47 protein-coding genes, 1 pseudogene and 1 riboswitch (2 of these 49 only partly in view) are annotated in these 57,142 nt (G+C 72.7%); of the genes and pseudogenes, 22 read left to right on the forward strand and 26 right to left on the reverse strand.

Translation table 11 applies throughout. The features are described from left to right. Positions 1-35 carry the final stretch of a hypothetical protein gene (locus ACIQU4_RS38525; RefSeq protein WP_403741327.1) on the forward strand. The gene continues 331 nt to the left of window position 1, outside the view, so the window shows 35 of its 366 coding nt (coding positions 332-366); its start codon lies off the left edge, out of view; its stop codon occupies positions 33-35. Continuing rightward, a complete protein-coding gene (locus ACIQU4_RS38530) occupies positions 32-637 on the forward strand; it encodes a hypothetical protein (protein ID WP_403741329.1) in 606 nt (201 codons plus the stop codon). The genes ACIQU4_RS38525 and ACIQU4_RS38530 overlap by 4 nt, the downstream gene beginning before the upstream one ends. Positions 638-676: 39 nt before the next feature. Here ACIQU4_RS38530 and ACIQU4_RS38535 read toward each other — a convergent pair whose 3' ends face one another. From ACIQU4_RS38535 to ACIQU4_RS38565, 7 genes are all read right to left on the reverse strand, one after another. Further along, positions 677-1,267, reverse strand: a complete 591-nt coding sequence (locus tag ACIQU4_RS38535; RefSeq protein WP_403741331.1) for a DUF421 domain-containing protein — start codon at positions 1,265-1,267, stop codon at positions 677-679. 91 nt (positions 1,268-1,358) lie between these two features. Next, the gene (locus ACIQU4_RS38540) at positions 1,359-1,670 is read right to left on the reverse strand and encodes a DUF6968 family protein (protein ID WP_403741334.1); all 312 of its coding nucleotides are present in this window, start codon (positions 1,668-1,670) and stop codon (positions 1,359-1,361) included. 118 nt (positions 1,671-1,788) lie between these two features. Continuing rightward, entirely contained in the window at positions 1,789-2,625 is an 837-nt protein-coding gene (locus ACIQU4_RS38545) for a serine protease (RefSeq protein ID WP_403741336.1), read from the reverse strand. A 127-nt stretch (positions 2,626-2,752) separates the two neighbouring features. Then, positions 2,753-3,511 (reverse strand): tyrosine-protein phosphatase, encoded by a 759-nt coding sequence (locus ACIQU4_RS38550; protein ID WP_403741339.1) that lies wholly within the window; start codon positions 3,509-3,511, stop codon positions 2,753-2,755. Positions 3,512-3,561: 50 nt separating this feature from the next. Beyond that, complete coding sequence (locus ACIQU4_RS38555) at positions 3,562-4,230, reverse strand: O-methyltransferase (protein WP_403741342.1); 669 nt, start codon at positions 4,228-4,230, stop codon at positions 3,562-3,564. Between the two features lie 151 nt (positions 4,231-4,381). Next, entirely contained in the window at positions 4,382-5,446 is a 1,065-nt protein-coding gene (tsaD, locus tag ACIQU4_RS38560; RefSeq protein WP_403741345.1) for a tRNA (adenosine(37)-N6)-threonylcarbamoyltransferase complex transferase subunit TsaD, read from the reverse strand. A gap of 46 nt (positions 5,447-5,492) precedes the next feature. Next, positions 5,493-6,554, reverse strand: a complete 1,062-nt coding sequence (locus tag ACIQU4_RS38565; protein WP_403741347.1) for a phosphatidylinositol-specific phospholipase C domain-containing protein — start codon at positions 6,552-6,554, stop codon at positions 5,493-5,495. 211 nt (positions 6,555-6,765) lie between these two features. Between ACIQU4_RS38565 and ACIQU4_RS38570 the strand changes: the two genes are divergently transcribed. After that, positions 6,766-7,809, forward strand: a complete 1,044-nt coding sequence (locus ACIQU4_RS38570) for a trypsin-like serine peptidase (protein WP_403741349.1) — start codon at positions 6,766-6,768, stop codon at positions 7,807-7,809. 23 nt (positions 7,810-7,832) lie between these two features. Here ACIQU4_RS38570 and ACIQU4_RS38575 read toward each other — a convergent pair whose 3' ends face one another. Both ACIQU4_RS38575 and ACIQU4_RS38580 read right to left on the reverse strand, forming a co-directional pair. Then, the gene (locus tag ACIQU4_RS38575) at positions 7,833-9,248 is read right to left on the reverse strand and encodes an NAD(P)/FAD-dependent oxidoreductase (protein WP_403741352.1); all 1,416 of its coding nucleotides are present in this window, start codon (positions 9,246-9,248) and stop codon (positions 7,833-7,835) included. 141 nt (positions 9,249-9,389) lie between these two features. After that, entirely contained in the window at positions 9,390-10,322 is a 933-nt protein-coding gene (locus ACIQU4_RS38580) for an oxidoreductase (RefSeq protein ID WP_403741356.1), read from the reverse strand. A gap of 160 nt (positions 10,323-10,482) precedes the next feature. On the opposite strand from ACIQU4_RS38580, the gene cbiE reads away from it, so the two are divergent. Genes cbiE through ACIQU4_RS38595 form a run of 3 tightly spaced genes read left to right on the forward strand, consistent with a single transcriptional unit; the run spans position 10,483 to position 13,281 of the window. Then, positions 10,483-11,787 (forward strand): precorrin-6y C5,15-methyltransferase (decarboxylating) subunit CbiE, encoded by a 1,305-nt coding sequence (gene cbiE, locus ACIQU4_RS38585; protein ID WP_403741359.1) that lies wholly within the window; start codon positions 10,483-10,485, stop codon positions 11,785-11,787. After that, positions 11,784-12,533, forward strand: coding sequence for a precorrin-4 C(11)-methyltransferase (cobM, locus tag ACIQU4_RS38590; protein ID WP_403741362.1), 750 nt, complete (start codon positions 11,784-11,786; stop codon positions 12,531-12,533). The genes cbiE and cobM overlap by 4 nt, the downstream gene beginning before the upstream one ends. Next, complete coding sequence (locus tag ACIQU4_RS38595) at positions 12,523-13,281, forward strand: cobalt-precorrin-6A reductase (protein WP_403741364.1); 759 nt, start codon at positions 12,523-12,525, stop codon at positions 13,279-13,281. The genes cobM and ACIQU4_RS38595 overlap by 11 nt, the downstream gene beginning before the upstream one ends. 517 nt (positions 13,282-13,798) lie before the next feature. Here the strand turns inward: ACIQU4_RS38595 and ACIQU4_RS38600 are convergent. The 3 genes from ACIQU4_RS38600 to cobG are packed head-to-tail and all read right to left on the reverse strand — an operon-like array spanning position 13,799 to position 17,315. Next, on the reverse strand, positions 13,799-15,304 hold the full coding sequence (locus ACIQU4_RS38600; RefSeq protein WP_403741367.1) for a precorrin-2 C(20)-methyltransferase: 1,506 nt from the start codon (positions 15,302-15,304) through the stop codon (positions 13,799-13,801). Beyond that, the gene (locus ACIQU4_RS38605; RefSeq protein ID WP_385587236.1) at positions 15,301-15,948 is read right to left on the reverse strand and encodes a precorrin-8X methylmutase; all 648 of its coding nucleotides are present in this window, start codon (positions 15,946-15,948) and stop codon (positions 15,301-15,303) included. The genes ACIQU4_RS38600 and ACIQU4_RS38605 overlap by 4 nt, the downstream gene beginning before the upstream one ends. Then, positions 15,945-17,315: a precorrin-3B synthase gene (gene cobG, locus ACIQU4_RS38610; RefSeq protein WP_403741371.1), complete on the reverse strand. Its 1,371-nt coding sequence runs from the start codon at positions 17,313-17,315 to the stop codon at positions 15,945-15,947. The genes ACIQU4_RS38605 and cobG overlap by 4 nt, the downstream gene beginning before the upstream one ends. Positions 17,316-17,454: 139 nt before the next feature. Beyond that, a riboswitch (cobalamin riboswitch) is annotated at positions 17,455-17,593 on the forward strand. Positions 17,594-17,625: 32 nt separating this feature from the next. Here cobG and cobN point away from each other — a divergent pair. Then, complete coding sequence (gene cobN, locus ACIQU4_RS38615) at positions 17,626-21,237, forward strand: cobaltochelatase subunit CobN (RefSeq protein WP_403741374.1); 3,612 nt, start codon at positions 17,626-17,628, stop codon at positions 21,235-21,237. 242 nt (positions 21,238-21,479) lie between these two features. Further along, a complete protein-coding gene (locus tag ACIQU4_RS38620) occupies positions 21,480-23,711 on the forward strand; it encodes a germacradienol/geosmin synthase (protein ID WP_403741376.1) in 2,232 nt (743 codons plus the stop codon). A 33-nt stretch (positions 23,712-23,744) separates the two neighbouring features. Here ACIQU4_RS38620 and ACIQU4_RS38625 read toward each other — a convergent pair whose 3' ends face one another. After that, on the reverse strand, positions 23,745-24,977 hold the full coding sequence (locus ACIQU4_RS38625; RefSeq protein WP_403741379.1) for a GNAT family N-acetyltransferase: 1,233 nt from the start codon (positions 24,975-24,977) through the stop codon (positions 23,745-23,747). 257 nt (positions 24,978-25,234) lie between these two features. On the opposite strand from ACIQU4_RS38625, the gene ACIQU4_RS38630 reads away from it, so the two are divergent. The 6 genes from ACIQU4_RS38630 to ACIQU4_RS38655 all read left to right on the forward strand — a co-directional run bounded on the left by ACIQU4_RS38630 (position 25,235) and on the right by ACIQU4_RS38655 (position 29,980). Next, positions 25,235-26,416: a helix-turn-helix domain-containing protein gene (locus ACIQU4_RS38630; protein WP_403741382.1), complete on the forward strand. Its 1,182-nt coding sequence runs from the start codon at positions 25,235-25,237 to the stop codon at positions 26,414-26,416. Positions 26,417-26,584: 168 nt separating this feature from the next. After that, a complete protein-coding gene (locus ACIQU4_RS38635; protein ID WP_403741385.1) occupies positions 26,585-26,755 on the forward strand; it encodes a hypothetical protein in 171 nt (56 codons plus the stop codon). Between the two features lie 430 nt (positions 26,756-27,185). Then, the gene (gene tgmA, locus ACIQU4_RS38640; RefSeq protein WP_403741388.1) at positions 27,186-27,485 is read left to right on the forward strand and encodes a putative ATP-grasp-modified RiPP; all 300 of its coding nucleotides are present in this window, start codon (positions 27,186-27,188) and stop codon (positions 27,483-27,485) included. Continuing rightward, on the forward strand, positions 27,482-28,435 hold the full coding sequence (tgmB, locus tag ACIQU4_RS38645) for an ATP-grasp ribosomal peptide maturase (protein WP_403741391.1): 954 nt from the start codon (positions 27,482-27,484) through the stop codon (positions 28,433-28,435). The genes tgmA and tgmB overlap by 4 nt, the downstream gene beginning before the upstream one ends. Beyond that, positions 28,432-29,559, forward strand: coding sequence for an ATP-grasp peptide maturase system methyltransferase (gene tgmC, locus ACIQU4_RS38650; RefSeq protein WP_403741394.1), 1,128 nt, complete (start codon positions 28,432-28,434; stop codon positions 29,557-29,559). The genes tgmB and tgmC overlap by 4 nt, the downstream gene beginning before the upstream one ends. A gap of 100 nt (positions 29,560-29,659) precedes the next feature. Continuing rightward, on the forward strand, positions 29,660-29,980 hold the full coding sequence (locus tag ACIQU4_RS38655; protein ID WP_403741397.1) for a DUF6087 family protein: 321 nt from the start codon (positions 29,660-29,662) through the stop codon (positions 29,978-29,980). Between the two features lie 330 nt (positions 29,981-30,310). On the opposite strand, the gene ACIQU4_RS38660 is transcribed toward ACIQU4_RS38655, so the two are convergent. The 6 genes from ACIQU4_RS38660 to ACIQU4_RS38685 all read right to left on the reverse strand — a co-directional run bounded on the left by ACIQU4_RS38660 (position 30,311) and on the right by ACIQU4_RS38685 (position 38,718). Beyond that, complete coding sequence (locus ACIQU4_RS38660; RefSeq protein ID WP_403741400.1) at positions 30,311-31,630, reverse strand: YncE family protein; 1,320 nt, start codon at positions 31,628-31,630, stop codon at positions 30,311-30,313. A 103-nt stretch (positions 31,631-31,733) separates the two neighbouring features. Beyond that, positions 31,734-32,897, reverse strand: coding sequence for an XdhC family protein (locus ACIQU4_RS38665; RefSeq protein WP_403741403.1), 1,164 nt, complete (start codon positions 32,895-32,897; stop codon positions 31,734-31,736). 74 nt (positions 32,898-32,971) lie between these two features. Further along, the gene (locus tag ACIQU4_RS38670) at positions 32,972-34,435 is read right to left on the reverse strand and encodes an NCS2 family permease (protein ID WP_403741406.1); all 1,464 of its coding nucleotides are present in this window, start codon (positions 34,433-34,435) and stop codon (positions 32,972-32,974) included. Positions 34,436-34,805: 370 nt separating this feature from the next. Next, positions 34,806-37,211, reverse strand: coding sequence for a xanthine dehydrogenase family protein molybdopterin-binding subunit (locus ACIQU4_RS38675; RefSeq protein WP_403741409.1), 2,406 nt, complete (start codon positions 37,209-37,211; stop codon positions 34,806-34,808). 2 nt (positions 37,212-37,213) lie between these two features. After that, positions 37,214-37,819, reverse strand: a complete 606-nt coding sequence (locus ACIQU4_RS38680) for a (2Fe-2S)-binding protein (RefSeq protein WP_403741412.1) — start codon at positions 37,817-37,819, stop codon at positions 37,214-37,216. 2 nt (positions 37,820-37,821) lie between these two features. Next, on the reverse strand, positions 37,822-38,718 hold the full coding sequence (locus tag ACIQU4_RS38685; protein ID WP_030155403.1) for a xanthine dehydrogenase family protein subunit M: 897 nt from the start codon (positions 38,716-38,718) through the stop codon (positions 37,822-37,824). A 255-nt stretch (positions 38,719-38,973) separates the two neighbouring features. Between ACIQU4_RS38685 and ACIQU4_RS38690 the strand changes: the two genes are divergently transcribed. After that, on the forward strand, positions 38,974-40,653 hold the full coding sequence (locus ACIQU4_RS38690) for a PucR family transcriptional regulator (protein WP_403741416.1): 1,680 nt from the start codon (positions 38,974-38,976) through the stop codon (positions 40,651-40,653). A gap of 175 nt (positions 40,654-40,828) precedes the next feature. Beyond that, positions 40,829-41,617, forward strand: a complete 789-nt coding sequence (locus ACIQU4_RS38695; protein WP_403741418.1) for a hypothetical protein — start codon at positions 40,829-40,831, stop codon at positions 41,615-41,617. A gap of 43 nt (positions 41,618-41,660) precedes the next feature. On the opposite strand, the gene ACIQU4_RS38700 is transcribed toward ACIQU4_RS38695, so the two are convergent. Next, entirely contained in the window at positions 41,661-42,275 is a 615-nt protein-coding gene (locus ACIQU4_RS38700) for a GntR family transcriptional regulator (protein WP_403741475.1), read from the reverse strand. A 196-nt stretch (positions 42,276-42,471) separates the two neighbouring features. Between ACIQU4_RS38700 and ACIQU4_RS38705 the strand changes: the two genes are divergently transcribed. After that, positions 42,472-43,323: a (2Fe-2S)-binding protein gene (locus tag ACIQU4_RS38705; protein WP_403741421.1), complete on the forward strand. Its 852-nt coding sequence runs from the start codon at positions 42,472-42,474 to the stop codon at positions 43,321-43,323. A 204-nt stretch (positions 43,324-43,527) separates the two neighbouring features. Beyond that, the gene (locus ACIQU4_RS38710; RefSeq protein WP_403741424.1) at positions 43,528-44,589 is read left to right on the forward strand and encodes a DUF2637 domain-containing protein; all 1,062 of its coding nucleotides are present in this window, start codon (positions 43,528-43,530) and stop codon (positions 44,587-44,589) included. Positions 44,590-44,727: 138 nt separating this feature from the next. On the opposite strand, the pseudogene ACIQU4_RS38715 reads toward ACIQU4_RS38710, so the two are convergent. The 4 genes and pseudogenes from ACIQU4_RS38715 to ACIQU4_RS38730 form a co-directional block, all read right to left on the reverse strand. Then, positions 44,728-45,084: pseudogene (locus tag ACIQU4_RS38715) on the reverse strand (ATP-binding protein); the annotation flags it as partial. A 200-nt stretch (positions 45,085-45,284) separates the two neighbouring features. Next, positions 45,285-47,027 carry a pyruvate dehydrogenase gene (locus ACIQU4_RS38720; RefSeq protein ID WP_403741427.1) on the reverse strand — a complete coding sequence of 581 codons (1,743 nt, stop codon included), beginning with the start codon at positions 47,025-47,027 and terminating at the stop codon, positions 45,285-45,287. Between the two features lie 61 nt (positions 47,028-47,088). Then, entirely contained in the window at positions 47,089-48,525 is a 1,437-nt protein-coding gene (locus tag ACIQU4_RS38725; RefSeq protein ID WP_403741430.1) for a protein phosphatase 2C domain-containing protein, read from the reverse strand. Positions 48,526-49,109: 584 nt separating this feature from the next. Next, complete coding sequence (locus ACIQU4_RS38730; RefSeq protein ID WP_403741432.1) at positions 49,110-52,886, reverse strand: S8 family peptidase; 3,777 nt, start codon at positions 52,884-52,886, stop codon at positions 49,110-49,112. Between the two features lie 199 nt (positions 52,887-53,085). Between ACIQU4_RS38730 and ACIQU4_RS38735 the strand changes: the two genes are divergently transcribed. From ACIQU4_RS38735 to ACIQU4_RS38745, 3 genes are all read left to right on the forward strand, one after another. Then, positions 53,086-54,063, forward strand: coding sequence for a helix-turn-helix domain-containing protein (locus ACIQU4_RS38735; RefSeq protein ID WP_403741478.1), 978 nt, complete (start codon positions 53,086-53,088; stop codon positions 54,061-54,063). Positions 54,064-54,119: 56 nt separating this feature from the next. Next, positions 54,120-54,602: a DUF456 domain-containing protein gene (locus tag ACIQU4_RS38740; protein WP_403741435.1), complete on the forward strand. Its 483-nt coding sequence runs from the start codon at positions 54,120-54,122 to the stop codon at positions 54,600-54,602. Positions 54,603-54,707: 105 nt separating this feature from the next. Further along, positions 54,708-55,088, forward strand: coding sequence for a PPOX class F420-dependent oxidoreductase (locus tag ACIQU4_RS38745; RefSeq protein ID WP_403741438.1), 381 nt, complete (start codon positions 54,708-54,710; stop codon positions 55,086-55,088). A gap of 152 nt (positions 55,089-55,240) precedes the next feature. On the opposite strand, the gene rsgA is transcribed toward ACIQU4_RS38745, so the two are convergent. Next, complete coding sequence (gene rsgA / locus ACIQU4_RS38750) at positions 55,241-56,362, reverse strand: ribosome small subunit-dependent GTPase A (RefSeq protein WP_403741442.1); 1,122 nt, start codon at positions 56,360-56,362, stop codon at positions 55,241-55,243. 311 nt (positions 56,363-56,673) lie between these two features. Between rsgA and ACIQU4_RS38755 the strand changes: the two genes are divergently transcribed. Further along, on the forward strand, positions 56,674-57,093 hold the full coding sequence (locus ACIQU4_RS38755; RefSeq protein WP_403741445.1) for a VOC family protein: 420 nt from the start codon (positions 56,674-56,676) through the stop codon (positions 57,091-57,093). Here the strand turns inward: ACIQU4_RS38755 and ACIQU4_RS38760 are convergent. Then, positions 57,030-57,142, reverse strand: partial view of a helix-turn-helix domain-containing protein gene (locus ACIQU4_RS38760; RefSeq protein ID WP_403741448.1) — the 3' portion only. Its footprint extends 649 nt past the window's final position; the window shows 113 of its 762 coding nt (coding positions 650-762); the start codon falls outside the window, past its right edge — the gene reads right to left on this strand; the stop codon is at positions 57,030-57,032. The two genes, ACIQU4_RS38755 and ACIQU4_RS38760, sit on opposite strands and share 64 nt — an antisense overlap.

Consider the following 57,142-nt stretch of genomic DNA (forward strand, 5'->3'; position numbering starts at 1 on the left):
GAGGGTGCGGAGCCGGCTGGCGGATCCTCCGGTGAGCGCGCACTCCGATCGGCGCTGGGCCGAACGCGCCCGGGAATTGGAGTTCACCAGACTCCCTGAACTGCGCAGACAGGCCGAGGGCTGGCGCACCGGCCTGACCGGGCTGACGACGCTGCTGGCCGTGCTGATGCTGCTGAAGGGCCGGGACAACCTGGCGGAGCTGCCGGATTGGGCACGCGCCCTCGCCACGGGGCTGCTGGTGTCCGCCTTCGTCCTGCTGGTGGTCGGGTCACTCCTGGCCGTGCGAGCGGCTCACGGGGTGCCAGGGGGCGAGATACTCCTGGGCGGGCAAGCGCTCCGACGCTGGACCGAGCAGGAGGCGTCGCGGGTGAAGCGGGCGCTGTCCCGAGCCTCCGCGTGCTGCGTGCTGGGAGTCGTTCTCGTGGTCGGGGCGCTTCTCCTGTCCTGGGTGACGACGGAAACCGCGCCCACTCACCTCGTCGAGGTACGGACCAATACCGGCGGCCTGTGTGGTGAGTTGGTCGCCGCGGACGGGCATCAGGTTTCGGTTCGCACCAAGGCGGGCGGAGTGGTCCTCGTACCGCAGTCGACCGTGGTCAGCCTGCGCCCTGCCCGTACCTGCGGCACGGCCCCGTAGTCCGCCGTAGCCCCCCGTAGCTCCTCCCCGGGATCCGGATCAGCTGCTGGGGGGCGTGAGGGCGTCGAGTTTGTGGGTCAGGGTGGCCAGGGCGGCCTTCAGGGCGGCGATGTCGGACTTGTCTGCGGATTGGTTCGCTTCTGCCAGTTGGACCACCAGGGCGCCGCCCGGTTCCAGGGTGACCTCCGTGGTTTCCGTGACGTCGTCGCCGCCCTGGTGGCGGACCGCCGCGTCCAGGTCGGCGCGGCGCAGGCCGTTGCGGCGGATCACGCGGGTGAGCCAGTGGCCGTCGCGGGCCAGGGTGGTGGGACTGCCCTCCAGGAGCCGGCCCAGCCATTCGTAGCGGGCGGCCGTCCGGACCACCACGGAGTTCACCCCGAGCAGTACGGCGGCCCCGAAGGCGGCTCCGACGACCGAGTTGTCCGGGCCGATCACGGCGTTCTGCACGACGTTGGCCAGCAGCAGCATCACCACCAGGTCGAAGGTGCTGAGCTGCGCGAGCTGGCGCTTGCCGACGATCCGGAGCAGCAGCAGGATCAGTACGTAGACCCCGATAGTGCGCAGCGCCTTCTCCAGGTACGGGACGTCACCGTGCAGGAAGGGGGTGAGGGCGTCGTGGGCGAAATGCATCCCGTCCACGCTGGCACATCCGGCATGTCCGGCGTCACCGACCCGCCGTATCCGCCGTATCCGCCGTATCCGCCGCATCCGCCGCATCCGCCTAGATCAGCACCTCGGCCGCGCTCAGGCCGCTCTCCCCGCCCCAGGTGAAGGTGAGGCCGCGGTCCTGGGCGGCCTCGGTCAGCCGGCCGCGCAGGACCTCCGCGGCGAGGGTCAGGGCCTGGAGTCCGTCGACCCCGTGGATCTCGTACGTGATGTCGGACAGGCCGTCCAGTCGGCACGGGCAGATCCAGTCGCCGTCCGGATTCGGATCGGGGTACGGGGCGCCCAGCCGGAGGGTGACCGGGAAGGTCTCGCCGTCCCCCGTGACCGCCTGGAGCGGGCGGCTCGCGATGGTCGAGTGGTTGTTCATGCGTTCGGCCTTCGCGTCGACTGGGTGGGGCCGGTTTCCCTCAGTCTGCGTCGGTCTCCGTCGGTTCCGCGTATGGGCGGCCGCCCGCCCCGGCCGAGCGGGCGGGCGGCCTCCTGCGTTACGGCTTCGGCAGGGTGCAGCCTGCGCGGGTCAGGTCGATCTTGTTGCCCGCGCCGATGCACGGGACGATGATGTACGTCTCCTGGGCGTAGTTGATGCCCTGGCGGACCGTGACGTTGCCGGCCTCGTCCACCTCGCACGGGTTGTTCTCCGTGCAGCGCTGCCCGTCCTCGTTGCCCGTGTTGTTGACCGCGACGACCTTGCCCGTCGTCGTTTCGATCACCGGGGAGCCCGAGGTGCCGCCGATCGTGTTGCAGGACGAGGTGTAGCGGACCGAGTCCTTCCAGGTCCACTCGCCCTCCTTGAGGCGGTACGCGAACCCGTCCACGTTGCAGCTGTAGATCCGCTTCCAGTACCCCGACACGACCTTGATGCCCGCGCCCTGCACCGGGCGGGCGTCGTTCAGGGTGAGCGCGGCGATGCCGTACTGGCTCTGGATCTGGGCGTACGTCTTGGTCAGCTGGTAGATCGAGATGTCCGTGTCGGTCATCGTCGCGTACGCGATCTTGCTGGCCCGCAGCGTCGCCACGCGCGAGCCCGATGCGTTGAGCAGCGAGAACGAGCGGCTGGACGACTGGTCCTTGACGACCTCGCCCGGCCCCGGGAAACCGGTCTCGATGCAGTGCCCGTTGGAGAGCACGAGCGCGGGGTCGTTCGGCTGGGAGCCGGGGACGCGGACGACGGAACCGGAGCAGTTGCTGAGCGCGACCGTCCCCGCGTAGTTCACGGTGACGGCCGCCGCCGCCTTGTCCTGGGGTGTTGAGGCCACGGCCGGTGCTGCCGCCGCTCCTATCAGGAGCAGCGAGAGCACGGCGCCGACGAGAGGCTTGCGCATGTGGGGGTTCCCCTCTGAATGACGATGCAACCGAAGATCCTCCGGTTGTCATGTGCATTGTTGGGACACCCGCATCAACAGGCAAGGATCTGGCCGGAGTTGGCGGTTTTCAGGTTCAGGGATCCCGTCAGTGCAGGAGGCGGTCCCGGAGCCGGGCCACCGTCGCCGGCGTGATCCCGACGCGCGTGGCGAGGTAGTCGGCCGCGGAGCCGTAGCGCGTGGTCAGGTCGGCGAGGACGAGGGACAGGATCTCGGCCGGGGCGCGGCCGTACGAGGGCCAGCGCATGGTGCGGCCCGGGTTGGCGGCGTGCCAGTCGGCCGTGAGGCGGGCGGTGGCCAGTTCGGTGAGCGCGAAATCGGCCAGGATCTCCTCCTCGGACACGTCGAGGAGGGTGAGGACGAAAGCGCCGATCAGGCCGGTGCGGTCCTTGCCGGAGGTGCAGTGGAAGACCGTCGGACCGGGACCGGCGGCGATGAGCTCGATGGCCCGGCGGATCTCGTCCGCGCCGTCCTCGGTCACCTCGGCGAACCGGTCGGCCAGGTACCGCCAGGGGTCGACGTCGGGGTCGATCGCGGCCTGGTCGTACGGGCGGTGCTCGATGCTGAGGTTGGCGTACGTGAACCGCTCGGGCTCGGGGATCCGCCCCTTGGCCTCGATCTCCCAGGGGTAGCGCAGGTCGATGACCGTGCGTATGCCGAGGCCGAGGAAGCGGTCCCAGTCGGCTCCCGCGAGTTTGCCCAGGGAGTCGGACCGGTAGAGCCCGCCCCAGGCGACGGTACGGCCGTCGGCGGAGCGGTAGCCGCCCAGGTCGCGGAAGTTGTGCAGGTGGTCGAAGTCGACGTGGCGGCGGTGGCGGTGCGGGTGCGCGGTCGGATCGGCAGGCAACTGGGGCTCCTCGTCATGCGGTCGAGTGCCCCAGGATGCCGGATCCCCCCTCAGCGCTTGCGCGCGAGCGTGAGCCCGTCCGCGATCGGGAGCATCACCGACTCCATGCGCCCGTCGGCCCGCACGTGCGCGTTGAACTCCCGGATGGCCAGGGCGTTGCCCTCGGCGCCGGCGTCCACCGCCTCTCCCCCGTACAGGACGTTGTCGGCGAGGATCAGCCCGCCGGGCCGCAGGCGCGGCACGAGCTCGTCCCAGTACGCGCGGTAGCCGGGCTTGTCGGCGTCCAGGAACACCAGGTCGATCACCGGCTCCTGCGGGAGCGCGCGGAGCGTCTCCAGCGCCGGGGCGATCGCGAGCTCGATCCGGTCGCCGACCCCGGCCGCCTTCCAGGCCTCCTGGGCGATCGACGTCCACTCCTCGGAGACGTCGCAGGTCAGGACCCGCCCGCCCGGGACCAGGCCCGCGGCCAGAGCCAGCGTGGAGTAGCCGGTGAAGGTGCCGACCTCGACGATCCGGCGGGCGCCGATCATCTTGCCCAGCAGGGTGAGGAAGACGCTCTGCTCGTGCGGGACCTGCATCTGCGCCTCGCGGCCGAGCGCGCGGGTCCGCTCGACGAGCTCCTCCTGGACCCGGCTCGGCGGCTCGGTCTGCGCGACCAGGTACTCGTACACCTCGTGGGTGAGGTGCACCGTCTTCACTTCGTCGACGTCCCTGTCCATGCCGTACGTCCCTTCGCGAGTCCCGTGTGTACGCCTTCGGGACTGCCCAACGACGGCGGCCCGGAGCGGCAACGGCCCGGCCGCCGCCCCGGGCCGGGCCGCCCCGGGCCGCCCCGGGCCGGGCCGCCCCGGGCCGCCCCGGGCCGGGCCGTCAGGCCGTCGGATGGAGGGCCGCGTACTCCAGCGGGGCCGACGGGTCGATCGTGAGGGTGAGCGGGGCGGGGGGCGCGTCCGCGCGGACAAGGAGGTCGCCGATCGCCGCGATCATCGCGCCGTTGTCCGTGCACAACGTCATGGGCGGCACCCGCAGTTCGATGCCCGCCGAGGCGCAGCGCCGTTCCGCCAGGGCCCGGACGCGCGAGTTGGCCGCCACTCCGCCGACCACCACCAGCGTCTTCACGTCGTACGCCGCGCAGGCCGCGACCGCCTTGCGGGTCAGCACGTCGGCCACCGCCTCCTGGAGCGAGGCCGCGCCGTCGGCGACCGGCAGCCTCTCCCCGCGCTGCCGGTGACCCTCGGCCCAGCGGGCCGCGGCCGTCTTGAGCCCCGAGAAGGAGAAGGAGTACGCGTACGGGTCCTCCGCGCGCGGCCCGCCGGTCAGCGGACGCGGGAACGGGACCGCCCCCGGGTCACCGCCCCGCGCCGCCCGGTCGATGGCCGGCCCGCCCGGGTACGGCAGGCCGAACACCCGGGCCACCTTGTCGAAGCACTCCCCCGCCGCGTCGTCCAGGGTGTCCCCGAGGTGCAGGATCGGCTCGCGCACGAGGTCCCGTACGAGCAGCAGCGAGGTGTGCCCGCCCGAGACGATCAGCACCACGCAGGGTTCGGGCAGCGGCCCGTGCTCCAGGGTGTCGGCGGCGACGTGCCCGGCCAGGTGGTGGACCCCGTACAGCGGTACGCCCAGTGCGTACGCGAGGGTCTTGGCCCCGGCCAGTCCGACCTGGAGTGCGCCGGAGAGGCCGGGGCCGGTGGTGACGGCCACCGCGTCGAGCTGGTCGGCGCGCAGTCCGGCACGGTCGAGGGCCTGGCGGACCACCGGGTTGAAGGCGTGCAGGTGGGCGCGGGCCGCGATCTCGGGGACGACCCCGCCGAAGCGGGCGTGCTCGTCCATGCTCGACGCGACGACGTGCGCGAGGAGCCGGCCGCCCCGCACGATGCCCGCGCCCGTCTCGTCGCAGGAGGACTCGATGCCGAGCACCACCGGAGAAGCAGCCATCAGACCCGCACCCGACCCTTATTGCGAATAGTTCGCAATAAGGGTACTAGCCGCGCGGGACCACCGTGGCCAGCACCGACGGCAGCGGGTACCAGTCCGCCGAGGCGATGGACGCGTGGTGCGCCGCCATCAGGCCGACCCGGTCCCGGGCCTGGGCCTCGGTCGGGTGCACCCCGTCGATGGCGGGCGCCACGTTGTGCGCGTCGGTGGCGATCAGGAGGTAGTGGTTGCGGTCGTACCAGGCGGTGTCGATCGAGCCGCCCGCGTACGCGCTCGCGTCCCCGTCGAAGACCACGAACCAGGGGCGCAGCGAGGCGTCGGCGTACCGGGCGCGCGGGTCGCCGGCCTCGGCCCGGTGCACGGCGGGGAAGGCCGCGGCCTGCCCGAGCCGGCCCTCGGCGGCGAGGGAGCGCAGGTACTGGGCGTACTCGCGGTCGGTCCACAGCGTGTCGCCCGCGTTGCCCTCCTCCAGCGTGCCGGGGATCAGCTCCACCAGGAACTTCCCGGCCATCGCGGCGCGGCTCGGCCATGCGCCGGCCCGGGCGGCGGTGTCCAGGTCGGGGTGGCCGGCGGCGAGCCGGCCGGGGCGGTAGACGGCGTCGCCGAGCTTCGAGTTCAGCAGCGCGTCGAGCTCGGCCGGGCCGCGCCCGAGGTTGGCGGCGAAGCCGTCCTTGAGCTCCAGTTTGAGGACGACCGGGCGGTGGCCGGGGTGGGCGTCGTGCCAGCTGCGGATGTCGGAGAGGCAGCCCGCGAGGTTCTGGTTGCGGGACCTGGTGCGCAGCTGGGCGGGGCTGGTGGCGTTCTCGCAGTTGTTGTCGTTGCCGAAGGGGTTGTCGTGGGCGACCCGCCAGGAGCTGCCGAAGAAGTTGGTCCACACGTCGAGTTCCAGCATCGCGGCGCCCGAGTCGAGCGCGTCCGCGAAGTACGGGTACTTGGCCTTCTCGTACGCGTTGTGCACGCCGACGCCGGTCGATCCCGCGTACGGGAGGTCCGCGGCGGCCCCCGCCGCCTTGGCCCCGGCGGCCCCCGCCGGGGCCGTACCGAGTACGAAGGCCAGGGCCGCCAGGCCCGCCGTCACCGCGCCCGCCATCCGGTTCCGCAATCCCATGCTTTCGGCTCCTGTCCGCCCGGTCGGTGCGCCATGTCTCAACTCGGCGGAAGAGTAGGCGAGTTGGGTGAAGGGTGGAAGGACGGAGGATGACGGGCGTCCCGGCTGTGAGGACGGACACGTTGCGACCAGGAACTGACGTCGTCACGCCGTCCGTCGAACAGGGAGCCGACCGGGACGCCGGTCGGCGTTTTCCGGGCGGGAGTACCACATGTTCACCAAGGTTCGCGGGCGGGTCGTACGGGTCTCCCTGCTCGTCGGCGTCGGCTGCGCCGTGCTGATGGGGTGCGCCGGGCTCCTGTGGAAGCTGCACGGCGTGGCGGCGTACCTGGCGGACGGGGATTCCGCCGAGGGGAGCTACGTACAGGACGCCGAGCAGGCCGACCGCGCGGCGGCGGCCGTACTGGAAGGCCCGGCGCGGGAGGTCCCGCCGGTGGCCCCGGCGTCCCCGGATCCCACCGCGCCGGATCCCGGCGCCCCGGATCCCGGCGCCCCGGATCCCACCGCGCCGGATCCCGCCGCCCCGGGCCCGGCCGCACAGGGCACGGTCGGCCCCCCGGCCGGCGTGCACTGGCGGTCGGGCGGCTGGCAGCCCTCCGACCCGCTGGTCGCCCGGCCCGCCGCCGCGGAGCCCGCGATCGGGGCGCTGTTCTCCCCCGGTGAGGACGCGGACCAGGACCACCACTGCTCGGCGAGCGTGGTCCACTCCCCCGGCGGCGACCTCGTCGTCACCGCCGCCCACTGCGTGTACCGCGGCGTCTTCGGCTTCCGTACGAACCTCGCCTTCGCCCCCGGCTACCGGGACGGCAAGGCCCCGTACGGGGTCTGGGTGCCCACCCGGATCGACGTGGACCCCCGCTGGATCGAGGACCAGGACCCCGACTACGACGTGGCCTTCCTCCGCATGCGCCGGCCGGGCCACCCCGGCGAGCGGCTGGAGGACGCCGCCGGGGCGCAGACGATCCGCTTCGGGTCCGAACTGCCCGCGCCGGCCCGGGTCGTGGGCTATCCGAACGACACCGAGTACCCCGTGGAGTGCTTCAACACCGCCCGCGCCGACGGGCCCACGCAGCTGCGGCTGGATTGCGCGGACGTACCCGACGGCACGAGCGGTGGTCCGGTGCTGACCGACGGGCGCACCCTGATCGGGGTGGTCGGCGGCCGCGACGGGGGCGGCGACGAGAAGACCTCGTACAGCAGCCTGTTCGACGACGGGGTACGCGCCGTGTACGAGCGCGCCGTGGCGGCCCGCTAGACCGCCTGGACCAGAACGGCCCCCTACGACCCCGAGTCCGCGGGGGCCTTGTGGTGCGGCGGGTAGTCGGCCGTCCGCGGGGCCGTCGGCAGCCGCCACTTGGACAGGACCCGGATCACCGTGCCCGGGCTCAGCAGGACGTTCGGCGAGACGGCCAGCGACAGCACGCCGAAGAAGGGCCGGGAGATCTCCGGGTCGGCGTTGGCGCCCACGATCACCCGGGACATGTAGGCCTGGAGGACCTTGGTCGCCCGGTCGGGCGGCGGCCCCTCGGTCTCCGGGTACCGCATGTCCTCGCTGGTGGCGATCTGCCAGGCCACGTCGGAGGCGGCGGCCGTACGCCGCTGGATCCGGCGGGCGGCCGCGGCGATCTCCCGGGGGGCCAGGCCCCGGATGGCGCCGGCCAGTGCGTCCGCCGCGAGGGCGGCCACCGTCATCCCCTGCCCGTACACGGGGTTGACCCGGCAGACGGCGTCGCCGAGGACGACGAACCCGGCCGGCCAGCGGTCGAGGCGCTCGAAGTGCCGCCATTCGTTCGCGGTGTTGCGGTATCCCGTCGGCGTGGAGAGGGGTTTGGCGTCGCGGATGGCGTCGTACAGCACCGGGCTGCGCAGGCTCCGGGTGAAGTCGAGGAACTCCTCCTCCCCGGTCGGCGGGGCGTGTTCGCCGTTGCCGGTCAGCGTCACCAGCCAGCGGCCGTCGTCGAGCGGCACCAGCACGCCGCCGCGCGGATTCTCGGGGCGGCCCTGGACGTAGATCCCCTGCCAGCGGCGCGCCGGATCCGGCGGGACCTCGTAGTAACGGCTGGAGTAGCCGAGGTGGGAGTCGTAGCGGGTGGTCGCCGGGGCCGGGTGGCCGAGGGCGGCGAGCCAGGCCGGGGCCCGGGAGGTCCGCCCGGTCGCGTCGACCACGAAGCGCGCCGGCAGCGGGTCCCCCTCGCGCAGCCGTACGCCGGTGACCGAGCGGCCGTCGGGCCCGGCGACGAGCCCGGTCGCCATCGAGCCGGAGCGGATCCGGATGCGCTCGTCCCGCAGCACCTCCCGGCGGACCGTCCAGTCGATCAGCTCCCGGCTGCCGATCAGGACCCGGGACCCGGGAACCGGGTGGAACCAGTCGGCCGGGCTCAGCCACAGGAAGTCCCGCGGCGTCTCCATCAGGGCCGCCCCGGCCGCCAGCAGCTCGCGGGTGACCCCGGGCAGCAGCCCCTCCATCAGGTCCAGGCCCCGCGACCACAGCACGTGCACGTGCCGGGACTGCGGCACACCGGGCCGGAAGGCCGGTCCGGTGTCCGGCAGTTCGTCCCGTTCCACCACGGTCACGCGCGCGAACCGCTGGGCGAGTGCCCGCGCCGCCAGCAGCCCCGCCAGGCCTGCGCCGAGGACCACCGCGTGATCGTGGGCTTCGTGGGCTTCTGGGTGGTTGTCCGTGTCGTCGTCCATGGCGCCGAGTCTCGCGCCCCGGCCGCGCGCCGGATCAGGTCCCGCCCGGGGCGCCCCGAGGCACCCCGGGGGCGGACGGGGGGCTCACGGAGGGGCGCCCGTACCGGGACCCCCCGGGGGTGTCCGGTACGGGCGCCCCGGTCAGCTCGCGGGGAACCCGTACGGGACGGAGGTCAGCTTCTCCGAGGCCGCCCAGAGCCGTTCGCCGGACGCGTCGTCCAGGGTCCACTTCGCCCGCCAGGAGGGGACGGGCGCCCCGCGCCAGCCGAGCCGCGGCCCGAAGAACGCGTCGGGCCGCACCCCGGGCGCGGTGGCCGCGTACAGCGTGGGCAGCGCGCCGGAGGCGGCGGACTGGGCGAGGACGGCGGAGCCGAGGCCCATCAGTCTCGACATGGGCCGGTGGCCCTCCTGCCGCGAGGCCCCGGCGTGCAGGCTGGTCGAGGCGTAGCCGGGGTGCGCGGCGGCCGCGACGATCCCGGAGCCGGCGGCTTCGAGCCTGCGGGCCAGTTCGTGCGTGAAGAGGAGGCCCGCGGTCTTGGACCGGCCGTACGCGATCCAGCGCCGGTAGCCGTGCTCGGCGTTGAGGTCGTCGTGGTCCACGTCGCCCAGTGCGTGGAACCCGCTGGAGACGGTGACGATCCGGGCCCCGGGGGCCGCGGCCAGCAGCTGCGGCAGGAGCAGTCCGGTCAGCGCGAAGTGGCCGAGGTGGTTGACCCCGAACTGGGTCTCGAACCCGTCGGCGGTCCGCCCGAACGGCAGCGCCATCACGCCGGCGTTGTTCACGAGCAGGTCGAGGGAGCGGCGGCGCTGCCCGTGGATGTGGGCGAATTCCCGTACGGAGGCCAGGTCGGCCAGGTCCAGCGGTATGAACTCCACCTCCGCGTCCGGGACTTCGGCGCGCAGCCGGACCACCGCGGCCCGGCCGCGCGCCGAGCTGCGGCAGGCCAGCACCACATCGGCCCCGCGCCGGGCGAGCTCGCGGGCGGTGACGTAGCCGATACCGCTGTTGGCGCCCGTGACGACGGCGATGCGGCCGCTCTGGTCGGGGATGTTCTCGGCGTTCCAGCCAGGCATGTGAGCTCCCTCGCGACGGTGGGTTGCACGGTGCGGTGACCATGGGGTTACCGAGGGTAGACCTCGCCCTGCGCGGGGGTGGAGCCGGGGGCCGGTACCCCGGCCAGTAGGCTGCGGGTCCGTCCGCCCGCTCCTCTTCCCGTTCCCGAGGTACCGCGCAGTGAGCTCCGCACCGCCGTCCCCCCTGCCCGTGTCGGTCGTCGGCCTCGGCGCCGACGGCTGGGCCGGGCTCACCGCCTCCGCACGGTCCGCGCTGACGGGGGCCGAGGTGCTGATCGGCGGGCCGCGGCAGCTGGATCTGCTGCCGGCCGGCGACTGTACTGGCGAGCGGGTGGCCTGGCCGAGCCCGCTGCGGCCCGCCGTGCCGAAGCTGATGGCCGAGCACGCGGGCCGCCGGATCGCGGTGCTGGCCAGCGGCGACCCCATGTTCTACGGGATCGGCCGGGCTCTGGCCGAGGAGCTCGGGCCGGACGCCCTGCGGGTCCACCCGCACCCCTCCTCGGTCTCGTACGCGTGCGCCCGTCTGGGCTGGCCGGTGGAGGACACCGAGGTGGTCACGGTGGTCGGCCGCCCGGTGGCCCGGCTCGCGGCCGCGCTGTACGAGGGGCGGCGGGTGCTCGTGCTCAGCGCCGGAGCAGTGACCCCGAACGAGATCGCCGCTCTGCTTCGAGAGCGGGGCTTCGGCCCGAGCCGGATGCGGGTGCTGGAACAGCTCGGCTCCGAGCGCGAGGACACGTACGAGGGACTGGCCCAGAGCTGGGACCACGCGCCCGGCGATCCCCTCAACGTGGTGGCCGTGGACTGCCGCCGGGACCGGCACAGCGCCGTCCCGCGGCTCGGCGCGACCCCCGGCCTGCCCGACACCGCGTACGAGCACGACGGCCAGCTCACCAAGCGCCACGTCCGGGCCGCGACCCTGTGCGCCCTCGCCCCGGCCCCCGGCGAGCTGCTGTGGGACATCGGCGGCGGCTCCGGCTCCATCGGCATCGAGTGGATGCGGACGCACCCCTCCTGCCGGGCGGTGGCAGTGGAGCGCGTCCCGGAGCGGGCGGCCCGCATCACCCGCAACGCGGCGGCGCTCGGCGTCCCGGGGCTGCGCGTGGTCACCGGCGCCGCGCCCGAGGCCCTGGCCGGGCTCCCCACCCCCGACGCGGTGTTCATCGGCGGCGGGCTGACCGCGCCGGGCCTGCTGGACGCGGCCTGGGAGGCGCTGGCCCCCGGCGGCCGGCTGGTGGTCAACACCGTGACCCTGGAGTCGGAGGCGGTGCTCACCGAGCGCTACCGGCGCCACGGCGGCGACCTGGTCAAGCTGGCCGTCGCGCACGCGGCGGCGGTCGGCGGTTTCACGGGCTGGCGGCAGGCGATGCCGGTCACCCAGTGGTCCGTGACGAAGCCCTGGCCGCGGACGGACCACCCCACAGCAGCAGCGCACGAACAGAACGCAAAGGACCAGGAGACGACATGACCGTGTACTTCATCGGCGCGGGCCCCGGCGCCGCCGACCTGATCACGGTGCGCGGTGCCCGGAGGCTGGCCACCGCCCCGGTCTGCCTGTACGCGGGCAGCCTGGTCCCGCGCGAACTGCTGGCCGAGTGCCCGCCGGACGCCCGCCTGGTCGACACCTCGCAGCTGAACCTCGACGAGATCATCGCCGAGTGCGTACGGGCCCACGCCGCGGGCGAGGACGTAGCGCGGCTCCACTCGGGCGACCCGTCGATCTTCAGCGCGGTCGCGGAGCAGATGCGGCGGCTCGACGCGGCCGGCATCCCGTACGAGGTGGTGCCCGGTGTCCCGGCGTTCGCCGCGGCGGCGGCCGCGCTCAAGCGGGAGCTGACGGTCCCCACCGTCGGCCAGACCGTGATCCTGACCCGGATCGCCCAGCAGGCCACGCCGATGCCGCCCGGCGAGGACCTGGCCACGCTCGGCCGCAGCGGCGCGCTGCTGGTGCTGCACCTGGCCACGCGCTACGTGGACCGGGTCGTCGCCGAACTGCTGCCGCACTACGGGGCGAAGTGCCCGGTGGCGGTGGTGGCGATGGCCAGCCGCCCCGACGAGCTGATCCTGCGCGGCACGCTGGCCGACATCGCCGCCCAGGTGAAGGAGGCGGGCCTGGTCCGCACCGCGGTCATCCTGGTGGGCCGTACGCTCGGCGCCGAGCAGTTCCGCGACAGCCACCTGTACTCCCCCGAGCGCGACCGGCATGTCTGCTGATCCGCCCCGCCACGTCCTGATCCTGGGCGGTACGACGGAGGCCCGGCGCCTCGCGGAGGCGCTGGCGTCCGACCCGGCGTACCGCGTGACCACCTCGCTCGCGGGCCGGGTGTCCGCGCCCGTGCTGCCGCCCGGCGAGGTGCGGATCGGCGGCTTCGGCGGGGTCACCGGGCTCGCGGGCTGGATCGTCGCCCACGACGTGACGCACGTGGTCGACGCCACCCACCCGTTCGCGGAGCGGATGAGCTTCCACGCCTCCGAGGCGCAGGCGTTCACGGGGGTCCCGCTGCTGGCGCTGCGCCGCCCCGGCTGGTCCCCCGGTCCCGGGGACGACTGGCACTTCGCCGACTCGCTCGCCGAGGCATCCGTACGGCTGCCGGAACTCGGCGGCCGGGCCTTCCTGACCACCGGCCGCATGGGCCTGCACACGTTCGCGCACCTGGCCGACACCTGGTTCCTGGTGCGTTCGGTGGACCCGCCGGACGCGCCCGTGCCGCCGCGGATCGAAGTCCTGCTCGCCCGGGGGCCGTTCACCCTGGACGGCGAGCGGGAGCTGCTGGCCCGGCACCGGATCGACGTGCTGGTCACGAAGGACAGCGGCGGCTCCGCGACCGCCCCCAAGCTCACCGCGGCCCGCGAGGCGGGCATCCCGGTCCTGGTGGTCCGAAGGCCCCCTGTCCCGGAGGGCGTTGCGGAGGCGCAGTGCCCGCAGGCGGCCCTGGAGTGGCTCGCGGGAACCCCGGCGTAGGCCCCGCCCGGCCGCTGCCAGAGGGGTCTCCTACTCTCGTTGCAAGGACTGGAGCGCAACGGCCGGCGGCAACAGGGCCTACCTCTTCCCGCCGACCGGGCTGGTGCCGGTGCCGCTGCCCGCACTCCCCGCCGCCGAAGACGAGGACGACCTGGACGAGGAAGACGCCGAAGACGAGGACGTTCGGCAGCTCGGGGCGGTCCGTACCGTCGAGCGGGTGACCGTGGCCGAGCCGGAGTACCGGGCCGCCTCCAAGGCCTGGTCCGAGCAGAGCGGGCGCCCGACGCGCCAGGTCCTCGGACAGCTCGGCGGCACCCCCGACTGGCTTCAGAACGACGAGACGCCCGACTGCACGGACTGCGGCGGGCCGATGGAGTTCGTCGCCCGGCTGGAGGAGGGTCCGGACCCCCTCACCCCCCCGACTTCGGCTCCGGCAGGGCCTATGCGCACGCCTGCGCACCCTGCGGCCGGGCGGCGTTCCTCTGGCAGTGCTGAGGGGGGCCGCCCGGCCGGCCGGTCAGGCCTCCGGGTAGCGGCGCGGGGTCCACGTCACGCGGGAGCCGTCCGGGCGCTCCGTGACCTGGGTCTGCGAGGAGCCGATCAGCAGGATCGTGCGCATGTCCACCTCGGACGGCTCCAGTTCGCCGAGCGGGAGGACGCGGACCGACTGCTCCGGGCCGCCCACGTCCCGCGCGACGACCACCGGGGTCTGCTCCGAACGCAGCTCCAGCAGCAGCTCCTTGGCCTGGGCCACCTGCCAGGTCCGGCTGCGCGAGCCCGGGTTGTACAGGGCGAGCACCAGGTCCGCCGCGGCGGCGGCGCGCAGCCGCTCCGCGATGACCTCCCACGGCTTGAGCCGGTCCGACAGGGAGATGGTGGCGTAGTCGTGGCCGAGCGGGGCCCCGGCCGCGGCGGCTGCCGCATTGGCGGCGGTCACCCCCGGCAGCACCCGTACGGGCACGTCCTTGTACTCCGGCTGCCCGGCGACCTCCAGCACGGCGGTGGCCATGGCGAACACGCCCGGGTCGCCGCCGGAGACCACGGCCACGCGCTTGCCGCGGCGGGCGAGGTCGAGCGCGAACTCGGCGCGCTCCGACTCGACCTTGTTGTCGGAGCCGTGCCGTACCTGGCCCGGCTTCGCGGGGACCCGGTCCAGGTACGTGGTGTACCCGACGAGCACCTCGGCGTCGGCCAGCGCCCGCCGCGTCTCGGGGGTGAGCCAGAGCGGCCCGGCCGGTCCGGTGCCGACGACCACGACCTCGCCGGGGCCGGACGGCACGCTGCCCGGGTTGCCGATGCGGCTGGGCACCACGGCGACGGCGAAGTACGGGACGCTGTCGGGGTCGGTGTCGGCGAGGAGGCCGGTCCGCTCCCCCGCCATGGTGGCGCGCTCCACGTACCGGGCCTCCGCAAGCCGGCCGCTGCCCTCCATGGCCCGGCGTACGGCGGGGAAGGTACGGCCGAGCTTCATCACGACCGCCGAGTCGGTGGCGGCGAGGCGGGCGGTGAGCTCCTCCTCCGGCAGGGTGCCGGGCAGGATCGTCAGCACCTCCTCGCCCTCGACGAGCGGGGTGCCGAGGCGGGCCGCGGCGGCGCTCACCGAGGTCACTCCGGGGATCACCTCGGCCTCGTACCGGTCGGCGAGCCGCTTGTGCATGTGCATGTACGAGCCGTAGAAGAGCGGGTCCCCCTCGGCGAGCACGGCGACGGTCCGGCCGGCGTCGAGGTGCGCGGCCAGCCGGGCGGCGGACGCCTCGTAGAACTCCTCCATCGCCCCCTGGTAGCCGCCGGGGTGGTCGGTGGTCTCGGTGGTGACCGGATAGACCAGCGGCTCCTCGATGTGGTCGGCGCGCAGGTGCTTCGCGGCGATCGAGCGGGCGATCGAGCGGCCGTGGCGGGCGCTGTGGTACGCGACGACCTGCGCCTCGGCGATCACCTCGACGGCCCGCAGCGTCATCAGGGAGGGGTCGCCGGGGCCGAGCCCGACGCCGTACAGCTTTCCGGAGGTCGTTCCCGTGCTCATTCTTCCTCGCTCGCGATCGCGTTGACGGCGGCGGCCGCGATGGCGCTGCCGCCACGACGGCCGCGCACGATCAGGTGGTCGAGCCCGGAAGCGTGGGCGGCGAGGGCGTCCTTGGACTCGGCGGCGCCGATGAAGCCGACCGGGACACCGATGACGGCGGCGGGGCGCGGGGCACCCTCCTCGATCATCTCCAGCAGCCGGAACAGCGCGGTCGGCGCGTTGCCGACGGCGATCACGGAGCCCTCCAGCAGGCCGCGGTCGCGCCAGACTTCGAGGGCGGCGGCGCTGCGCGTGGTGCCCATCCGGGCGGCGAGGGCCGGCACGGCGGGGTCGGAGAGGGTGCAGATCACCTCGTTGCCCGCGGGCAGCCGCTTGCGGGTGACGCCGCTTGCGACCATCTGCACGTCGCAGAGGATCGGCGCGCCCGCGTTCAGCGCGGCCCGCGCCCGGAGCACGACGTCCGGGGTGTAGCCGAGGTCCCGGGGCAGGTCGGTCATTCCGCAGGCGTGGATCATGCGCACCGCGACCTGGGCCACGGAGGCGGGCAGCCCGGAGAGGTCCGCCTCGGCGCGGATCGTGGCAAAGGACTGGCGGTAGATCGCCGCGCCGTCCTTCTCGTACTCGAACACTGTGTACTCGCTCATTTCTTCGCTGCGTCGTGGGAGGTGGTGCGGCGTACGGCCGCGAGGGCCGCGGGAAGTTCGGAGGCCGGGAGACCGCGGCGCGGGGCGCGACCGGCCGCGCAGAGGTCGTACCCGTCGGCGGTGGCGACCACGTCCGCCCAGGCGGTGCCGCGCGGGTGCCCGCACCGGCGTTCGCAGCCGGACCAGTGCACGGGCAGCAGGCGGGTCGCCTGCGCGGGCGTCTGGGCTCGGGCCTGCGCCGGAGTCTCAGCCTGGGCCTCGGCCTCCGCCTGCTGCGCTACGACGGCACGTGCGTCGGCGCGTACGTCCGCCAGGGACTTCGCGCAACCGGGCCGCCCCGTACAGGCGGTGACGGACCGCCAGGGATCCTCGGGGCCGGTCACGAGCCCGGCCCCGGCGAGGGCGGCGAGCGCGCCGTCGGCGGCGTGGGCGGGCAGGCCGGGGACGACGATCCCGCGCCAGGGGGTCAGGCGGACGCGGCCGGTGAGGCCGGCCAGCCGGCGCCACTGCGCGGTGGTCAGACGGCCCAGCGGAGCGAACACGCTGAGCGCGGCGGCGCCGCCCGGGCCCTGGACCACGCCCGGCTCGGGGGCCGGTCCGCGCAGGGCGGCGCGGCCCCGTACCACGGAGGCCGATACCCCGGCGGCGGCCAGCCGAGCGCCCAACTCATCGGAACGGAGAGCCTGTTCGGCAGGCAGCTCGGAGACCCGCCAGGCCCGGGTACCGGCCCGGCGGACGGCGTCGAGGAAGTACGCGGCGGCGACGAGCGCGGCCCGCGGCGCATCGGCGGCGGCCACGAGCAGGGCGTCCGCCGCGTCGGCCGTCCACAGCAGGGCCCGGCCCCCGTCCCGGACGGCGGCCAGGTTCACATCGGCGGCGAGCGAGGTCACGTCCCCGCGGCCGTCGTCGAGGGCGAACAGGAAGCGCCCGGACAGCCCGGCCGCCGGCGCGCTCGCGCACAGCAGCCGGTCCAGCTCCGCGACCCAGGGCGCCACGTCGGGCAGACCGCGGCGGTCCAGGCCGGTCAGCGGCGAGGCGACGATGTTGCGGACCCGCTCGTGGGTGGGGGCGGGCAGCAGCCCGGCGCGCACGAGCACGGTCTGCAGTTCGCCGCCGCAGCTCGCGCCGAGCCCGCGCAGCTGCGCGTTGCCGCGCGAGGTGAGGTCGATGTGCCCGTCGCCGAGCCGGTCCGCCGCATCGGCCAGCAGCAGGGCCGCGTCCGCGTCGAGCATCCCGCCGGGTATCCGGATCCGGGCCAGGTGCCCGTCGTCCGCCGCGTGCAGCCGCAGCGCACCCGGGCAGGCGTCACCGCGGTCACGTATAACCGGTTCGTCCCGCGATGCGGCGGAAGGGGGCTGGGGCGGCATGGCGGCGAGCATACCCACGATTCCCCGAGCCCGACCTGTGTCCGTCACCACCCGCCCCCTCCGCCCCACCCTCCACCCGACCTGCCCGGATCCGCTCCCCGGGCGCGGGCCACCCCCACTCCCGGCCGGGGAGAAGGCCACCTAAGATGACCACCGGCGGAGCCACGTGGCCCGCTGGGAGGAAGCCCGGTGCGAATCCGGCGCGGTCCCGCCACTGTGAACCCCGCGGAGCGATCCGCCGGGTGAGTCAGGAACTCCCGCTGTCCACACTGCCCGGGGCGCGGAAACCCCGAGGAAGGCATGCCGCCGCATGATCCTGCTGCTGTCGACGTCCGACACCGATCTGCTCAGCGCCCGCGCCGCCGCGGACGGCCCCGTGCCGTACCGGTTCGCGAACCCCTCCCGCCTTCCCCTCGACGACCTCCCCGCCCTGCTCGACGGCGTCGACCTGGTCGTCGTACGCCTCCTCGGCGGGCTGCGCGCCTGGCAGGACGGCCTCGACCTGCTCCTGGCGCCGGCCCAGACCCGCCCGGTGGTCGTCCTCACCGGCGAACAGGCCCCGGACGCCCAGCTGATGGAGGCCTCGACGGTCCCGATCGGCATCGCGGCCGAGGCGCACGGCTACCTCGCGCACGGCGGCCCCGCCAACCTCGGCCAGCTGGCCCGCTTCCTCTCCGACACCGTGCTGCTCACCGGCCACGGCTTCGAGCCGCCCGCCGCCGCACCCACCTGGGGCCCGCTGGAGCGCACCCCGGTGCGCCCGTACGGCCCGCGCATCGCGGTGCTCTACTACCGCGCCCACCAGATGAGCGGCAACACCGCCTTCGTGCACGCCCTGTGCGACGCGATCGTGGAGACCGGCGGCACGCCCGTACCGCTGTACGTGTCCTCCCTGCGCAGCCCCGAGCCGGAGCTGATCGCCGAGCTGGAGTCGGCGGACGCGATCGTCACCACGGTCCTGGCGGCCGGCGGCACCAAGCCCGCCACGGCCTCGGCCGGCGGCGACGACGAGTCCTGGGACGCGGGCGCGCTCGCCGCGCTCGGCGTCCCGATCCTCCAGGCCCTGTGCCTGACCGGCTCGCGCAGCGCCTGGGAGGAGAGCGACGAGGGCCTGTCCCCGCTCGACGCCGCGACGCAGGTCGCCGTGCCCGAGTTCGACGGCCGCCTGATCACCGTCCCGTTCTCCTTCAAGGAGTTCGACGAGGACGGGCTGCCGGCGTACGTGGCCGACCCCGAGCGTGCCGCCCGCGTCGCCGGCATCGCCGTGCGGCACGCCCGGCTGCGGCACATCGCCCGCCGCGACAAGAAGGTCGCGCTCGTCCTCTCCGCGTACCCGACCAAGCACTCCCGCATCGGCAACGCGGTCGGCCTCGACACCCCGGCCAGCGCCGTGGAACTGCTGCGAACCCTCATCGCGGGCGGTTACGACTTCGGCCCCGTCGAGGACATCCCGGGCCTGGTCTCCGGCGACGGCGACGAGCTGATCCGCGCCCTGATCGAGGCCGGCGGCCACGACCAGGACTGGCTGACCGAGGAGCAGCTGGCCCGCAATCCGGTCCGGATCCCGGCCGCCGACTACAAGCGGTGGTTCGCCGAGCTCCCGGCCGAGCTGCGGGGCAGCGTGGAGCAGCACTGGGGCGAGGCCCCGGGCAACATGTTCGTGGACCGCTCGGCCAATCCGGAGGGCGACATCGTCCTCGCGGCCCTGCGCCGCGGGAACCTGCTCATCCTGATCCAGCCCCCGCGCGGCTTCGGCGAGAACCCGATCGCGATCTACCACGACCCGGACCTGCCGCCCTCGCACCACTACCTGGCCGCGTACCGCTGGATCCAGGCGCGCGCGGAGGACGGCGGCTTCGGCGCCGACGCGATGATCCACCTGGGCAAGCACGGCAATCTGGAATGGCTGCCGGGCAAGAACGCCGGCCTGTCCGCGGCCTGCGCACCGGACGCCGCGCTCGGCGATCTCCCCCTCATCTACCCCTTCCTGGTCAACGACCCGGGCGAGGGCACCCAGGCCAAGCGCCGCGTGCACGCCACCCTGGTCGACCACCTGGTGCCGCCGATGGCGCGCGCGGAGTCGTACGGCGACATCGCGCGCCTGGAGCAGCACCTCGACGAGTACGCGCAGATCTCCGCGATGGACCCGGCGAAGCTGCCGGCCATCCGCGCCCAGATCTGGACGCTGATCCAGGCCGCGAAGCTCGACCACGACCTGGGTCTGGCGGAGCGCCCGGACGACGACGGCTTCGACGACTTCCTGCTGCACGTCGACGGCTGGCTGTGCGAGGTCAAGGACGCCCAGATCCGCGACGGCCTGCACGTCCTGGGCGGCGCGCCGACCGGTCAGGCCCGGGTCAACCTGGTCCTCGCGATCCTGCGCGCCCGCCAGATCTGGGGCGGTACGACGGCCCTGCCCGGCCTGCGCGAGGCGCTCGGCCTGGACGAGTCCGCGGCCACCCGGACGACCGCCGACGAGGCGGAGGAGGCGGCCCGCGCGCTGGTGCAGGCGATGGAGGACGCGAACTGGGCGCCGGAGGCGGTGGCTTCGGTCGCGGCCGGTTACTCGGCGGACGTGGCGGCCGTACTGGACTTCGCCGCGCGCGAGGTCGTCCCGCGGCTGGCCGGCACGACGGACGAGATCGCGCACGTCGTCTCGGCCCTGGACGGCCGCTTCGTCCCGGCTGGCCCCTCGGGCTCCCCCCTCCGGGGCCTGGTGAACGTCCTCCCCACGGGCCGCAACTTCTACTCCGTGGACCCGAAGGCCGTCCCCTCCCGCCTCGCGTGGGAGACGGGTCAGGCCCTGGCCGACTCCCTCCTGACCCGCTACCGCACGGACAACGGCGAGTGGCCGGCCTCCGTGGGCCTGTCCCTGTGGGGCACGAGCGCGATGCGCACCTCCGGCGACGACGTCGCCGAGGCCCTCGCCCTGCTCGGCGTCCGCCCGGTCTGGGACGAGGCCTCGCGCCGCGTCACGGGGCTCGAAGCGATCCCCCTCGCGGAACTCGCCCGCCCCCGGATCGACGTCACCCTGCGCATCTCGGGCTTCTTCCGGGACGCGTTCCCGCACGTCATCGGCCTGCTGGACGACGCGGTCCGGCTGGCGGCGAGCCTGGACGAGCCCGCGGACCAGAACTACATCCGGGCCCACGCGCAAGCCGACCTGGCCGTCCACGGCGACGAGCGCCGCGCGACGACCCGTATCTTCGGCTCGCGCCCGGGCACGTACGGCGCCGGCATCCTCCAGCTGATCGACTCCCGCGACTGGCGTACGGACGCCGACCTCGCGGAGGTCTACACGGTCTGGGGCGGCTACGCGTACGGCCGCGGCCTGGAGGGCCGGGCGGCGCGCGAGGAGATGGAGACCGCGTACAAGCGGATCACGGTGGCCGCGAAGAACACGGACACCCGTGAGCACGACATCGCCGACTCGGACGACTACTTCCAGTACCACGGCGGCATGGTGGCCACGGTCCGCGCCCTGCGCGGCACGGCCCCGGAGGCGTACATCGGCGACTCCACGCGTCCCGAAACCGTGAAGACCCGGACCCTGGTCGAGGAGACCAGCCGGGTCTTCCGGGCCCGCGTGGTGAACCCGAAGTGGATCGAGGCGATGCGCCGCCACGGCTACAAGGGCGCCTTCGAGCTGGCCGCGACGGTGGACTACCTCTTCGGCTACGACGCCACGACGGGCGTGGTGGCGGACTGGATGTACGACAAGCTGACGGAGACGTACGTCCTGGACCCGGAGAACCGCGCGTTCCTGGAGGAGGCCAACCCCTGGGCCCTGCACGGCATCGCGGAACGCCTCCTGGAGGCCGAGTCCCGCGGCATGTGGGAAAAGCCGGACCCCCAGGTCCTCGAATCCCTCCGCCAGGTCTACCTGGACACGGAAGGCAACCTGGAGGCCGAGGCGGAGTAGTCCGCTCCGCAGGCCCGGCACCGCAGATGCCGTCCGCCTCGCCCCTGACCCGGGCGAGGCGGACGGCATTCTTCGTGCCCGTATCCCCCACGAGGCACCCGCGCCCCGGAACGGGTCGTCCGTCACCTGAAGCGGTGAACTCTTCCTGGTCCCGGTGACGGCAGGGGTAGAGGGCTGCTGATCTCGTGCGGGGGGCCGCAGGCAAGGGCCCCGCGCCCTCGGACGGAAAGGTCCAGCCCGCCGTGACACAGCCGTTTCAACTGCCGGATTTCTATGTGCCGTATCCGGCCCGCCCGAACCCCCACCTGGAGGCCGCGCGAGCGCACACCAAGCAGTGGGCCCGCGGCTTCGGGATGCTTGAGGGGTCCGGCGTCTGGGACGAGCGGGACCTCGACTCGCACGACTACGCGCTGCTGTGCTCGTACACCCACCCCGACTGCGGCGGCGACGCGCTGAACCTGGTCACCGACTGGTACGTGTGGGTCTTCTTCTTCGACGATCACTTCCTGGAGGTCTACAAGCGCACCCAGGACCGCGAGGGCGCCAAGAAGTACCTCGACGGGCTGGCCGCCTTCATGCCGATGGACCTCGCCGACGGGTTCCCCGAGCCGGCGAACCCGGTCGAGGCGGGCCTGAAGGACCTGTGGTCGCGCACCGTGCCCGCGATGTCGATGGACTGGAGGGAACGGTTCTCCGAGTCGACGCGGAACCTCCTCAACGAGTCGATGTGGGAGCTCCACAACATCAACATCGGCCGCGTGGCCAACCCGCTCGAGTACATCGAGATGCGCCGCAAGGTCGGCGGCGCCCCCTGGTCGGCCGGGCTGATCGAGTACGTGTCCGCCGAGGTGCCGGCCCGGGTGGCGCACGCGCGCCCGCTCGAAGTGCTCCGCGACGCCTTCTCCGACGCGGTGCACATCCGCAACGACATCTTCTCGTACCAGCGCGAGGTGGAGCAGGAGGGCGAACTCTCCAACGCCATCCTGGTCCTGGAGACCTTCCTCGACTGCACCACCCAGGAGGCCGCCGACCTGTCGAACGACCTGCTGACCTCGCGGCTCCAGCAGTTCGAGTACACGGCCCTCGCCGAGGTCCCCGCGCTCGCCGCCCAGCACGGCCTCGACCCCGTCGAGATGGCGTCCGTACTCGCGTACGCGAAGGGCCTGCAGGACTGGCAGTCCGGCGGCCACGAGTGGCACATGGTCTCCAGCCGCTACATGAACGGGGAGGCCAAGAGGGCGGGCGCGACCCCGCTCACCCTGCCCTTCCTGCCCAGCGGGCGGGGCACCGCCGCCCTCGACCTGCGCTCGGTGTTCAACCCCCGCGCCATGGAGATGCGCCGCCGCAGCTTCACGCACGTCCCGTTCCGGAAGGTGGGCCCTTCGCTGCTGCCCGACTTCTACATGCCCTTCCCCCTCACCCTCAGCCGGCACCTGGACCGGGCCCGCCGCGAACTGGTGCTCTGGTGCCGGGAGATGGGCCTGCTCCAGCCGCAGCCCGGCGATCCCGGCTCCGACATCTGGGACGAGGACAAGCTGGTCCGCATGGACTTCGCCCTGTGCTCGGCGGGCATCGACCCCGACGCCACGGCCGAGGCCCTGTGCCTGAGCGCGCAGTGGCTGGCCTGGGGCACGTACGCGGACGACTACTACCCCAAGGTGTTCGCCGGATCGAAGTCCCCCGGCGCGGCCCGGGTGACGACGGACCGGCTGATCTCCATGATCCCGGTCGACCCGGCCGAGGCCCCGGAGCCGGTCACCCCGATGGAGCGGAGCCTGAAGGACCTGTGGGCCCGGACCGTCGCGGGGATGAGCTCCGTGATGCGCGCGGAGCTGCGCGGGCACGTCATCGGAATGCTGGACAGCTGGGTCTGGGAGATCGGCAACGCCGTCATGAACCGGATTCCGGACCCGGTCGACTACGCCGAGATGCGCCGCTTCACGTTCGGCTCGTACCTGACGATGTTCCTGGCCAAGTTCGGCCACGAGGGCGACGGTGTCCCGCCCGAGGTCTACCGGGACGGGGTGATGCGCTCGCTGGAGAGCGCGGCGGCGGACGTCGGGTGCATCACCAACGACCTCTTCTCGTACCAGAAGGAGATCGAGGTCGAGGGCGAGGTGCACAACCACGTCCTCGTCACCCAGAACTTCTTCGACATCGACTACCCGCAGGCGCATCGGATCGTCGCCGACCTGATGGTGCAGCGCACGAAGGAGTTCGAGCACATTCGCGACCACCAACTGCCGGTCCTGTACGAGGACTACGGCCTCGGACAGGAGGCGCGGGCCTCGCTCGACGCGTACGTGGGGGAGTTGCAGGACTGGATGGCCGCGGTCCTCAACTGGCACCAGAGCGTGAGCCGTTACCGCGACGAGAACCTGCACCCGAAGACCGACGACCGGGCCCCGGGGGCACGGCTCGGCCGGAGCTCCTCGTTCGGCATGGCGGCGGCCCGGATCTCACTGCCCGCCTGATCCCGCGGAGCCCGGTGGCGGGGCCGGTACGCCTCAGAACTCGTCCGCCGTGTGCGGCAGCAGGGGGGTGTGCAGGGCCGCGTCCAGGGCCGCCGCCGCGCCGGGTGTCCGCTCGGCCACCAGCCCGGCGGCGACCAGCTCGGCGACCCGGGTCCCGCCCAGGTAGCAGGCCGCGAGGTCCCGTACGTCGAGCTCCAGGTCGGCGGGGGCCTCGGCGCGCTCGCAGGTCGCCCCGCCCCGCCCCGCCTTCAGCCGGTACCGCCCCGCGTTCGCCGGCAGCCGTACGTCGGCCACCTCCAGCACCAGCTCCACCGGCGCGGCCCAGGACCGCCGGGTCAGCGCCGCCGGTACGTCGACCAGGCGCAGCCAGAGCGCCGGGAACTGCTCGGTGACCCTGACCTGGTCCCGGTCGGCGGCGAACCGGAGCAGCGGGTCGTCCAGCGGCCGGCCCCACGCGGAGACCCTGCCGGTGAGGTCGAGACCGGCCAGGCAGTCCCACAGGGCGGCGGCCACCGCCGGGGTGTCCGCCTCCAGTTCGTCGACGCGGACCAGGCCGGGGCTGCGGGCGGGGCCGCCGTCGCCCTCGTGCTTCGTGCGGTAGAGCACGTACCCCGCGATCGGCTCGCCCGGATCCCCGAGGACGATGATCCGGGGAGGGCCCAACTCCTCGTCCTCCTCGTCCTGTTCGCAGAGCCATGACTCGTTCCACCGCTCCGCGTCGCGGGTCGGGCGGCCGGCCCGCCCGGCGCGGGCGGCCTCGTGGTACGGCCCGATCACCCCGAGCGCGTCCTCGGGGGCGAGCAGTCGCAGCGGGCGCGGGTCCGGGGCGATGCGCAGGGCCAGCGGCCGCGTCGAGTCGATCTCGATGGTGGCGCCCTGGGTGGCCGAACCGTAGCCGAAGCGGCCGTAGATGGCGGATTCGGAGGCCCACAGGGCGGCGATCGGGCTGCCCGCGGCCCCCGTGCGCCGCAGCTGCTCGTCCATCAGCGCGGTGAGCACGCCGCGGCGGCGGTGGGTGGGGGCGACGCTGACGAAGGTGAGCCCGGGGCAGGGCAGATCCGCCCCGGGCACCGAGAGCCGGAAGTCGTGCGCGGCCAAGAACCCGACCAGCGCGTCCCCGTCGTAGGCCCCGAGGCGTGCGCAGTGGCGCAGGAGGGCGTGGTGGCGTTCACGGCCCTCCGGTTCGGGTCGGTCGTGGAAGACCAGGTACGCGAGCTCCAGAGCGCGGTCGATGTCGGCTTCGGGTACCTCACGGATGTCCACCATGATCGGGAGACTAATCGGTCATCGCGGACCGCTCACCCCATAAAGCCCGGGATGGCCGACGGGCACCGCTGGGGAGTGTCGTCAAAGTGGCGTCGGCCGCCCGAAAGGGCGGGGCCGGCGGGGTCCGGTGCGCGCGAACGCAGAAAGCCCCCGCCACCCGAAATCCCCGGACCGGCGGGGGCTTTCGCGTTTTCGGGGCGTAGCCCCCAGCCGCTCCCGGTCGAGCGGTACCGTCCTGGTAGGACGAAGGGGACGCCATGAAGTGGAACGAGCACACCACCGGCCAGCGAATCAAACTGCTGCGCGGAGCCGTCACTCAGGAAGAACTCGCCGAAGGTTCCGGCCTGTCCATCGCCACGATCCGCAAGGCCGAGCAGGACCGGGGACAGATCTCCCTGCCCACCCTCCTACGGCTGGCCCACGCCCTGGGCGCCGACATCTCCGTGATCGTGGGCCAGCAGGCTCCTCGGAGGTCGATGCTCGCGGACGACCGGACCACCCTGCGCGAACTGTCGCGCACGGTCCACGACACAGCAGCGGGGATCGGCACCGACAGGGAACCCGTCGGCTTCGCCGCCGATCTCGCGGCGGGCTGGGACGCCTACCGGGCCGGGCGTGTCGGGGTCGCCGGACAGCTCGCCACATCCTCCGTCCGAGACGCGGCAACAGCCCTCGCGGACGCCCCCGAAGACCACCGCATGACCGCACGCGGAGTGCTCGCCGACGCCTACCGCCTCTCCGCCTACGTCGCAAACCAGCTTGGAGCCCGCGACCTCGCGTACGCCGCCATCGGGCATGCCGCGGACCAGGCCCGACAGGCCGGAGATCCGGTGCGGGAAGCCTCCGTCGCTTCCGGGCGCTCATGGGTCTGCCTCCGGGATGCCCGGCTCGATGACGCCGAGCACACCGCGCACGTCTCCTACACCAGCATCGAGCCGACCTACGGCGATCGTGATCCGGTACTCCTCGCCACCTACGGATGGCACGTCACCTTCGCGGCCGTCGTCGCGGCCCGGCAGGGAGACACCGCCGCCGCAGATGATCTGCTGTCTCAGGGGTCCGCCGTCGCCGCCCGGCTCAGCCGTGACGTCATGGTCAACGGCACCGCGTTCGGCCCGGCCGCCGTCACCGCCCAGGCCGTCGGCATCGCGGTATCCACCGGAAAGGCCGGCAAGGCCTTGCGCCTCGCCGAGTCGGTACATGACTGGTCCTCACTGCACCGAGCCGCACAGAACCGACTCCAGCTGGACATCGCCCTTGCCCAGTGCGACGCCCAGCAATACGACACCTGCCTGGACACGCTGCTGACGGTGTGCAAGGCACATCCCGAATGGGTGCGCCACCAAACCCTCCCCGGCGTCATCGCCCAACGGGCCGGATACGCCACGACCTCCCGGTCCCGGAAAATCGCAAAGATCATCGGGGCCACCCTCGCGTAACTGCCACGCCCCATAGCACTCCGGCCCTGCACGGCTTCTGGTAGTGCTACGCCCCCGCTCTTCACTCCCTGCCACGACGCGATCACTCTGGAGGAGCCCCGCGGGCAGCCCGTCCCCGTCGTCCCCCTTCTGGGACCGGCTGCCTCCCTCCCGCCCGAGGAATGCGCCATGACCCAGCGCCGCCGCCCGGCTGCCCGTCAGCTCCAGGACCGACCCGAGCCCTTCGAAGCCCTCGGCAACCCGAATCCCAGTCCCACCCTCCGGGACCGCGCCGAATCAGGGATGGAGAGATTCCTGCGCAGCTTCGCGCCGAAGCCGGCCGAGAAGCCGGAGACGTGAGCGCGCTCCCCTCCTGGCTGCACGAAGGTGCGCGCGTCTTGGACCCGGCGAAGGGGTGCGAGGCGATCGTTCAGTTCGTCGGCGAGTGGGAAGACCCGCGCACCCGCAGGATGAACCCGCAGGCGGTGTTTCTGCGCCCCGGGGGCAGCGGGGTGGAGTGGATCCGTAACCGCCTCCGGTCCGCGACCCGCAGACAACCACTGGCGGCCCCGGTGGCCCACTTACGAGACCGGGACCCGTGGGATTGGCGGCAGCAACTCGCGTGTCTCATCTGGGTCGTTCTGGCCGCCCCCTGGTGGTCGTCCTGGCCATCGCCGGAGCCCCCGGCCCATGAACTCCTCGCCCCGCCCCGCCCGTCTCGCAGGCGCGGAGTACGGGCGGGGTGCACCACCAGCAAGTCATCCATCCACCACTGACCATGGAGGTACAGATGTACGTGCACTCTGACCGGCTCCCGACCGGCACTCCGCTACCCAACGGGATCACCACGCCCGCCCCGTGGGGGCTGCGCCGAATGACCCCGTACCCCGCGTTCGCGCCGGGTTACGGGAGGGTCGAGCTGGACCCGGTCACCCAGACCGGCCGCTACCTGGACGTGCACGGACAGGTCATGGAGATGCCCGGCCACGGCACCAGCTCCGGCACCAACCCCTCGACGAACACGGGCAACCCGTCCGACGGGCAGGCCGGGGGCGGAGACTCCGACACGGGCAACGACACCGACCAGTGACCCCCACAGGTCCGGTTCTGGTCGTCACCAACCTGGACGACCCCACAGCCGACCTGGTGATTGACGAGCTGCACGGCCGGGGCGTCCCGGTCGTGCGGTTCGACTCCGGGGACTTCCCCACCACCTTGTCGTTCACGGCCTACATGACGCCTCGCGGCATCCAGGGCTCCCTCACCACCCCGTCTCGCACAGCAGACCTCTCGCGCGTCCGGTCCATGTACTACCGCAGGCCCTCCGGCTTCACCTTCCCCCACCTGGACGACCAGACGGCCCGATTCGCCATCACACAGGCCCGCTACGGACTCGGCGGTGTACTCGCCTCCTTGCCGGACTGCCTGTACGTCAACCACCCGCACCGCATCGGCGACGCCGAGTTCAAGCCCGCCGGCCTCGCCGCCGCCGTGGCCTCCGGCTTCCGCGTACCGGCCACATTGCTCACATCGGACTTGGACGCGGCCAGGCAGTTCATCCGGCACTACCAGTCCGTGATCTACAAGCCGTTGTCGACGCCGCTGTACCGGGACGAGAACGGCGTCTCCTGCACCGTCGAAGTGCTGGAGGTGTCAGCCGACGAGATCGACGACTCCGTGGCCGGCACGGCTCACCTTTTCCAGCACCTCGTCGACAAGACCGCCGATGTGCGCGTGACCGTGATCGGCGATCAGATCTTCTGCGTCCGCATCGACTCCGCCCTGTTGGACTGGCGCACCGACTACGACAGGCTGACGTACAGAGTCGTCCACCCGCCGCCCGGCATCACCGAGGCCTTGCGCGCCTACCTCGCCCACTTCGACCTCTTGTTCGGCGCGTTCGACTTCGCCATCGACACCGTGGGGCAGTGGTGGTTCCTGGAGTGCAACCCGTCAGGTCAATGGGCCTGGATGGAACCGGAGACAGGGCTGCCAATGGTCGCCGCGATGGCGGACCTCCTCGAAAGGAAGATGATGTGAGCGACCAGGAGCTGCGGAAGCGGCTCGCCGCACAGCTAACCGCCGGGGGGCAGCTCCGCACCCGGCCCTGGCAGGAAGCGGTGGAGGCAGTACCCCGGCACGAGTTCCTCCGGGGTGGATTCTTCGACCGGCTCGACACTCCCGGGCAGCCCACGGCCTGGACGCCGGTCATGCCTGACGATTCGCTGTGGCTGGAGCGCTGCTACGAGGACGAGTCCCTAGTCACCCAGATCGCCGGGGCCATCACCCCCGGGGACATCCGGGGTGAGATCCTGCGCTCCCCGACGTCGTCCAGCACAATGCCCGGCCTGGTCGTGCGGATGCTCGAAGACCTCCAGGTCGAAGCCGGCCAGCGCGTACTCGAAATCGGCACCGGCACCGGCTACTCCACCGCACTCCTGTGCCACCGGCTCGGCGACGACCTGGTCACCACCATCGAAGTCGACGCGGAAGTGTCCGCCCGCGCGGGCGCCGGGCTCGGAGCACTCGGCTACGCCCCGCACAGGATCGTGGGCGACGGCCTGGCCGGACACGAGGACAGCGCCCCCTACGACCGGGTGATCGCCACATGCGGCATCGTCACCCTGCCTCAGGCCTGGATCGAGCAGACCCGGCCCGGCGGGATCATCCTGGCCACCCTCGGCGGCTGGATGTACTCCTCCGAACTCGCCCGCCTCACCGTGAAGGAGGACGGCACCGCCTTCGGCCGTCTCCTCGGCGGGCAGATCTCGTTCATGCTCGCCCGGCCGCAGACACCTCCCCCACTCGGAGTCCTTCCCGACCTGGACCAGGGTGACGAGCACGCCGCACTCCTCGGCGCCGACGTCGTCAACGCCTGGGACACACGGTTCGTCGCCCAGCTCGCAGCCCCCCGCGCCCAGCGGATCAGTCTCAGCCGCGACGGCCGCACGGAACACGTCCTGCTCGACGTCGAAGGCGGGTCCTGGGCCGCGCTCTACGAGGACAGCGGCCGGTGGCTCGTGCGCCAGGGCGGCTCTGACCGGCTGTGGGATGACGTCCAGGACCACCTCACCCGCTGGAGGAAGGACGGCGCCCCCACCCTGGACCGGTTCGAGGTCACCGTCACCCCCGAACGGCAGACGATCACCTGGCCCACTGCCTGATCCTTCGCACAGCAGCGCCCCCCTCCTCCGTTCTCACGGGAAGGGGGCGACGCGCTTTCCGATACCGGCAGGGTGCTGCCCTGCTCCAGGGAGGTACGACGTGGAAGACGAACCCCTCGACCGGTGGGCCGCACGTCGCCAAGTGCGCCTGCGCAAGCCCGGCGAGAAGAAGGCCATCACTCTCGGCGCCGGCCCGCAGCGCGCCGCCCACCTCGCCCCCAACGCCCCGCGCCTGATCCTCGAATGGGACGGCTTCGCCTGGCAGGCGCTGTCGACGGTGGAGAACCACACGGCGGCCTGCCGTGCCCTCAGCCACACACCCGAAGCCGCGCCTACCGACCGAGCCGAGACGACCGGCTCCATCACCGGACGTAACCCGCTGGCCCCCGGCACCGGCCGTCACCGAAAGACCGGGCCCTGAAGCAGGTCGACCGACGATCGAAACGCAGACCGGCCCGTCCTCACATCGAGAGCGCGGTATGCCCGAAGAACTGTCACCACGCCCATCGGTACGGCCCCTCATGGACGGGTTCGAAGCCATCGCCCGTGCGCGGGGCACCGCCATGATCTCCCTCAGCTTCCCGGAGAACGATCCCAACCTCGCTCTCCGGTACACCGAGCAGGGCTACCGCATCGTTGAGGCCCGAGCTGAATTCCTCCTGGAAATAGGCGACCTGATCCTCCCGTCGACGACGGTAACTTCGGCCACCGACTGGCGTTCAAAGATCTCGGGTAGGCGCGCCGATCGCGCCTACTGCGGGCCCGTCCAGCCCGTCGGGACGTGGCCGAGACGGACGCGCTGCGGGTGGTCGCCGACGGGGACGGAGACCCGCTTGGTCCCGGTGGCGAAGTCGATGGCGGTGACCCGGTCGGCACCGCTCTCGGAGATCACGCACGCCGTGCCGTCCCCGTCGACGGTGGCCCAGTACGGCTTGTCGGCGGGCACCAGCGGCCCCTCGGTGAGGGAGGCGCGGTCCACGACGGTGGCGTAGTCGTCCATGGTGCCCGCGACGCAGAGCTTGGACCCGTCCGGGCTCATGGACATGCCGTGGTGGCGGGAGTCGTTGACCCAGGCGGTGCGGTCCGCGTTGGTGGCGGGGTTGCGGGGAAGTTCCTTGATCCGGGTGATCCGGTCTGCGGCCACGTCGTACTCGACGACCCCGTTGAAGAAGGACACCTGGAAGTAGAGCTTCGACTCGTCGGGGCTGAAGGACATCGGCCGGACGGCGTCGGACAGGTCCGAGCGGCCGAAGGCGTCCAGCCGCTCGCGCATGTCGATCACCCGGACGGTGCGGAAGGTCTGCGCGTCGACGACGGTGATCTTCCGGTCGCCCTTCGTCCAGTCCAGCCACGGCGCGTCCAGGGCGGAGGTCACGTCCCCGATGGAGCTGTTCCACAGGAAGCGGCCGTCTCGGCTGAAGGTGTTCTCGTGCGGCTTGTCGCCGGTCGGGAAGGAGCCGAGCTGCCGCCCGGTGGCGATGTCGAGGACGTGCACGGTGTTGGCGGTGGAGGCGGAGACCGCGACCCGGGTGCCGTCCGGCGAGACCGCCATGTGGTCGGAGCGGAAGCCGGAGACCGGGAAGCGCCAGTTGATCCGGCCCGTGCGCACGTCGATCGAGACGACGTCGGCGAAGCTGGGGCGGGAGGCGACCACGGCGGAGCCGTCGGGGGTGGTGTACATGTCGTCCACGAACTGGTCGTGGCCCTCGCCCGCGCCGCCGCGGATGCCGAGGAAGAAGGCGAGCTTGATCGGGTTGAGGTAGATCTCCCGGAGCCGCTCCTCCTTGTCGGGGATCATGTTGAGCCGGCCCACCTTCGCGAGGTCGCCGGTGGAGGCGAGCACATCGGCGGTGCCCTCCCAGTTGTTCCCGACGAACAGCACCTCGCGGACGCCGGGGCCGACGGCGGCGGCACCCGGGGCCGGAGCCGGGGCGGATGCCGGTGCCGATGCCCATGCCGATGCCGGCCCTCCCGCCAGCGAGGCCGCGATCAGCGCACAGCCGGCGAGGAGCGTACGGACGGGGGTGCGGGCGGTGCGTGCCGTGCGGGGGGTGCGTGCGGTCCGGGACATCCGCTCAACTCCGTTGCAGGAAGGCGCTGTTACCGGCCGGTAAAATATGCGGAACAGCAAAAGGGCGCAACCCTCACGGGGTTGCGCCCTGCACCTCTCCGCTTCAGGCGACCGAGCCGATCCGGCCGATCACGGTCTTCGAGCTGTCCGGGTGGATCGGTATGTGCGCCCCGGTAAGGGCCGCGCCCGAACCGCCGCGGCGGTTCGCGACGATCTCGGCAGCGATGGACAGCGCGGTCTCCTCCGGGGAGCGGGCGCCGAGGTCGAGGCCGATCGGGGAGCGCAGCCGGGCCAGCTCCAGCTCGGTCACGCCGACGTCCCTGAGCCGCTTGTTGCGGTCCTCGTGGGTGCGGCGGGAGCCCATGGCGCCGACGTAGGCGACGGGCAGTTTGAGGGCCAGCTCCAGGAGCGGCACGTCGAACTTGGCATCGTGGGTGAGTACGCACAGGACGGTCCGGCCGTCGACCGAGCCCGCCGAGGACTGGGCCCCCAGGTAGCGGTGCGGCCATTCGACGACGATCTCGTCCGCCTCGGGGAAACGGTTCTTCGTCGCGAAAACGGGCCGGGCGTCACACAGGGTCACGTGGTAGCCGAGGAACTTGCCGATCCGCACCAGGGCGGACGCGAAGTCGATCGCACCGAAGACGATCATCCGCGGCGGCGGGACGCTGGACTCGACGAGCACCTTCAGCGGCTCTCCGCAGAGCCGGCCGTCGGCGCCGATCTCCAGCACACCCGTGCGGCCGGCGTCGAGCATGGCGCGGGCCTCTTCGGCGATGGTGCGGTCCAGTTCCGGGTGGCCCCCGAAACCGCCCTCGTAGCCGCCCTCGCCCCGGACGAGCACGGCGCGGCCCAGGAGCTCGGCCGGACCCTCGGCTATCCGGGCCACCGCCGCGGCCTCCCCCCGGGAGGCCGCCGCCAACGCGGCCGCGAACACCTCCCGCGCGGGGGATCCCACCGGCACCGGGGTGATGAGGATGTCGATGATCCCGCCGCAGGTCAGGCCCACGGCGAAGGCATCGTCGTCGCTGTACCCGAAGCGCTCCTGGACGGTCTCGCCGTCCTCCAGCGCCTGCTGGCACAGCTCGTACACCGCGCCCTCCACGCATCCGCCGGAGACCGATCCGATGGCCGTGCCCTCGCTGTCGACGGCGAGTGCGGCTCCGGGCTGCCGGGGCGCACTCCCGCCGACCGCCACCACGGTGGCGACGGCGAAGTCACGTCCCTGCTCGACCCACCGGTTCAGTTCTTCGGCGATGTCCAGCATTGCGGCCTCCTCGGAGGGGTTCGGTTACCAGTATCGGATGCGTGGAGGGTCAGGGCCTGATCACCGGCCCCGCCTTACTTCACCCCGAGCCATGCCTCGATGGGGTGCTCCGCGAAGAAGATCACGAAGATCACGGTCAGCACCCACATGAAGGCACCGATCTCGCGGGCCTTGCCCTGTGCGATCTTGATGGCCACGTAGGAGATCACACCGGCGGCGACACCTGCGGTGATCGAGTACGTGAAGGGCATGATCGCCACGGTCAGGAAGACCGGGATGGCGGTCGCGCTGTCGGCCCAGTCCACGTGGCGGGCGTTCTGCATCATCATCGCGCCGATCACGACCAGGGCCGCGGAGGCGACCTCACCCGGGACGATCTGCGTGATCGGGGTGAAGAAGAGGCAGGCGGCGAAGAAGAGGCCGGTGACGACGGAGGCGAGGCCCGTACGGGCTCCCTCGCCGACGCCGGTGGCGGACTCGACGAACACGGTCTGGCCGGAACCGCCGGCCAGGCCGCCGATGGCACCGCCGGCACCGTCGATGAACAGCGCCTTCGACAGGCCCGGCATGCGGCCCTTGTCGTCGGCCAGCTTGGCCTCGGTGCCGACGCCGATGATGGTGGCCATCGCGTCGAAGAAGCCGGCGAGCACGAGCGTGAAGACGATCATGCCGACCGTCATGGCCCCGACCTCGCCCCAGCCACCGAAGGAGACCTCGCCGAAGAGCGAGAAGTCCGGCATCGAGACGGCGGAGCCGTCCAGGGTGGGCGGGCCGTTGCGCCAGGCCTTGGCGTCGACGTCGGCGACGGCGTTGACGATCGCGGCGATCACGGTGCCGCTGATGATGCCGATGAGGATCGCCCCGCGGACCTTGCGGGCCTGCAGCATGAAGATGGTGAGCAGGGTGATGCAGAAGATCAGGACGGGCCACCCGGCGAGCTGGCCGACCGGACCGAGCTGGACCGGCGGAGCGAACTCCCCGCCGTTGCCGACGAAGCCGGCCTTCACGAGGCCGATCAGGGCGACGAACATGCCGATGCCCATGGTGATCGCGTGCTTGAGCGCGAGGGGGATGGCGTTCATGATCATCTCGCGGAGGCCGGTGACGACCAGGAGACAGATCACGACGCCGTACATCACGCACATGCCCATGGCCTGCGGCCAGGTCATCTGGGGGGCGACCTGCGAGGAGAGCACGCCGGAGACCGACAGGCCCGCGGCCAGGGCCAGCGGGACCTTGCCGACGAAGCCCATGAGGAGCGTGGTCAGGGCCGCGGCGAAAGCCGTGGCGGTGATGAGAGCCTTCTGGCTCAGGGTGTCTCCGGCGACGTCCTTGCCGGAGAGGATCAGCGGGTTGAGCAAGAGGATGTACGCCATGGCCATGAAGGTCGTGACTCCGCCACGAATCTCATTGCCGACGTTGGAACCTCTGTGGGTGATGTGAAAGTACCGGTCGAGCCAAGAACGCCCGGCGGGGTTGCGAGAGCCGTCGCCGGCCTCTTCCGCGCTGGTCTTGGGCTCTACAGACGACTGGGTCATGGTGCCTAACTCCCAAGGTTCACAGGGGCACCCGCATGGAGATTGAAGACGCGGGATTTGGGAAACTCCGTTTGGCTGCACGACCCGGGGTGACGGCCCGAGGCGACGCGAAATGCACTGCGTGTACTGCGGGTACTGCGGGGGTTCTGCGGTACTGGTGTGGTGCTGGTGGCGGCTCCGGGGTGCCGGGGCCACCGGGTGCTTCGTGGGGGTACTGCCGGTGGGACGGACCGCGAGCGGTGCGGTCTTTTCGTTCTCCGGACTTCTGGCTCCGGGCGGTGCGACAGGAAGTGTGACGTTCCCGGTGTGTCACACCGCCCGGAGAGTCTGTGGGGGTCCGGGGGCCTCGCGGCCCCCGGACCAGGCCGTCCTAGAGGGTGCCGGTGAGGGCTTCCGGACGGATCGGCGTCTTGTTGATCTCCAGACCGGTCGCCGCCCGGATCGCCGCGATGACGGCCGGGGTGGACGACAGGGTGGGGGCCTCGCCCATGCCGCGAAGGCCGTACGGCGCGTTCGGGTCGGCGAGCTCCAGGACGTCGACCGGGATGGTCGGGGTGTCGAGGATGGTCGGGATCAGGTAGTCCGTGAAGGAGGGGTTGCGCACCTTCGCGGTCTTCGGGTCCACGATGATCTCCTCCATGATCGCGACGCCCAGGCCCTGGGTGGTGCCACCCTGGATCTGGCCGACCACGGAGAGCATGTTCAGGGCCTTGCCGACGTCCTGCGCGGTCGCCAGCTCGACGACCTTGACCAGTCCGAGCTCGGTGTCCACCTCGACCACCGCGCGGTGGGCGGCGAAGGTGTACTGGACGTGGCCGTCGCCCTGCCCGGTCTTCAGGTCGAAGGCGACGGTCGGCCGGTGCCGGAACTCCAGCTCCAGGTCGATCGCGTCCTCGCCCTCCAGGATGTCGGCGAGGTCCGCGAGGACCTCTCCGCCGTCGGTGACGACCTTGCCGCCTTCGAGGAGCAGCTCGGCGGTCGCCCACGCGGGGTGGTAGGACCCGTTCTTGCGGCGGCCGATCTCCAGGGCTGCCTCGCGGACGGCCTCGCAGGTGTTCTTCACGGCGCCACCGGTCATGTACGTCTGCCGCGAGGCGGACGTGGAACCGGCGGAGCCGACCTGCGTGTCGGCCGGGTGGATGGTCACCTGCGTGACGCCCAGCTCCGTACGGGCGATCTGCGCGTGGACGGTGACACCGCCCTGGCCGACCTCCGCCATGGCCGTGTGGACCATCGCGACGGGCTCGCCGTTGATGACCTCCAGGCGCACGCGGGCGGTGGAGTAGTCGTCGAAGCCCTCGGAGAAGCCGACGTTCTTGATGCCGACGGCGTAGCCGACACCGCGTACGACGCCCTCGCCGTGGGTGGTGTTGGAGAGGCCGCCGGGCAGTGCGCGGACGTCCGCGCCCTCGCCGGCGGTCTCCCACTGGCGCTCCGGCGGCAGCGGACGGGCCTTGACCCGGCGCAGCAGCTCGGCGACGGGCGCCGGGGAGTCCACGACCTGGCCGGTGGGCATGATCGTGCCCATCTCCATGGCGTTCAGCTGGCGGAACTCGACCGGGTCCATGCCCAGCTTCGCCGCGAGCTTGTCCATCTGGGCCTCGTACGCGAAGCAGGCCTGGACGGCGCCGAAGCCGCGCATCGCGCCACAGGGCGGGTTGTTCGTGTAGAGCGCGATCGCCTCGATGTCGACGTCCTCCAGGACGTACGGGCCGACCGACAGCGAGGAGGCGTTGCCCACGACCGCCGGGGAAGCGGACGCGTACGCGCCGCCGTCCAGGACGATCTTGCACTTCATGTGCGTGAGCTTGCCGTCCTTGGTGGCGCCGTGCTCGTAGTACAGCTTCGCCGGGTGGCGGTGCACGTGGCCGAAGAAGGACTCGAACCGGTTGTAGACGATCTTGACCGGCTTGTTCGTGGCCAGGGCCAGGAGGCAGGCGTGGATCTGCATCGAGATGTCCTCGCGGCCGCCGAAGGCACCGCCGACGCCCGAGAGCGTCATGCGGATCTTCTCCTCGGGGAGCCCGAGGACCGGGGCGATCTGCTTGAGGTCCGAGTGCAGCCACTGGGTGGCGACGTAGAGGTCGACACCGCCGTCCTCGGCGGGTACGGCGAGGCCGGACTCCGGGCCGAGGAAGGCCTGGTCCTGCATGCCGAAGGTGTACTCGCCCTCGACGATGACGTCGGCGCGCTTGCGGGCCTCTTCCACGTTGCCGCGGATGATCGGCTGGCGGTGCACGACGTTCGGGTGCGGGACGTGACCGGAGTGGTGGTCGTCGCGGCCCGGGTGGATCAGCGGCGCGTCCTCGGCGAGGGCCGAGGCCTCGTCCGTGACGACCGGCAGCTCCCGGTAGTCGATCTTGATCTTGGCGGCCGCGCGGCGGGCGGTCTCCGGGTGGTCGGCGGCCACGAGGGCGACCGGCTCACCGTGGTGGCGCACCCGGCCGTTGGCCAGGACCGGGGTGTCCTGGATCTCCAGGCCGTAGTTCTTCATCGCGGCCGGCAGGTCGTCGTACGTGAGCACCGAGTAGACGCCCGGCATCGCGAGGGCCTCGGAGATGTCGATCGAGGCGATCTCGGCGTGGGCGACGGTGCTGCGCAGGGTCTGCCCCCAGAGCATGTCCTCGTGCCACATGTCCGAGGAGTACGCGAACTCGCCGGTGACCTTGAGGGTGCCGTCCGGGCGGAGCGTGGACTCGCCGATGCCGCCCTTGTTGTGCTTCTGGGTGACGTTGGTCGGCGTGCCGGCCGGTACCGTGCGGGTGTTCTGAGCCATGGTCAGACCGCCTCTCCCTGACGGGCGGCCGCCAGGCGGACCGCGTCGAGGATCTTCTCGTAGCCCGTGCAGCGGCAGAGGTTGCCGGACAGGGCCTCACGGATGTCCTGGTCGGACGGATCGCTGTTCTGTTCGAGCAGTGCGTCGGCCTGCACCAGCAGACCGGGGGTGCAGAAGCCGCACTGCACGGCGCCGGCGTCGATGAACGCCTGCTGGATGTTGGAGAGCTCGACGCCCTCGCCGGTCTGGGAGTCGCCGGGCTTGGACTGCCACCGCTTGGCCGCGTCCAGGGACACGCCCTTGCTGCCGCAACCGCCGCCAGTGCCGCACGCACCGCCGTGGCCGTGCTCCTCGCGCTGCTTGGCGAACTCCGCCAGACCCTCGACGGTCACGACATCGCGGCCCTCGACCTGGCCGGCTGCCACCAGACAGGAACAGACCGGCACGCCGTCGAGACGGACGGTGCAGGAACCGCACTCGCCCTGCTCACAGGCGTTCTTCGAGCCCGGCAGGCCGAGCCGCTCGCGCAGCACGTAGAGGAGGGACTCGCCCTCCCAGACGTCGTCGGCTTCCTGCTGACGGCCGTTGACGGTGAAATTGACGCGCATGATTACGCAGCCCCTTCGAGCGAGCGGCCGTGGCCGGTTCCGCGGTACTGCTCCCAGGTCCAGACGAGCTGGCGGCGAGCCATGATGCCGACCGCGTGACGGCGGTACTTCGCCGTGCCGCGGACGTCGTCGATCGGGTTGGCCGCGCCGGTGGCGAGGTCACCGAACTGCTTGGCGATCGACGGGGTGATGACCTTGCCGGACTCCCAGAAACCGCCCTCTTCGAGCGCGGCGTTCAGGAACTCCTCGGCGGCCTTCGCACGGATCGGGGTCGGCGCGGCCGACCCGATGCCCGTACGGACCGTGCGGGTCTCGGGGTGCAGCGCCAGACCGAACGCGCAGACGGCGATGACCATCGCGTTGCGGGAGCCGACCTTGGAGTACTGCTGGGGACCGTCCGCCTTCTTCACGTGGACGGTCTTGATGAGCTCGTCGGCGGCGAGCGCGTTGCGCTTCACGCCGGTGTAGAACTCGTCGATCGGGATCAGGCGCGAGCCGCGTACGGACTCCACCTCGACCTCGGCGCCCGCCGCGAGCAGCGCGGGGTGGGAGTCGCCGGCCGGCGAGGCGCAACCGAGGTTGCCGCCGACGCCGCCGCGGTTGCGGATCTGCGGGGACGCGACCGTGTGCGAGGCGAGCGCGAGACCCGGGAGCTCCGTCCGGAGGTTCTCCATGATCTGCGTGTACGGAACGGAGGCGCCCAGCCGGACCACGTCCTCGCCGACCTCCCACTCCCGCAGCAGGCCGATGCGGTTCAGGTCCAGGAGGTACTCCGGCCGACGGTGGTCGAAGTTGATCTCGACCATGATGTCGGTGCCACCCGCAATCGGCACAGCTGTGGGGTACTCGGCCTTAGCGGCGAGCGCCTCCTCCCAGCTGGCGGGGCGAAGGAAGTCCATGTGCGGCTCTCTTCTTCTTCATCGTGTCGTTCACTTCAAGCCAGGAGGCCCGGGGGGCCCTCGACTGGTCGTTCACGTGCTGTTAACGCGGTGTGGAGCCAGTACACAAGCCGTGCGTCCTTCGGGTGCAGTCACCGAAACCATGAAGGAGTTGGCTGGCGGCCTCCCTCGTCTTGTAGATTCGTATGAAAGGCAGGATGCAACGACCTGCCCGATTTCCAACGGCAACATTCGAGACAGATCGGCGGCGACACCATGCGGCTGCGCGCACTGCTGGAAACCGAGGCGCTGGGGCTGCGGCTGCTGGGCGGCGAGGACGAACTCGACCGGACGGTCCGCGGCGTCATGACGACCGACCTACGGGATCCCAGCCGATACCTCACGGGGGGCGAACTCGTCCTCACCGGCCTGGCCTGGCGAAGAAATTCGGCCGACTCCGAGCCGTTCGTACGAATCCTGGCGAGCGCGGGCGTCGCCGGCCTCGCGGCCGGCGAGGCGGAGCTGGGGGACATCCCCGACGATCTCGTTTCAGCCTGTCGGCGCAACCGGCTGCCGTTGTTCGCCGTGAACGAAGACGTTGCATTCGCCACGATTACCGAGTACGTGGTGCGGCAGGTCTCCGGTGAGCGCGCGGGCGATCTCGCGGCCGTCGTGGACCGGCACCGCCGCCTGATGACGTCAGGCCCCGCGGGCGGTGGACCCGACGTGGTGCTCGATCTGCTCACCACCGACCTCGATCTGCGCGCCTGGGTGCTGTCCCCCACGGGCCGGCAGATCGCCGGCGCGGGAGAACCGCTGGCACCGGGCGTCTGTGCGGCCCTGGCCGGCGAGCACCTGGCGGCGGTCCGCACCGGGCGCAGGGGCCCGCACCGGATCTCCATCCAGGGTATTACGTACTCCCTCTTCCCGATCAGGGGAGCGGGCCGCGGCCCGGGCGGCCCCGGGGCCCGTGACGTGCGGGAAAGCGTGCTCTCGGACTGGCTGCTGGCCGTCGAGGCGGACGCCGGGGACTGGCCCGCCGAGCGGCTCGACCTGCTCCAGGGCGTGACCCAGCTGATCGCCGTCGAGCGCGACCGGCGCGACGCGGCCCGCACGGTGCGCCGCCGCCTCGCCCAGGAGGTGCTGGAACTGGTCCAGACGGGCGCCCCGCCCGCCGAGATCGCCGCCCGCCTGCGGGTCGCGGCCCCGGTGCTGCTGCCCGGGCTGGGCACCGCCCCGCACTGGCAGGTCGTCGTGGCCCGGGTCGACTGGGACGGCGGCGACATCCCCGGCGGCCCGGTGGCCCAGTCGCTGCTGGAGGAGATCCTGGTCGACCCGTCCCTCTCGGGGCCCGAGCCCTCGGACCGGATCGCCGTGGCCCACGCCGGCGACGAGGCCATCGCCCTCGTACCGCTGCCCGCGCTCGCCGCGGAGCCCGGCGAGGAGAAGGGCCCGGACCGCGCCCTGCACGCCGACGAGCTGCTTTCGGCCGTACGGGAGCCCCTGCAGGCGGGTCTCGCCGACGACGGCCGGCTCACCCTGGGCGTCAGCGCCGCCGTGCACTCGGCGGAGGGGCTGCGCGGGGCCCTGGAGGAGGCCCGGCACGCCCGCCGGGTCGCCGCGGCGCGCCCGGGCCGGGTCTGCGCGGCGGGCCACCACGAGCTGGCCTCGCACGTGCTGCTGCTGCCGTTCGTCCCGGACGACGTGCGCCGCGCCTTCACGGCGCGCCTGCTGGACCCGCTGCGGGACTACGACCGCCGCCACCGCGCGGAGCTCATCCCGACGCTGGAGGCGTTCTTGGACTGCGACGGCTCGTGGACGCGCTGCGCGACGCGGCTGCACCTGCACGTCAACACGCTGCGGTACCGGGTCGGGCGAATCGAGCAGTTGACGGGGCGTGACCTCTCGCGGCTGGAGGACAAGCTCGACTTCTTCCTGGCACTGCGGATGAGCTGAACGGATCCGGCCGGGGCGGTCCCCCGCGGCCGGGCGGTGACGACCATACGCCTGACACGTCGTCCGGACTTTGTGAAAGAGTTCACCCGACCCCTTGGCCGAAGGCTCCGATCCGTGCTCTCATTTCGCCCCAGGGCTCAACGACGTGCTGCTTGGTTGCTTTGGGGAGGGCAATGTGGCGGATACCGCCATGTCCGGTGCCGGAACTACCGGGGGAGACGACCCCCTCCAGCGGGCGATATGGCGGCTGCGCTCGCGCGGCTGTTGGACCGACGCGGCAGCCCTGCTGACACCCCACCTGCACGACGCCGGCGCGGCCGTGCAGCGGACCGCGCTGCTGGTCGAGCGGTGCCTGTTCACGGGGCAGGGCTGGGCGGAGGCGGAGGACGCGCTGCGGGTCGCCGAGGCGGTGGCCCGCGACGACGACGAGCGGGGCGCGGCGGCCTGCGAGCGGGGGCAGCTGGCGTACGCGGCGACCGTGCTCGGGGTCCGCGACCGCTCGGACGAGGCCCGCTCCGCCCTGGGCCGGGCGGCCGCGCTGCTGTCCCCCGGGTCCCGGACGCGCCCGCTGCTGGACTTCCGGCGGGGGCTGGTCGCGGAGCACCTCGCGGACGCCCCGCAGTCGGCCCGTCCCGCGTACCACCGGGCCCATGCCGGGGCGCTGGCGCACGGGGACACGCTGCTGCTGTCGTTCACCTGGCGCCACCTCGCGGCGCTGTCCCTGCGGGACGGGGAGGTGGCGGAGGCCCGCAAGGGCTTCGCGGAGTCCCTGCGCATCCGGGAGGACCTCGGCTTCCTGATCGGTACGGCCCCCGCGCTGGCGGCACTGGCCGAAGCCGAGCCGGAGCCGGAGGCGGCCCGCCTGCGCGCGGAGGCCCGCCGCCTGTTCAACCTTCTTGGCGGCATCCCCACCTGGCTGGCCGATCAGCTCCACCCGGACAAACCCAGCCCAGCAGGCGTGTGAGGGCGGCTCCCGGCGGCTCCCGGCGGCTCCGTCGGCTCCCCGCTCAGCGGGCGGTGAAGTGGGCGCGGAGCAGGGGTTCGACCAGCGGGAGGTCACCCGCGATCAGGGCCTCCAGGAGGGCCGTGTGCTCCTCCGCGTCCGCGACGAGCTCCGCCCTGCGGGTCCGCAGGGCCCCCGGGAGGGGCCACTGGGACCTGCGGTGGAGTTCCTGCGCCACCGAGACCAGCTGCTCGTTCCCGCCCAGGGAGAGCACCTCCCGGTGGAAGGCCCGGTCCGCGTCCGCGTACCCCGCCAGGTCGCCGGCCGCCGCGGCCTCGGCCGCTGCGGCCGCAGCCGGCCTCAGCGCCGCCCAGGCCTGCGCCGGGACCGTACGGGCCAGGCCCAGCATCACCGGCACCTCCAGCAGGGCCCGTACCTCCGCCAGGTCCGCCAGGGTCCGCGGCGTACGCGACAGCACCCGGAAGCCCCGGTTCGGGAGGCATTCCACCGCCCCCTCCAGCGCCAGCTGCTGCATCGCCTCGCGCACGGGCGTCGCGGAGACCCCGAAGCGCTCCCCCAGGGCCGGCCCGGAGTAGATCTCCCCCGGCACCAGCTCCCCGCCGACGAGCGCGGCGCGCAGCGCGTCGAGCACCTGCCCGCGCACCGAGTGCCGCAGCATCTTCTGCGCCGGGATCAGCGCCGCCACCCTGCCGTGGGCCGCCTCGTGCACTCGGTCCTCCTCGGGGTCTCGACCTGACCTGCGCCCTCCCGAGAATAGGCGAATCGGTCCCGCAGGTGCTGGTACGGCCGCCCTAGATCAGATAAGGTAAGGCTTACCTCTCTTGCTTCCGACCGTGCGAATCGGTGGTCCCGCCATGCCCGACAGCTCCGTCGTCGCCCCGCCCCCGGCCGGCTCTCCGGTGGCGGACGCTTACGCACGTCTGTCGCAGGCGTACGACCGCCTCCAGGTCGTCGAGCGCGCGGCGCACGAGCCCGCCCCTCGCGGTGTGGGGTGGATCGGCGCGGACGCGCTCGCGGCCGGCGGGCCCGAGGTGGACGGCTACCTCGCCTGGGACGACGCCCAGGTCCTGCGGGACCACGGCCGTCAGGCCCGTCCCGACGTGGTGGCCACCTTCGGGCTGCACCGGTACGCGTGGCCCGCGTGCCTGCTCATCACGGCCCCCTGGTTCCTCGACCGCCGGGTGCCCCACCTGACGGCGCGGGACGTGGCGTTCCACCGGACCCAGGGGCGCATGAGCGTGCGCGTCGAGTCCTTCTCCTGTCTGCCGGACGATCCCGCGGCCGCTCTCCCCGGGGCCCGTGTCGTGCCCGACGAGGAGGCGCTGCGCGCCGAGGTGCGGGCTGCGGTGGCCCACCACCTCGAACCGATGCTGGAGGGCTTCGGCCCGCGCATGCGGCGCGGCCGCCGCGCCCTGTGGGGCATGGTGACCGACGAGATCGTCTCCGGCGTCTGGCACCTCGGGAAGCTCGTGGACGAGGAGCACCGGGCCATGGCCGAGCTGGCGGCGCTGCTGCCCGGCCGGACGGCCCCGTACACCGCCGGCGCGGCGTTCCGCACACTCGAAGGCCCGCGCGGCGAGCAGCTCCCCACCCGGGACCGGGCCAGCTGCTGCCTCTTCTACACGATCCGGCCCGAGGACACCTGCACCACCTGTCCCCGCACCTGCGACGCGGACCGCATCGTCCGCCTCACGGCTGCCGCCTGACCTCTGAACCCACTCGTACGACTGACCATAATCGAACGCAACTCTGGTCGTACGAGCGGTAGTTCGAGTCACAACACCCTATCCGGCGGGCCCCACCCCCCGATGGCGTCCACTTGCCCCGAAACCCGCGTGCCGGGTCGATCTCCTGAGTCACCATGGCTCCCGGAAGGCCGCACACGCGAGGCAGAGGCAAGGGACATCCGCATGAGACTGACCGACATATCGCTGGACTGGCTGCTGCCCGGCAGCCTGCTGATCCTGGGCGTACTTGCGGCAGTTGCGGTACTGGCCCGGGGCAAGCGGGAAGGCGACAAAGCCGCGGCCGAGGACACCTGGGAGCGCAGCGAAGAGCGTCGGCGGCGCAAGGAAGCCGTCTACGGAACCGCCTCCTACGTCCTGCTGTTCTGCTGCGCGGCGGTCGCCGCCGCACTCTCCTTCCACGGACTGGTCGGCTTCGGCCGGCAGAACCTGAACCTCTCCGGTGGCTGGGAGTACCTGGTCCCCTTCGGCCTCGACGGCGCCGCCATGTTCTGCTCGGTGCTCGCCGTCCGCGAGGCGAGCCACGGTGACGCGGCCCTCGGCTCCCGCATGCTGGTCTGGCTGTTCGCGGGCGCGGCCGCCTGGTTCAACTGGGTGCACGCGCCGCGCGGCGCCGGACACGACGGCGCCCCGCAGTTCTTCTCCGGGATGTCGCTATCGGCGGCCGTCCTCTTCGACCGCGCCCTCAAGCAGACCCGCCGGGCCGCGCTGCGCGAACAGGGCCTGATCCCGAGGCCGTTGCCGCATATCCGAATGGTCCGCTGGATGCGGGCCCCCCGGGAGACCTTCGGCGCCTGGTCCCTCATGCTGCTGGAAGGGGTCCGCACCCTCGACGAGGCCGTCGACGAGGTACGCGAGGACAAGCGCGAGCGGGAGCAGGACCGCCACCGCCGGCGCGACCAGAACCGGCTGGACCGGGCCCGCATCAAGGCCCTGGGCCGGCAGAACCGGGCGTTCGGACGCTCCCGCGCCCGCCAGGTCGACGTACCGGGGCTGGCCCCCGGATCGGGCTCCGCGCCGGTCGGCGCGGAGCCCGCCATAGCGGAAACGGGACAGCTGCCCGCCCCGCGCCGCCGGCCCTCCCTGCAGGCCGTGCACGGGCCCGAGATCGCTGAGGTGACCGGCACCCGGACGGTGGACCTCACCGCCGAGGACGACACTCAGACGATCCCCCGCCTCGACTCCCTCGAACGCAAACTCAAGGACCTGGAGCAGCAGTTCGGCTGACGACTGCGCGCGCAGGACCGACCCCGGAGGGCCCGCCGGTCAGGCGGGCCCTCCGTCGTAGGCACCTTCGTAGGCACCGTCGTACGCACCGTCGTACGCACCGCCGTACGCACCGCCGTAGGCCCGGCCCCCGGGGGCGCCGTCCAGCTCGAACCAGACCACCTTGCCGCCGGCCTGGACGAGCGCGTCCACGCCCCAGGCGTCGGCGAGGGCCTGCACCAGCATCAGTCCGCGGCCGTGCGTACCGTCGTCGGCGGTCGGTACGTACGGCCGGGGCCTGCGCGTTGCGTAGTCCCGGACCTCCACCCTCAGCCGGTCCGCGGCGAGCCTCGCGGACACCTCCGCGCCCTGGTCGGTGTGGACGAGGGCGTTGGTGACGAGCTCGGTGATCAGCAGCTCCGCCACCTCCGCGATGTCGGCCGGGCACCGGTGGCGCATCAACTCCCGTAACGCCCGGCGCACTTCGCCCACCGCCTTGAGATCCGCCCGACGTATGCTTCGGGTGATCTCCACCGCCTCCACCGCTCTCCCGTCCTCGACGGACGGTTCACGCGGTTCGGGCCGCCCTCTCCTCCACTGCTTCCCGGTCTTCGCCCCCACCCGCACGGCGATGCCCCTCCCCCGCAAGTTCCCGTGGATCTCGAACTGGTCTACGGGGATGCATGCCCGCCGGGACAATCCGCACTCCTGCGGGCTTACGGGCGCGGCACGTTGCGCAGATTGGATCGAGCCATCTGGATCATCCTTCCCACGCCACCGTCCAGCACGATCTTGCTGGCGGAAAGTGCGAACCCGGTCACCATCTCGGCGCTGATCCTGGGTGGAATGGACAAGGCGTTGGGATCGGTCACCACGTCCACCAAAGCGGGTCCCTTGTGCCGGAACGCGTCCCTCAAAGCCCCCGCGAGCTGCTTGGGCTTCTCGACGCGGACCCCGAACGCGCCCGCCGCGCGGGCGATCGCCGCGAAATCCGGGTTGTGGTTGGTCGTTCCGTACGAAGGAAGGCCGGAAACAAGCATCTCCAACTCGACCATTCCGAGTGATGAGTTGTTGAAGAGGACCACTTTGACGGGCAGGTCGTACTGCACCAGGGTGAGGAAATCTCCCATCAGCATCGAGAAGCCGCCGTCGCCCGACATCGACACCACTTGACGGCCGCGGTCGGTGAACTGTGCGCCGATGGCCTGCGGGAGGGCGTTGGCCATGGAGCCGTGACTGAAGGAACCGATGATGCGCCGCTTGCCGTTCGGGGAAAGATAGCGCGCCGCCCACACGTTGCACATGCCCGTGTCGACAGTGAACACGGCGTCCTCGTCCGCGAGTTCGTCGACGACGGAGGCCACGTACTCGGGGTGGATCGGGGTGTGCTTCTCCACCTTGCGGGTGTAGGCCTTCACCACGCCTTCCAGGGCGTCCGCGTGCTTCCTCAGCATCTGGTCCAGGAAACGGCGGTCCGTCTTGGCCTTGACCCGGGCGTTCAGGGCGCGCAGGGTCTCCCGTACGTCCCCCCAGACTCCGAGGACCAACTGCGAGCGGCGGCCCAGGTGTTCGGGGCGGATGTCCACCTGGACGATCTTCACGTCGTCGGGCAGGAAGGCGTTGTACGGGAAGTCCGTGCCGAGCAGGATCAGCAGATCGCACTCGTGCGTGGCCTCGTAGGCGGCGCCGTAGCCGAGCAGCCCGCTCATGCCGACGTCGTACGGATTGTCGTACTGGATCCACTCCTTGCCGCGCAGGGCGTGCCCGACGGGCGCCTTGACCCGGCCCGCGAACTCCATGACCTCGGCGTGCGCGCCGGCGGTGCCGCTGCCGCAGAACAGGGTGACCTTGTCGGCCCCGTCGATCAGCCGGACCAGTTTCTCGATCTCCCCGTCGCCGGGGCGTACGGTCGGCCGCGCGGTCACGAGCGCGTGCTCGATGCTCTTCTCCGGGGCCGGGAGGGAGGCGATGTCGCCGGGCAGTGCGACCACGCCGACGCCGCTGCGGCCGATGGCGTGCTGGATCGCGGTCTGGAGCACGCGGGGCATCTGCTGCGGGTTGGAGATCAGCTCGTTGTAGTGGCTGCACTCGGTGAACAGCCGGTCGGGGTGGGTCTCCTGGAAGTAGCCGAGGCCGATCTCGCCGGAGGGGATGTGGGAGGCGAGCGCGAGGACCGGGGCCATCGAGCGGTGGGCGTCGTAGAGGCCGTTGATCAGGTGCAGGTTGCCGGGGCCGCAGGAGCCCGCGCAGGCGGCGAGCCGCCCGGTGATCTGGGCCTCGGCCCCGGCGGCGAAGGCGGCGGTCTCCTCGTGCCGGACCTGGATCCACTCGATGCCGTCGGTCCGGCGGATGGCGTCGACGACGGGGTTCAGGCTGTCGCCGACGACTCCGTACATCCGGCGCACGCCGGCGCGTACGAGGATGTCGACGAACTGCTCGGCCACGTTCTGCTTGCCCATGGAGAGGCGCCCTTTCGTTGCCCGCCGGGTACGCCCGTCCATCCATCCACATTCTGCGCGGTTACGCCTCCCAGACGGCGGCGGCTGTCCGGTCGTCGGCGTAGCCCTTGAGGCGGAGCTGGGTGTCCGCGAGGAAAGCGGCGAGGCCGGGGGGCTCGGCGCCGGTCCAGCGGGCCGCGAGTTCGGCCGAAAGGAGGCCCTCCTCGCGCATGGGGTCGGCGAGCCCTCCGGAGCACAGGAGCAGGGTGTCGCGGGGCCGCGCCACGGCCGCGCGGAACCGGAACCCGTCCGCGGCGGTCTCGGCCGAGTCCGCGTCCGAGCCCGAGCCCGAGCCCGAGCCCGAGCCCGGCTGCGGCTCCAGGTCCTCCCAGGCCCCACCCCGGAGCCGGAACAGACCGCCGGCGCCCGCGCCGAAGGAGATCCGGGTCTTGCACTCGGGGTCGATGGGGAGCAGCAGGACGCGCAGGCCTGCGGTGTACGAGTCCTCCGGGAGCCCGAGCTCGGCGGCGTGGGCGCGCAGGCGCCCGTACCCCCGGTCGGTGAGCCGCTGGAGCCCCGAGCGCAGGGCGTCGCGCCGGCCGGCGCGGATGTCGTCCGCCAGCCGCTCCCGGCTCCGGCCGACGGCCGAGGCGATCCACCGGCACAGCTCGGCGGCGGCTTCGGCGGCTCCGGGCGCGGCCCGGTCGCATCCGGCGAGGGCGACGACGACGAGGGCGTCGTCGCCGGTGCCGAAACGGGCGGTCAGCAGGAAGTCCCGCCGGGCCTCGCCGCGGAAGCGGGCGGAGTCCCCGCGCACGGAGGTGGCGCGCAGGGTGTACGCCCCGTGCCGGGCCCCTTCGAGCACGGTGTCGGGCACGAGCTCTTCGAGCGCCGCCGGATCGGCGAGGGGAAGCGCCCCGGGCTCGGCGGCATAGGTGGGCGCCCGATCCCCGAGGAACTCCACGACGGGCCGCTCCCCGCCCCACACCGCCGCCTCCCCACCGGCACCGGACCAGGGCTCACCGGCAACCGGAGCCCCTGACCCGGCCGGGCCCTGCGGCCGGGCACCGGCCTGCCCGGCCCCGGGGGCGGCGTCCCATGGGGCCGAAGGCTCCGCACCGGAGCCCGGATCGGGCACGGAATCGAAGCGGGGCGACGGCTCGCGGCCGGGCCGGGCTCCCGGGGCGGAGCCGGGGTCGGAGCCGGGGTCAGGGTCGGCGGCATAGGCCGGGCCGGGGCCCTGGCCGGGGCCCTGTCCGGGGCCCTGTCCGGGGCTCTGCCGGGGCCGGGAAGTGGGCTCGACAGCGGAAGGCGGCACGGCGGGGCCCGGGGCGGGCCAGGGGTTGAAGTCCGGCTCGGCTCCGGGTCCGGGCCGGGGTGGTGTACCGGTGTCCCCGTCGGGGGTCCGCTCGGGGGGCGCTTCCCGGGTCGGGGACCCGGGCGGGGGCCCGGGTGGGGCGCCCCAGCGCCAGACCGGCAGTTCGGGCGGCGCCTCGGGGAGGGCCGGCGGCACGGTCACACTGCCCAGGCCGTATCCCGTCGTCCCGGGTTCCCGAGGGTCCCGGGGTGGCGGCGCCGACTCCGGGTCGGGCTCCCGACGCGGCCCCGGCAGCACGGCATGCGGGGGCGCCACGGGCCACTGCGGCGGCCCGAAGGGCGCGGGCCCCGGCGGTACCGGTGGCGTGGACCCCGGCCCCGTCCCGAGCGGCCCCGGGGGTGCGGGCGGGGCGGGGTTCGGCCCCGGCGGCACAGATGACACAGGTGACACGGGGGGCACAGGTGGCACGGGGGGCACGGGTGACGCGCCCACCGGGCCCGGCGGCGCAGCCACCGGCGGTGGCCCCCCGGGCGGGCCCTGGGGTGGGACCCGGGTGGTGACGGACGACGCCGAGTGGAAGCGGGAATCCAGTGTGTCGGCCGGGTCCGGGGTGGAGGCCGGGTCCGGGTCCGGGGTTTCGTACAGCTTCTGCCACCAGTCGTCCGCGCCCTGCTGACTCATGGGCTCATTCTTGGCCCCCCAGAGCGGCAGAAAACGCCGAATACGCGAAAAGGGGTCCATCGGGCCGCCGCCCGGTGGACCCCTTTTCGTATCTCTCGTACGACCTAACGGATGTCGTACGCCCGCACGACCGTCTGGGTGACGGTCGCGCCGTTCGTGTCGCTGAGCTCCACCTTCAGCGAAACCTGCCGGCCTGCCTCGGCGCCGGCGTGGTCCACGACCGCCGACCAGCGCCCGTTCCGTTCGGCGACAGCCGCCTGCGTCCAGTGCTCACCGTCGTACGAGTACGCCAGCTTCACCGACTTCAGCGCCCCCGGGACGTACCCCGCGTGCCCCGTGACCCCCAGCCCGATCGTCTGCCCGTTCGCCGCCGGCAGCGTCTTCATGCCGTCCGCCGGGAGCGAGATCGACGGGAACAGGATCGGCAGGGCCTGCGAGTACTGCGCCGGGTCCTGCTTCGACCGGAAGGTCCAGGTCGTCGCCACCGCCTGCGAGCGCTGCCAGGTCCGCGCCGGGGCTCCGAACTTCTCGATCTGCTGCGTCAGTTCGTACCTGGCCTCCTCGGCCGGGACCTCGAAGACCCCCGACGGGTACCAGCTGTCGCCGATCTGCTCGCCGTTGCGCTTCAGGACCAGCCCGCCGACGTCCCCGAAGGAGCCCGGCTGCGCGTAGTGCCCGCTGTCCCCCCACATCGCGGAGGCGAAGCCGATCAGATCGCCCTGCCGCTCGGCGGCCAGCTGCGGCCGGCCCGCGAGGTCGCGGCCGGCGACCGGGCCGATGACCCCGTCGTACCAACTCTCGCTGCGCTTGCCGCCCTTGGCGTACGTGCGCTGCTGGTCGGTCATGAACTCGCCCCAGGGGAAGCTGCTGGAGACCATGTGGTCCCAGGCCGTGTCCCCTGCGGAGTAGAACTCGGTGCGCTTGCCCGGCACGGCGACCGTGTCCAGGCCGCCGAAGTACACGGCGTTGCCCAGCGGCCGGTAGGCGCCGGTCAGGTCGGTGAAGTCGGCGGCCACGCCCATCGCGTGGTAGGCGGACTCGACGGAGCCGAGGTCGCGGTCGCGCACCCGGTAGGTCCGGTCCCCCTGTACCGCGCCCTTCTCCACCTGCGCCAGGTTGTAGACGTACGGGCTCTTCGCGCTGCCCTTCCAGTTCAGCGTGACCTTCCCGGCCGCGAGCCGCGCCAGCAGCGCCTTCGCCTCCGGCTGCTCGATGGTCAGCGCCGGGAGCGAGCCGCCCGCGTAGCCGGTGAAGCCGGCCCAGCGGCCGGGGGCGTCACGGAAGGCGAGGACGGCCTTGGCCCCGGCCGCCCTGGCGTTGTTCGCGACCTCGTACAGCGAGCCGTCCTCCGCCTTGACCAGGACGATCGCGCCCGCCGCTCCCGCGGCGGCGAGCTCCTCGGGGGTACCGGAGCCCGCGTTGACCAGCGGCGCGCTTCCCGTTCCGTCGAGGTTGTCGCTGCCCGTGGAGGCGGTGATCGGGTGCAGCGCCGGGCCGCCGGGGCCGGCGACCTTCAGCTCGGAGATCAGCGGCGCGGCCGCGCGCCAGTAGCTGCCGAACTCGAACTCGCCTTCGTGCGCCCGGCCTTCGACCGAGGCGTAGTAACCGCGGATCGTCCGTCCGCCCATCGCGGTGCCCGCGTGCAGCCAGGACCCGTCCCAGTACCGCGAGAAGGCGAGGGTGGTGTTGCGGGCCTCGGCGGGCCGGTCGGTGGCGATCGAGAGCCGGGCGGCCTTGCGGGCGTCCAGCACGATCACGGCGTCCTTCTTGACCTCCACCTGGGGGCGGCCCAGGTAGGTGAGGGAGTCGTACAGCGCGGCCCCGTCGCCGGCGTCGAGCGTGCCGACGAAGGCGGAGAGGAAGTACGAGCCCGGGCGCACCCGGTAGACCTGGTCCGCGGCGCCGTCGTTGAAGCGGCGCTCCCCGCTGGCGTCGTCGGTGCCGATGACGTCGAGGGAGGAGGGTCCGGCGGCGGGCTTGCCCGCGCGGTCGATCAGCTTGACGCGCAGGGTGACGGTCTCCGGCTCCACGTACAGCGAGAAGGGCGTGGAGACGTGCACGCCGTCCGCGGTGGCGACGACGCGCCCGGTGACGTCCCCGTACTGGGAGCGCTCCAGCCGGCCCGCCGGGTCGAGGGCGAGCGGCACCTTGACGGTGGCCCCGGCCGGGACGGTCACCGTACGGCGGTCCAGGCCCGCGATCCGGCTGCGAACGGCCGAGCCGTCGTTGCCGGTGACCTTCTCGACGGCGAGGTTCAGGCTGACGGGCCGGGTGCCGCTGTTGGTGTACGGGATCTCGACGCTCGTCCGGTCGCCGCGCTCCTGCGGCCAGTGGTACGAGCCGCCCTGCACGGCGGGGGCACTCGTCACGGTGGTGTCGACGGCGGCCTTGACGTCTAGGCGGCCGCCGCCGGTCTGGCGTACGTCCCCGGGGACGGCGGAGTTCGCAGAACCGACGAGGGCGGCCTTGACCTGCTGGGCGGTCCAGTCGGGGTGGCGCTGCTTGACGATCGCGGCGGCGCCGGCGACGTGCGGGGTGGCCATCGACGTACCGGACATGGACTGGTACGCGTACACCCCGCGGCCGCCCGCGGCGGCGGCGGAGATCCCGACGCCGGGAGCGGCGATCTCGGGCTTGAGGGTGTGCTGGAGTCCGGCGGGGCCGCGGCTGGAGAAGGGGGCCGTGGTGTCGTCGCGGTCCACGGCGCCGACGGTCAGCACACTGGGCGCGCACCCGGGCGAGGAGACCGTGTTGTTGCCGGGGCCGGAGTTGCCGGCGGCGATCACGAAGAGGGTGCCGCTGCTCTGCGCGAGCCGCTCGGCGGCGGCCGACATGGGGTCGTCGCAGGTGGTCTGCGAGGGGTCGCCGAGGCTCATGGAGACCACGTCGGCCTTGCTCTCGACGGCCCACTCCATACCGGCGATGATCCACGAATCGAGGCCGTAGCCCTGGTCGTTGAGCACCTTGCCGCTGAGCAGTGCGGTGCCCGGCGCGACGCCCTTCTTGGCGCCGCCGCTCTCCGCTCCGGAGCCGCCGACGGTGGAGATGGTGTGGGTGCCGTGGCCCTGGCGGTCCGCGTCGGTGTCGGAGTCGGTGAAGTTCTTCGACGCGGCGACGCGGCCCTTGAGGTCGGGGTGCTCCAGGTCGGTGCCGGTGTCGAGGACGGCGACCTTGGTGCCCTTGCCGTCGTACCCGGCCGCCCAGGCGGCGGTGGCGCCCACCTGCTTGGTGGACCGTTCCAGGTTCGCCTGGACCTTGCCGTCGAGCCACAGCTTCTTCAGCCCGCCGGCGGCGCGGGAGCGGGTGTCGGTGACGTCCGCCCAGAAGGCGGCTGCCTGCTGCTTGTCGGCGGCGAGGGCGACGGCCCCGATGGAGCCGAGCACGAGGGAGCGCTCGGCTCCGCGCGGGGCCGGGGGTGCGCTGCGCGCCAGGTCGGCGGAGCCGTCGTAGACCGCGATGAGCGGGAGCTTCTTGGTGCGGGCGTCGTCGTAGCCCTGCCGGATCAGGCCGGTGACGTTGAAGAGCTCCTGGTCGACCCGGCCGGCGGCGAGGGCCTTGACCGCGCTCTCGGGGTAGACGTAGAGGTCCTTGCCGTTCTGGCGGGTCTGCACGAGCGGCTGCGAGCCGTCCTCGCGCGGCATCGCGGTGGCTGCAGTGCGGCCGGCCGGGTCGGTGGAGACCAGGATCCGGTCGCCGGTGACCAGGGTCACGGTGACCGGGGCCGTGGGCTGCTTTCCGGCCGCTTCGCTCCCCGCGATCGGTCTCGTCCCCGTTGTTCCAGGCGCTCCGTCGCTCGGCTGTGCCGCTGACGGGCCGATGGCGGTGACGGCCAGGACGGCCGCGGTGGCCGCTCCCACCGCCGTACGCGATATCGGGCGCATCGCTCTCCCCAGGTGAATTCCGGCCAACTGCTGCATTGCACGGCAAAGCTGCCCGCAAGCGGCTTCTGACCGGCGGATGTTGGTGCTGCGGTGGCGTCACCTTGGCAGAGGGGCGGGGGATGCGGCGATGATGTCCGCGGCGGGTTTGCGCCGTGGCCGCTTCCCGCCAGGAGTGCCGTGGAGAGGGTGGGTGGACCGGTTGCTGAACGCGATAGGCCTGGACGAGGGCCAGGAGTCGGCGTACCGCGCGCTGGTGGCGCTGGGGGCGGCGGAGGTGCCCGACCTCGCGCACCGGCTGACGCTGCCGGTGCCGCAGACCGAGCGGGCCCTGCGACACCTGGAGCGGCACGGGCTGGCGGCGCAGTCCTCGACCCGGCCGGGGCGCTGGGTGGCGGCCCCGCCGGGGGTGGCGCTGGGGGCGCTGCTGACGCAGCAGCGGCACGAGCTGGAGCAGGCGGAGCTGACGGCGGCGCTGCTGGCGCAGGAGTACCGGGCGGAGGCCTCCGAGCCGGCGGTGCACGACCTGGTGGAGGTGGTGACGGGCGCGAGCGCGGTGGCGCACCGCTTCCACCAGCTCCAGCTGGGCGCGGCCGAGGAGGTGTGCGCCCTGGTCAGCGGGCGGCCGCAGGTGGTCACCGGGATGGAGAACGAGGCGGAGGAGCGGGCCGCCGTACGGGGCGTGGCGTACCGGGTCGTGATCGAGCGGGAGGTACTGACCCTGCCGACGGGGATCAGGGAGGCGTCGACGGCGCTCGCCCGGGGCGAACAGGTCCGGGTGACGGGGGACGTCCCGACGAAGCTGGTGATCGCGGACCGGTCCCTGGCGATGGTCCCGCTGACGGCGCGCGGGGCGGAGCCGGCGGCGCTGGTGGTGCACGCGTCGGGGCTGCTGGAGTCCCTGATGGGCCTCTTCGAGGCGGTGTGGCGGGAGGCGCTGCCGCTGCGGCTGGGGTCGACGGGCGCGGCGGAGGAGTCGGGGGGCGTGCCCGACACCACGGACCTGGAGATCCTGACGCTGCTGCTGGCCGGGATGACGGACGCGAGCGTGGCGAAGCACCTGGAGCTGGGGCTGCGGACGGTGCAGCGGCGGGTCAAGGGCCTGATGGAGCTGTCGGGGGTCACGACGCGGCTCCAGCTGGGCTGGCACGCGTACGAAAGGGGCTGGGTGGCCCGGTAGCCGCGCGGCCCCATGGCTGGGTGGCCCCATGGGCCCCCGTCGGTCAGGCTGAGCGCATGGATCTGCCGCAGCTGCTCCTGGTGGGGCTGGTGCTGCTGCTCGGGGTGGTCGGGGTACTGGTCCCCGGTGTTCCGGGGACCTGGCTGGTCTGGGCGGGGGTGCTGTGGTGGGCGCTGCACGAGCGGTCGACGCCGGCGTGGTCCCTGCTGGTCTCGGCGACGGCTCTGCTGCTGGTGGTCCAGGTGGTCGAGTGGCAGCTGCCGCCTCGGCGGCTGCGCGGCGTGGGGGTCACCCGCCGGATGGCGGTGTACGCGGGCGCGGGCGCACTGATCGGCTTCGTGGTGGTGCCGGTGCTGGGGGCGGTGCCGGGGTTCGTGGGGGGCGTCTACCTGTGCGAGCGGTTGCGGCTGGGCACGCACGGCGAGGCCTGGGCCTCGGTCCGGGCGGTGATGCGGGCGGTGGGCACGAGCGTGCTGGTGGAACTGCTCGCGTGCCTGATGGTGGTGGGCGCCTGGCTCGGGGCGGTGGTGACGGGCTGACTCGGGCGGCAGGGCACGGCACGGCACGGCGTAGGTCCATGGGTCCACGACTGTTCGTCCGGAGGCCCGATGCGGGTGGTGCGTGGCGCTGCGAGGCTGGGTTCCATGACGGCGTTCAAGGGTTTCAGCGAGGCACAGCTGGCGTACCTCCGGTCGCAGCGGCTGGGGCGGCTGGCGACGGTGGACGCGGCCGGGCAGCCGCAGGCGAACCCGGTGGGGTTCTTCCCGCAGGAGGACGGAACGGTCCTGGTGGGCGGCATGGCCATGGGGTCGACGAAGAAGTGGCGGAACCTCGGGAACAACCCGCGGCTCGCCCTGGTGGTGGACGATCTGGCGAGTACCCGGCCGTGGAAGGTCCGCGGGGTCGAGATCCGCGGGCGCGCCACGCTGGAGGTGGGCCCGCACGCGCTGGGCCCGCACTTCAGCCCGGAGGTGATCCGGATCCACCCGGAGCGGATCTTCGCCTGGGGCCTGGACGACGACTGACCCGGGTGGAGGCCCGGACGCCCGTGGGCCCGGACGCCCGTGGGCCCGGATACCCGGACGCCCGGACGCCCGTGGGCCCGCAGGCCCGGCCCCGGGCGGGAACCCGGACGCCTGCCCTCCTCGGGGGAGGGGGCAGGCGTCCGTGACCGGTCTCAGTGGCGGCCGTTGCGCTTCACCGCGTAATTGGCCCGGCCCTCGGCCGACTTGATCCGCCAGTCCCGGCGGATCTCGTTGCGGAGCCTGGCGTCCGTCTTGGCGACGATCCGCTGGTTCTCCCGGAGCAGCTTGCGGTAGCTCTCCAGGCGCCGCTCCGGCAGTGCGCCGCTCTCCAGCGCTTCGAGTACCGCGCATCCCGGCTCGGCCTCGTGCGCGCAGTCGTGGAAGCGGCAGTCGGCCGCGTACTCCTCGATCTCCGAGAAGACCTGGCCGACCCCGGTCCCGGCGTCCCACAGGCCGACGCCCCGCAGTCCGGGCGTGTCGATGAGGACGCCCCCGCCGGGCAGTGCCAGCAGGTTGCGGGTGGTCGTCGTGTGCCGGCCCTTGCCGTCCGCGTCGCGCGTGGCCTGGACCTCCATGACGTCGGCGCCGAGCAGCGCGTTCGCCAGGGTGGACTTGCCCGCGCCCGAGATGCCGAGCAGCACGCTCGTACCGCCGGCGACGACCGCCGCCAGTACGTCCGTGCCCTCCCCGGTGTGGGAGGAGACGGTGAGGACGTCGACGCCCGGCGCCGCGGTCTCCACGTCCTGGACCAGGTGCGCGAGCGTCACCGGGTCCGGTACGAGGTCGGCCTTGGTCAGGATGACCAGCGGCTGCGCCCCCGACTCCCAGGCGAGGGCCAGGAAGCGCTCGATGCGGCCGAGGCCCAGCTCGACGGCCAGGGAGACCGCGATGATCGCGTGGTCGACGTTGGCGGCGAGGATCTGCCCCTCGGACCGCTTCGAGGAGGTGGAGCGTACGAAGGCGGTGCGGCGCGGCAGGTACGTCTTGACGTACCGGGGGCTGCCGGCCACCTCGACGGCGGCCCAGTCACCGGTGCAGATGACGCGGAGCGGGTCGTGCGGGGTGACGAAGGCGGTGTCGGCGTGGACGATGCCGTCGGCCGTCATGACGTCGCACTGGCCGCGGTCCACCCGCACCACACGGCCGGGCACCAGGCCCTGCCCGGTGTACGGGGCGAACTCGGCCTCCCACGCCTCGTCCCAGCCGAAGGGGGCGAGGGCGGACGCGTACGCAGAAGAGGTGGAGGAAGAAAGACGAGCAGAAGAGAAAGACAAGGGGAACCCTTCACAGGGTGGCCCCGGCAGCGCGCGCTCAGCGGCGCGCGAAGAGGTGTGAGGTCAGCCGGAGACCACGGAAGTGACATTGATGGTCTTCTGAGTGCGGGCGGCGCCCTGCGTGACGACAGTCATCAATGAACTCACCTCCGGGTCATGCACGTACTGGTCGGTTCCGCGCGGATCGGCGGGAACTCGATCACCGTAGCAAGTGCGCTCCTGCGCACGCCAATTCTTTTTCCGGCCACTTCGGCGGGCGCATGTCCGATTCGTTCAAGACCGGCGGGCCGGCCCGCTCCTAGCCTGGCCGCATGACTCCCCGAACGGCTCCCCGAACGACTCCCCGACTCGACATGATCGGCCTCGTCGTCTCCGACATGGCCGCCTCGCTCGCCTTCTACCGCCGCCTCGGTCTGGACATCCCGGCCGGGGCGGAGGATCAGCCGCACGTGGAGGCCGTCCTGACCGGCGGGCTCCGGATCGGCTGGGACACGGAGGACGTGATCCGCTCCTTCGACCCGTCCTGGACCCGCCCCGCCGGGGGCGACCGGCTGGGGCTCGCATTCCTGTGCGAGTCCCCCGCCGAGGTGGACGCGGTGTACGCCGAGCTGACGGACGCCGGGTACAAGGGCCATCTGGAGCCCTGGGACGCCTTCTGGGGGCAGCGCTACGCCGTCGTGCTCGACCCGGACGGCTGCGGGGTCTCCCTGTTCGCCGCCGCCGGGGCGTAGGCCGCCGCGTAGGCCCCCGGGGTGGTCCCGGCCAGCGCCCGCACCTCGC

The organism is Streptomyces sp. NPDC090741, from assembly GCF_044769045.1.
Taxonomy (GTDB): domain Bacteria; phylum Actinomycetota; class Actinomycetes; order Streptomycetales; family Streptomycetaceae; genus Streptomyces.

Bases quoted from the DNA above. Each gene is read 5' to 3' on its own strand.
- ACIQU4_RS38595 (WP_403741364.1), top strand. From the start codon at position 12,523: ATGTCTGCTGATCCGCCCCGCCACGTCCTGATCCTGGGCGGTACGACG.
- ACIQU4_RS38535 (WP_403741331.1), bottom strand. From the start codon at position 1,267: ATGCATTTCGCCCACGACGCCCTCACCCCCTTCCTGCACGGTGACGTC.
- ACIQU4_RS38680 (WP_403741412.1), bottom strand. From the start codon at position 37,819: ATGCGCGTCAATTTCACCGTCAACGGCCGTCAGCAGGAAGCCGACGAC.
- ACIQU4_RS38740 (WP_403741435.1), top strand. From the start codon at position 54,120: ATGGATCTGCCGCAGCTGCTCCTGGTGGGGCTGGTGCTGCTGCTCGGG.
- ACIQU4_RS38600 (WP_403741367.1), bottom strand. From the start codon at position 15,304: ATGAGCACGGGAACGACCTCCGGAAAGCTGTACGGCGTCGGGCTCGGC.
- ACIQU4_RS38605 (WP_385587236.1), bottom strand. From the start codon at position 15,948: ATGAGCGAGTACACAGTGTTCGAGTACGAGAAGGACGGCGCGGCGATC.
- ACIQU4_RS38745 (WP_403741438.1), top strand. From the start codon at position 54,708: ATGACGGCGTTCAAGGGTTTCAGCGAGGCACAGCTGGCGTACCTCCGG.
- ACIQU4_RS38545 (WP_403741336.1), bottom strand. From the start codon at position 2,625: ATGCGCAAGCCTCTCGTCGGCGCCGTGCTCTCGCTGCTCCTGATAGGA.
- ACIQU4_RS38690 (WP_403741416.1), top strand. From the start codon at position 38,974: ATGCGGCTGCGCGCACTGCTGGAAACCGAGGCGCTGGGGCTGCGGCTG.
- ACIQU4_RS38705 (WP_403741421.1), top strand. From the start codon at position 42,472: ATGCCCGACAGCTCCGTCGTCGCCCCGCCCCCGGCCGGCTCTCCGGTG.
- ACIQU4_RS38570 (WP_403741349.1), top strand. From the start codon at position 6,766: ATGTTCACCAAGGTTCGCGGGCGGGTCGTACGGGTCTCCCTGCTCGTC.
- cobM (WP_403741362.1), top strand. From the start codon at position 11,784: ATGACCGTGTACTTCATCGGCGCGGGCCCCGGCGCCGCCGACCTGATC.
- ACIQU4_RS38730 (WP_403741432.1), bottom strand. From the start codon at position 52,886: ATGCGCCCGATATCGCGTACGGCGGTGGGAGCGGCCACCGCGGCCGTC.
- ACIQU4_RS38720 (WP_403741427.1), bottom strand. From the start codon at position 47,027: ATGGGCAAGCAGAACGTGGCCGAGCAGTTCGTCGACATCCTCGTACGC.
- ACIQU4_RS38710 (WP_403741424.1), top strand. From the start codon at position 43,528: ATGAGACTGACCGACATATCGCTGGACTGGCTGCTGCCCGGCAGCCTG.
- tsaD (WP_403741345.1), bottom strand. From the start codon at position 5,446: ATGGCTGCTTCTCCGGTGGTGCTCGGCATCGAGTCCTCCTGCGACGAG.
- ACIQU4_RS38755 (WP_403741445.1), top strand. From the start codon at position 56,674: ATGACTCCCCGAACGGCTCCCCGAACGACTCCCCGACTCGACATGATC.
- cobN (WP_403741374.1), top strand. From the start codon at position 17,626: ATGATCCTGCTGCTGTCGACGTCCGACACCGATCTGCTCAGCGCCCGC.
- ACIQU4_RS38685 (WP_030155403.1), bottom strand. From the start codon at position 38,718: ATGGACTTCCTTCGCCCCGCCAGCTGGGAGGAGGCGCTCGCCGCTAAG.
- ACIQU4_RS38675 (WP_403741409.1), bottom strand. From the start codon at position 37,211: ATGGCTCAGAACACCCGCACGGTACCGGCCGGCACGCCGACCAACGTC.
- ACIQU4_RS38625 (WP_403741379.1), bottom strand. From the start codon at position 24,977: ATGGTGGACATCCGTGAGGTACCCGAAGCCGACATCGACCGCGCTCTG.
- ACIQU4_RS38635 (WP_403741385.1), top strand. From the start codon at position 26,585: ATGACCCAGCGCCGCCGCCCGGCTGCCCGTCAGCTCCAGGACCGACCC.
- ACIQU4_RS38700 (WP_403741475.1), bottom strand. From the start codon at position 42,275: ATGCTGCGGCACTCGGTGCGCGGGCAGGTGCTCGACGCGCTGCGCGCC.
- ACIQU4_RS38630 (WP_403741382.1), top strand. From the start codon at position 25,235: ATGAAGTGGAACGAGCACACCACCGGCCAGCGAATCAAACTGCTGCGC.
- ACIQU4_RS38555 (WP_403741342.1), bottom strand. From the start codon at position 4,230: ATGGACAGGGACGTCGACGAAGTGAAGACGGTGCACCTCACCCACGAG.
- ACIQU4_RS38540 (WP_403741334.1), bottom strand. From the start codon at position 1,670: ATGAACAACCACTCGACCATCGCGAGCCGCCCGCTCCAGGCGGTCACG.
- ACIQU4_RS38580 (WP_403741356.1), bottom strand. From the start codon at position 10,322: ATGCCTGGCTGGAACGCCGAGAACATCCCCGACCAGAGCGGCCGCATC.
- ACIQU4_RS38565 (WP_403741347.1), bottom strand. From the start codon at position 6,554: ATGGGATTGCGGAACCGGATGGCGGGCGCGGTGACGGCGGGCCTGGCG.
- cobG (WP_403741371.1), bottom strand. From the start codon at position 17,315: ATGCCGCCCCAGCCCCCTTCCGCCGCATCGCGGGACGAACCGGTTATA.
- ACIQU4_RS38665 (WP_403741403.1), bottom strand. From the start codon at position 32,897: ATGCTGGACATCGCCGAAGAACTGAACCGGTGGGTCGAGCAGGGACGT.
- ACIQU4_RS38660 (WP_403741400.1), bottom strand. From the start codon at position 31,630: ATGTCCCGGACCGCACGCACCCCCCGCACGGCACGCACCGCCCGCACC.
- tgmA (WP_403741388.1), top strand. From the start codon at position 27,186: ATGTACGTGCACTCTGACCGGCTCCCGACCGGCACTCCGCTACCCAAC.
- ACIQU4_RS38575 (WP_403741352.1), bottom strand. From the start codon at position 9,248: ATGGACGACGACACGGACAACCACCCAGAAGCCCACGAAGCCCACGAT.
- ACIQU4_RS38670 (WP_403741406.1), bottom strand. From the start codon at position 34,435: ATGACCCAGTCGTCTGTAGAGCCCAAGACCAGCGCGGAAGAGGCCGGC.